We start from the raw sequence: 57671 nt of genomic DNA on the forward strand, positions 1-57671 counted from the left end.
AGTGGCCTCTTTCATCGAACAAAATTCGCTTGAGAATATTCGGCTCCATGTTTCAAATGTACCAAACAACAAAGAGAACGTGAAGACCCACTCCACACCCGAAAAGTTATAAATTCTATTATGTCAAAAAAAGACACCTCGGGCTTGTTAGCCCTGGTGCCTCGCTTCCTTGTGTCGCGCTATCTTGCCTGTCTTCCTTGCCTATCCCGCTCACAGCCCCGCCAGCACCTGATACCAGACGCCGCGGTCGGAGTACAGCTCCTTGCGCACGTAATCCCAGCCGCCGAGGTAGCTGATGTCGAACAGCTTCTCCGGCTCGGTGAACTTGCCGTCCCATAATCTCGCTGCCGTCTCGGACACGGGACGGAATCCGTTCTCCGCGAAAACCTCCTGCGCCGCGTCGCCGTGCAGGTACTCGACGAACGCGTCCGCAACATCGCGGACGCCGTGCTCATCCGCGTTCTTGTCGACCACCGCGGCGGGGTTCTCGATCAGAATCGTGCGGCTCGGCGTAACGATCTCGTAATCGACCCCCTGCGCAATCCGCGCGCGCAGCTCGTTCTCGTACGTGACGATCACATCGCCGACTCCGTACTCGAACGCCGCCATCGAGGCGCGCCCGCTCTTGTCCATCGACTCCACATTCTGGTGGATGTCGACAAGGAATTGCTTTGCCGCGGCCTCGTCCTTCCGGCCCGTCTGCTCCTCCGCGATCATCAGCCCCGCCCCATAGAGCGCGTTGATGTCCCACTGGGCGCCGCCAGACGTCTGCGGATTCGGGTAGAGCACCTTCACTCCCGGCTTCGCCAGGTCCTCGAAGTCCCGGATGCCGAGGGGGTTGCCCGCCCTTGTGCCCATGACGACGATCGAGCGCGTGATCATGCCCCCGTCGTCTTCGCTGCGCCACCGGTCTCCCATCAGGCCGGCTTTCTCGATCTTGTCCATGTCGCCTTCCATCGACAGAACGGCCACGTCCGCCTTGAAGCCGCCTGCGATCGACCTCGCCTGAGTGCCGGACGCCTCATACGATTCCTGGAAGCGGACGTCCTGCCCGGTCTTCGCCTTCCATTCCTCGCGGAACAGCGGCATAATCGCCTGCAGCGCATCCTTGGCGACGGAATACGCTCCGATCACGAGCGTGACCTCCCGGTCGGACGATGCGGCGCTCCCGGACGTGCCTGCCGCCCCGCTGGAGGCCGCCGGCTCTCCGGCCGAGCCGCTCCCGCAGCCGACGAGGGAGGCGGCCAGCGCTCCGAGAAGCGCCCCGACCAAGGCCAGGCGCGACAGTCTGCCGCTCCGCATGAATGTATGTTGACTAACGCGATGCATGATTGCGACCTCCCTGCAGTGCCTCCGTAGGCTCCTGCCTTTCAACGCTCCTGCCTTTCAACGCTCCTGCCTGACGCTTCTGCCTAACGCTCCTGCCTGACGCTCCTGCCTGACGCTTCCGCCCTTCAACTTGCCCTTCTCCCCACACCTCAACGCTTCCGCCCTTCACCGGCACCAAAGCGCCCCCGCGGAACGAGCGTTTAGATATAGACCGACAGAAGATCCGCCTTCAAGGCGTTCTCCATGACCCAGTTGTTCTGCTCGTTGTACAAGTAAGCCCGATGCACGAGCACGTGAACCTCGTCGCCGACCTTCAGAACGTCCTTCTCGAGCGAACGGTACGTCACCAGCTTGGTGTCCCCGATCTGGATCTCGACGAGCCACTCGCTTCCGCGGAAGTGGATGTGGCTCACCTGGCCGATCTCCGTTGCCGACAGCAGCGTGAACTCGTTCTCCTTGCCGATCTCGATATATTCCGGGCGGATCAGCGCCTTCGTGCCCGGCCAATTGGCCGCTTCCTGGAACCCCTTCAGCGAGGCGATGTTCTCCACGATTGTCGATTCCCCGATGAAGCTGGCGACGAACGGCGTCTTCGGGTCCTTGTAGATCTCCCACGGAGAGCCCTTCTGCTCGAGCACTCCCTTGCTGATGATCATGATCTCGTCCGCCACTTCGATCGCTTCATCCTGGTCGTGGGTGACGAAGATCGACGTGATGCCGAGGCGGTCGATCATCTCGCGCAGCCACGAACGGAGCTCGTGGCGGATCTTCGCGTCGATCGCCGCGAACGGCTCGTCGAGCAGCAGAAGCTGCGGCTCGGGAGCGAGCGCCCGGGCGAACGCGACGCGCTGCCGCTGGCCGCCGGAGAGCTGGTGCGGATAGCGCTTCTCGAAGCCGGAGAGGCCGGTCAGCTCGACGAGCTCGGCGACCCGCTCCTTGATCTTCGCTTTGCTCCACTTCTTGACTTCCAGGCCGAACGCGATGTTGCCCTCGACCGTCATATGCTTAAACAGCGCATAATTCTGGAAAACAAACCCGATCCCCCGCTCCTGGGGAGGAAGATCGTTGACCCTCTGTCCGTGGAACACGATATCGCCGCTATCCGGGGTCTCGAGGCCTGCCAGCATGCGCAGAATGGACGTCTTGCCGCCGCCGCTCGGACCGAGCAAGCCGATGAGCTGCCCCTTCGCAATGGAGAAGCTGACGCTTGAGACCGCCTGGAATTCGCCGAACCTCTTGTTTAATCCGGTCACTTCAACATGCATGAGCAAGCACCCCTTCTGGATAATGGACGATCGTTAGTTTTCCTTGCGGGACTTGACCCACTCCATGAACAGGAGCAGGCCGACGGAGCAGGCTGCGAGCACAAGCGCAACCGAATTGGCCGCCGTGACATTAAAGTTCTCCACGTCCTGGTAGACGAGCGTCGTCGCCGTCTGCGTCTTGAACAGGATGTTCCCCGAGACGACGAGCACGGCCCCGAATTCGCCTAGAGTCCGGGCTACCGTCAGCACGACTCCGTAGACGACGCTCCATTGAATGGAGGGCCAGGTGACGCGCCAGAAGGTCGTCCACGGGTAAGCGCCCAGCATGTGCGCCGCCTCTTCCTGCGAGGCCCCGATCTCCTGAAGCACGGGCATAACCTCGCGAATAATAAGCGGGAACGTGACGAACAGTGTCGCGAGCACCATGCCGGGCAGCGCGTACACGATATCGATGCCCGCCTTGTTCAGCAGCGCGCCGAGAGCCGCGTCCGGTCCGAGCAGCAGGACAATCATCAGGCCCCCGATAATCGGGGATACCGCGAACGGCAGGTCCACGATGCTGTTCAGCAGCCGCTTGAGCTGTGTGCCGAGCCAGTTGGCGCGCACGAGATAGAGCGCAAGCATCACGCCGAAAATCGTGTTGATCACCGTAACGATGACGACGATCATCCCCGTCATCATGAGCGCGTGCAGCGCTTCCGGTCGTCCGACACCATCGATGAACCCCGACCAGCCTCCGTCGAAGGCTCCGATGGCGATGCGAACGACGGGAATGCCGAGCAGGAGCCCGAACAGGACGAAGGTGAGGCCAATCCATAGTCTTCTGATCGTCATCTCGCCGTCCTCCTCGTCTGCACGTAATTCACGAGCCACAGGATGACGAACGAGAAGGTGAGCAGCAGCACCGACACCGCGGCGGCCGCGGCCGGGTGGTCGCTCTCGATCTGCCCGAAGATGTACACCGACGCCACCTGGGTGCGGCCGGGGATGTTCCCCGCCACCAGCACGACGGCGCCGAACTCCGCGAGCGCCCGCGAGAACGCCAGCATCGCTCCGCTCAGAATGCCCGGCATCATATTCGGCAGAATGACCCGGAAGAACGTCTTCGCCTTGGTTGCGCCCATCGTATACGCCGCTTCCTCCTCGGAGGCGTCGATCTCCTCCAGCAGCGGCTGCACCGCGCGGATGACGAACGGGAACGTCACGAACACCATCGCGACAACGATCGCCGGCTGATGGAACAGAATCGTGAACCCGAGCGAATCGGCCCACTTGCCGACCGCGCTTCGCGGCCCGAGCAGCAGCAGGATCATCAGCCCGACGACCGCCGTCGGCAGCGCGAACGGAAGATCGACCATGCTGTTGAGCAGCTTGCGGCCGGGGAAGCGATACCGGGTCAGAACCCAGCCCGACATCGTGCCGACGGCGACATTGATCAGCGTGGCGACAAGCGCCAGCTTAACCGTCAGCAGGACGGCGTTCCAGGCAAGCGGCTCCGTGAGATTATCGAGGAATGAGGACCAGCCTCCCGATAACGATTGGCCGTAAATACCGAGAATAGGACAGACGATCAGAACGACGAAGTAAAGCATGACGGCGCTGCGAAAACCCCAGCTCCACCATCGGCTCCGCAGCATGTTGGTCACGTATGCGAACCTCCCGAAGATGTGGGACAACAATATAATTCCTATTAACTTAGTAGGTATTATTACAATAGCAGAAGGGACTTTCTCCGTCAATGAGAAAAAGTCGAACAAGCACCCTTTTTATGTAACAAAATGGACATATCTTCTCGAGCTCCCCTGCGAGCAGCCTCCGCATTGTCGAAAGCCGCCCTCCTCCGCTATAATCGAGACCATATTCATCGAACAGGAGGAGCCGCCATGCTTAAGCAAATAAATCTGCGCACCCGCCGCCGGGACGAGATGCTCGACATCACCGCCGAGGTTGCCCAAGCGGTATCGCAAGCCCGCATCCAAGACGGCATCGCCATCGTCTACTGTCCCCATACGACCGCGGGAATCGCGATCAACGAGAATGCCGATCCGGACGTGAAGCACGACGTGCTGCTGCGCCTGGACGAGGTATACCCGTGGGAGCATCCGCGCTACCGCCATGCCGAAGGCAACACCGCCTCCCATCTGAAGGCGATCACGACCGGCACGTCGCAGACCGTCATCATCGCGCAGGGCAGGCTGCTGCTCGGCCGCTGGCAGGGCATCTACTTCTGCGAGTTCGACGGCCCGCGCGACCGCACCTGCTTCGTCAAAACACTGGAGGGCTGAGCCTACTCCCCCTCGACGAAGTATTTCTCCTCGCCAAGCTCGATGACGGTCTGCCCTTGCGTCAGGTCCGTCATCCACGCGGCGAATCGCTCGGCTTCGCCCGCTTCCGGAAGACAGACGACGCGCACCCGATCCGTGAACCCGACGTCCCCCACTCGCACTCCTCGCCCTCTCAGCTCGTTCTCGATTTTCCCATACCAGGTGTAATCGGCATCGACGACGACCTCGCGGTGCAGGACGTTCACGATGGGACCCGCGGCATCGGTGCCGGCGACCGCTCCGTCCGTATAAGCACGAACGAGACCGCCCGCGCCCAGCATAATTCCTCCGAAGTACCTCGTGACGACGACAACCGTGTTTTTGAACCCGCGATTCTTGATCACCTCTAGGATGGGCCGCCCCGCCGTGCCGCTCGGCTCCCCGTCGTCCAGCGCCTTCTGGAATTGGTCCCGTTCCCCGATCACGTAGGCCGAGCAGTTGTGGGTGGCGTTCCAGTGCCGCTTCTTGATCTCCTCGATGAAGAGGACCGCTTCCTGTTCGCTCTCCACCGGCTTCGCATGGCCGATGAACCTCGACTTCTTGATGACAATCTCCGCTTCCCCGTACTGCCGAACCGTTGCGTACTTCGCTAACATATGATCTGCCCCTCCGATTCGTTCGATTGTGAAAAAGAAAACCGGCCCGCCTCTGCGCTTCAGGGCGGACCGGAACCATCGGCGATTGGCGCAACGTTGGCGGATTTACAAGCGGGCTTCGAGCTCCTTCTTCTTCTCTTCGAATCCCGGCTTCCCGAGCAGCGCGAACATATTCACCTTGTAGGCTTCCACGCCCGGCTGATCGAACGGATTGACGCCGAGCAGATAGCCGCTGACGCCGCAGGCGATCTCGAAGAAGTAGACGAGCTGGCCGAAGGAGTGCGGACTCATGTCCGGGATATTCACGACAAGATTCGGCACATTGCCGTCCGTGTGCGCGAGAATCGTCCCTTCGAACGCCTTCTTGTTGACGAAGTCGATTGTCTTGCCCGCCAGGAAGTTCAGGCCGTCCAGATCGTCCGGATCGCTCTTGATCGTGATCTGGTCCTTCACCTCGCCGACCTGAATCACCGTCTCGAAGATGATGCGGTTGCCTTCCTGAATGAACTGCCCCATGGAGTGCAGATCGGTCGAGAAGTCGACGGACGCCGGATAGATGCCCTTATAATCCTTGCCTTCGCTCTCCCCGTAGAGCTGCTTCCACCATTCGGAGACGAAGTGGAGGCCCGGCTCGTAGTTCACGAGAATCTCGACCGTCTTGCCCTTGCGGTACAGCGCGTTGCGGATCGCCGCATATTGGTAAGCAGGATTGTCCGCGAGGCTGGACGTGTTGTAGAGGGTCGCCGCATCCTGCGCGCCCTTCATAATCGCTTCGATGTCGATACCGGCCGCCGCGATCGGCAGCAGACCGACCGCCGTCAGCACGGAGTAGCGGCCGCCGACGTCGTCCGGAATGGCGAACGTCTCGTAGCCTTCCTCGTCCGCCAGCTTCTTCAGCGCTCCGCGCGCCTTGTCCGTCGTCGCGTAGATGCGCTTCTTGGCCGCTTCCTTGCCGTACTTGTTCTCCAGCGCTTCCTTGAAGATGCGGAAGGCTACCGCCGGCTCGGTCGTCGTGCCGGACTTGGAGATGACGTTGATCGACCAGTCCTTGCCCTCGAGCGCCTGCAGCAGATGCGTCATATAGGTGGAGCTGATGTTGTTGCCCGCGAAGAACACCTGAGGCGTCTTGCGCTGCTCCTTCGAGAGCGTATTATAGAAGGAATGCGACAGCATCTCGATCGCCGCGCGGGCGCCGAGATAGGAGCCGCCGATGCCGATGACGACTAATGCTTCGGAGTCGGATTGGATTCTGGCCGCCGCCTGCCGGATACGGGCGAACTCTTCCTTGTCGTAGTCGAACGGCAGGTTGATCCAGCCCAGGTAATCGGAGCCCGCTCCGGTCCCGTTATGCAACTGATCATGCGCGAGCTTGACGGCCGGCGCCAGATTGTCGATCTCGTGCTGCCCGATGAACTTCAAGGCTTTGGAATAGTCCAGACGAATGCTTTGACTCACTTGCATGAGCTCCCTTCCTTGCTTCCCTATTTTCCCACCCGTGGATGGCCTAGCATTAGAATACTCCATGCGCGCGGCTCGTACAAGCTTGGGCGGGGCACGAGAAGGTGCGGGAAAATCGGGAAGGTGCGGAGGGCGAGGGCCCGAGAGCACGGCGACTCGTGGCCGGCCGATCGGCGTAGCGACACGCAAGTCGCTTTCGCGCCCCGAATGCCGGTTTTTTCGGCATTCAGGTGCTCGCTCGGAGCTTCGGCAACGTGAATGGCCATTTTTTGAGCATTCAGGTGCTTCGGCGTGGCTCCCGGACCTTGAATGCTGATTTTTTGTGCATTCAGTTACTCGGGAGGAGTTGTTAGCGAGCTGAATGGTGATTTTTCAGGCATTCGTCTGCGAAGAGCAGGCTATCCTGGAGAGTGGTCACTCCAACAATCGTCTCCATGTCTCCAACTGTCCTCCCATACCGCTCCAAATGCCGGTTTTTCCATCATTCGTACCGCTCCCCGGCTACTCCCGTGCTCCACATGTCGGTTTTTCCGGCATTTGCGCCACTCTCCAGCTGCTCCCATGCTCCAAATGTCGGTTTTTCCGACATTCGCGTAGCTCCCTAGCTACTCCCGCGCCCCAAATGTCGGTTTTTCCGGCATTTGCGCTGCTCCCCGACTTGCGCGGGCTTGAGCATACGAGGCTTGGCTTGGGCTTGGCTAGCGCGCTTTGCTTCCTTCAACTCGTCCTCTATAATGATAGCTAAACAGAGATCGACACGAGAAGGAGAGAATTGTATGCCTAACCTGCCCACAATCGGATTCATCGGACTCGGAACAATGGGAGCGCCCATGGCGGCCAACCTGCTTCGCAAGGGGTATGAAGTCGCGGTCTACAACCGCACGCCCGGCAAGGCGGACGAGCTTGTCAAGCTCGGAGCGACGGAAGCCGCTTCCCCGCTCTCCATCGCCGAAGCTGCGAATATCATCGTCTCGATTATTAGCAACGACGCGGCCGTTGAAGAGGTTTACTACGGGGAGCAAGGCATCCTTGCCGGCCTCAAGCCGGGGGCCGTCGTCATCGACAGCAGCACGATCTCGAGCGCCTTGGCCGTTCGCCTGGCGGGCAGCGCGGCGGAGAAGGGAGCGGCCTTCCTGGACTCGCCGGTGACGGGCAGCAAAGACGGCGCGATCGCCGGCACGCTGCTGTTCATGGTCGGCGGCGACCAAGCCGTCGTGGAAGCGAACCGCGACGTGTTCCTCGCGATGGGACGGGAGATCGTCTACATGGGCCCGAGCGGCAGCGGCGCGACCGCGAAGCTGTGCCACAACACGATCGTCGGCATCAATGCCGCCGGCCTCGTGGAAGGGATGGCCATCGCCGCCAAGGGCGGGCTGAACATGGAGTCGTTCCTGCGTGTCGTCCAAGGCGGAGGCGCCGCGAGCAAGCAGGCCGACCTGAAGGGCGTCAAGATTATCGGAGGCGACTACTCCGTCCAGTTCTCCCTCGCCCTGATGCTGAAGGACCTGAAGCTCGGCTCCGTCCTGTCCGACGGAATGAACGTGCCGACGCCGATGCTCGAAGCCGCCAAGAGTCTCTTCCAGGCTGGCCAGACGAAGGGCTACGGCGAAGATGACCTCGCGGCGCTTGCCAAGCTTTACGAGGAATGGATCGGGAGGAAAATCTAATTCCGGCACGGCAAAATCGATCCGTCTATCGGCAATCCTCCACAATGCCTCTTCCCGCCGTTCTTCCGCTGAAGAGGCATCCTCCGAGGAATGTGCCTTCGAGCGCCCGGTAGCCGTGCAAGCCGCCCCCTCCGAATCCCGCTGCCTCTCCCGCCGCATAAAGCCCCGGAACGGGCGCGCCTTCGGCATTCAGAACCCGGCCCGATAGATCCGTCTGCAGGCCCCCCAGCGTTTTGCGGCTGACCAAGCTCAGCCGTACGGCGATCAGGGGGCCGTTCTTCGGATCGAGCAGTTCATGGGGGGAGGCGACGCGGATCAGCTTGTCGCCAATATAATTGCGCGCTCCTCTCAGAGCCGTGATCTGCAGATCCTTCGTGAACTTGTTCACCATCTCCCGGTCCCTTGCCCGCAGCGTCCTCTCGATGTCCTCGAATCTGATCAGAGGGCTCCCCGTCAGCCGGTTCATCCCCTCGACCAATGCCCGAAGATCATCCGCGATGACGAAGTCTTCCCCATGATCCATGAACGCCTGCACCGGTCCCGGCGCTCCAGGAAGCACTCGGCCGAGCACCTTCCGGATGCTCTTGCCCGTCAAGTCAGGGTTCTGCTCGGAGCCGGATAACGCGAACTCTTTCTTGATGATTTTCTTCGTCAGAATGAACCACGAGTAATCGTAACCGGTCTTCTGAATCGCCTCCAGCGTGCCGAGCGTGTCGAAGCCAGGGAACGCCGGCGCCGGGAATCGCCGCCCTTCCGCATCCAGCCAGACGGAGGAAGGACCCGGCAGAATACGGATGCCGTGGTTGCTCCAGACCGGGTCCCAGTTCTTGAGCCCTTCCGTGTAATGCCACATGCGGTCGCGGTTCACGATGCGTCCGCCCGCGCTCTCCGCGATGCCGAGCATCCGGCCGTCGACATGGGCCGGCACGCCGGCGAGCATCCGCTTCGGCGGCTCTCCCAAGCGCGCCGGCCAATTCTGCCGGATCAACTCCGGGTTGCCGCCGATGCCTCCGCTCGAGACGAGAACCGCCTGCGCGCGATACTCGAAGTCGCCGACGACATCGCGCGAACTCGGCTCGCCTCGCTTGGCCGCGCTCGGAGCGAGGACGGCCCCGGCAATACCGACGACGGAGCCGTTCTCGGTCAGCAAGCGGTCAACGCGATGGCGGGGAAGGTAGGCGAGTCGGCCGCTCTGCATATGCTGCCGGACGCGCGCCTCGAACGGAGCGACGATCGCCGGTCCCGTTCCCCAGACGATGTGGAAGCGCGGCACCGAGTTGCCATGCCCTTCGGCCAAGTAGCCGCCGCGTTCCGCCCAGCCTACGACGGGGAAGAAACGGATGCCCATCCTGCGCAGCCATTCCCGCTTCTCCCCGGCTGCGAATTCAACATAGGCTTCCGCCCATCTCCGCGCCCAACTGTCCTCGTCCTCCCGATCGAAGCCCGCCGAGCCAAGCCAATCCTGCCACGCCAGCTCGCGCGAATCCTTGATCCCGAGCCGCCTCTGCTCCGGCGAATCGACGAGAAACAGACCGCCGAACGACCACCAGGCTTGCCCTCCGAGCGACGCCTCCGGCTCCTGGTCCACCAGCAGCACCGTCCGTCCACCGTCCGCGATCTCCGCCGCCGCAGCCAATCCCGCCAGCCCCGCTCCTACGACGATAACATCCTTCTCCATCCCGATCCCTCCGCTTATGGTCTCCCAAGCACATCGCCGTCGAACGTTGCCGAATGAAGCGCTTACTTTCTCTGCTACATTAACTTATACATTAACAACTTATACGTCCCGCATACGAACTCCTGCCGCCCCCGCTACCAACCCTCTCCTGAACCTGCTGATGTATCGCGATAAGCAAGCTCTCCCCACTAGCTCTCTACGCCGCTTCCCGCTCCGTCGCCACGCCGATGAGGCTCCTCCACTGACTCGCCTCGACTTTGCCGCTCCGGGCACCGCTCTTTTCCATCCCTTCTCCGCTCCCTCCCTTGTGTTATCGAATCATCGGCATGGAGAAGGTATTGATCCGGCGGTTCATGCGATTTTATGTGATTTTTCACATTCGTTGGCGCGGGTTGCGGATGAATTGAGGTGTTTTATGTGGTTTTTAGCATACATGCGGCACCTCGCGTCCGGAATAGCCCCACGTATGTGATTTTTCGCATAAAATCGTCCAAACCGCCCGTTTTTGAACGCGCCAATGTGAATTTTCACATAAAATCCCGGCAAACTGCGGGGGATCGCCGTCCTAGCCAACTATCGCCATCGTCCCCGTCCTCGCTAACTTCAACTTCGCCTTCACCATCGTCCCCGTCCTCCCGGCTGCGCCGGTCTCGTTCCTTCGCTGCCTCGCTACGTCCCCGTCCTCGCTAACTTCGCCGCCCCCCCTCCTCGCGTCCGTCACCACCTCCACCGTCTGTCTCCTCCACTTCGCCAACTCATTGCCCCCTCCCGTCCTCCTATAGGCGGCATAGAAGCTTTGCACTCCGCTGCTGCTTCCTCGTTCCACACCAAAAGCCGCCCTGCAAGGTCCCGGAAACCTTGCAAAGCGGCTGTGTGCCGAGCTTGCTATACACGCCGTGACTGGCGTCGCTGTTCGCTCCGCCCCGATACCGTCTGCTCCCCGCGCGATTACAGGTACGAACAGATGTAGTCGGTCGTCTGTGCAACTTGCAGCTTGAACTTGGAGTCGGCGGGGACGCGGAACTCGCCCGTTCCGGAGATCGCGATCCACTCTTCGCTGCCCGGCAGTTGAACCGTCAGCTCGCCTGCGAGAATCTCCATCAGCTCGGCAGCGGCCGTGCCGAATTCGTATTCGCCCGGCAGCATGATGCCGAGAGTCTTGCGCGTCCCGTCCGCGAACAGAACGGTGCGGCTCGTCACCTTGCCTTCGAAGTAAATGTTGGCTTGCTTAACGACGGATACTTGATCGAATTGTTGCGACATGGCTGGTGTGTCCTCCTCAGGTATGGTGGAGCGCTTGGTTACGCTTGGTTACGCTTGATTACACTTGGTTACGCTTGGTTCTCACTCTATCACTCTGTTCAAGTTGCAGCTTACAGCAGCTTCTTGAACTGCTCGACGACGTTCTCGACCGTGAAGCCGTATTCCTTGATGACGCGGTCGCCCGGAGCGGAAGCGCCGAACTTGTCGATGCCGAGAATCGCGCCTTCGTCGCCGACGAAACGATCCCAGCCGAACGGATGAGCCATCTCGATCGCAAGGCGAGCCTTGATCGTCTTCGGAATAACGCTATCCTTGTACTCCTTCGGCTGCTTGTCGAACAGATCCCAGCTCGGCAGGCTGACGACGCGCACGTGAATGCCTTGCTCGGCCAGCGCCTTCTGGGAAGCCACCGCGAGCTGCACCTCGGAGCCTGTCGCGATCAGGATGCCTTGCGGCGCTCCGTTCGCGGCTTCGCTGATCACGTAGCCGCCCTTCTTGATCGCTTCGCGAGCGTTCTCTTGCGTGCCCGGCAGAACCGGCAGGTTCTGGCGAGTCAGCACGAGAGCGACCGGATTGTCGTTGTTCTCGACCGCGTAAGCCCATGCTGCGGACGTCTCGTTCGCATCCGCCGGACGGATAACCGTCAGGCCCGGAATGACGCGGATCGAAGCAAGCTGCTCGATCGGCTCGTGCGTCGGTCCGTCTTCGCCGACGGCGATGGAGTCATGCGTCAGGACGTACACAACCGGCTGCTTCATGATTGCGGCCAGACGAACGGCCGGGCGCAGATAGTCGGTGAACACGAAGAACGTGCCGCCGAAGATCTTCACGCCGCCGTGCAAGGAAGCGCCGTTCATCGCCGCCGCCATCGCGAATTCGCGGATGCCGTAGTACACGTTGCGGCCTTCGTATTGGCCGGCCTTGAATTGCGGCAGCCCCTTCAGGTGCGTCATCGTGGAGCTCTCAAGGTCGGCGGAGCCGCCCAGCAGGTGCGGAACGTTCTTCGCGAGGCCGTTCAGCGCATTGCCGGATGCGACGCGAGTGGACAGCGGCTTGTCCTCCGTAGAGTAGGAAGGAAGCTCCGCATCCCAGCCCTCCGGCAGGTAGCGGCCGACCGCGTTGTTGAATTGAGCGGCAAGGTCCGGATAAGCCGCTTGGTACTTCGCGAACAGCGCATCCCACGCCGCGTTCGCTTCTTCGCCTTGCTTCTTCACTTCCGCGAAGTGGGCGCGAACTTCTTCCGGAACGTGGAAGTCTTCGCCTTCCCACTCGTAGAAGCCCTTCGTCAGCTTCGCTTCTTCGAGGCCCAGCGGCGAGCCGTGAGGACCGGCGTGGCCGCCCTTGCCGCCCTTGTTCGGGGAGCCGTAGCCGATAACCGTCTTCACTTCGATCAGCGTCGGCTTGCTCTTCTCGGCTTGCGCTTCCGCGATCGCCTTAGCCAGCGCGCTTAAGTCATTGCCGTCTTCGACGCGCAGCACCTGCCAGTTGTAGCCTTCGAAGCGCTTGGCCACGTTCTCGGAGAACGACAGGTTCAGCTCGCCGTCGAGGGAGATGTCGTTCGAATCGTACAGCATGATCAGCTTGCCGAGCTGCAGGTGGCCGGCCATCGAAGCCGCTTCGTTCGAGATGCCCTCGGACAGGTCGCCGTCGCCGCAGATTCCGTATGTGTAATGGTTGATCAGGTCGTAGCCTTCGCGGTTGTAGGTCGCGCCCAGGTGCGCTTCCGCGAGCGCCATGCCGACCGCCATGCCGAAGCCTTGGCCGAGCGGTCCCGTCGTTGCGTCAACGCCGGCCGTATGGCCGAATTCCGGGTGTCCCGGAGTCAGCGAGCCCCATTGACGGAAGTTCTTGATCTCTTCGAGAGGCAGGTCGTAGCCGCTCAGGTGAAGCAGCGAGTAGAGCAGCATCGAGCCGTGTCCGGCCGACAGCACGAAGCGGTCGCGGTTGATCCACTCCGGGTTCGACGGGTTGTGCGCCATCGTCTTGGCGAACAGTTGGTACCCCATCGGAGCCGCGCCCATCGGCATGCCCGGGTGACCGGACTTCGCCTTCTCGATCGCGTCGATCGAGAGCGTGCGGATGGTCGTTACGGCTAATTGTTCAATCGTCTTCGAGCTTGCAGTCATGAATCTTGTCCTCCTCAGACATTGTTCGCGTTTTTCCCTAAATAATCTTGCCTATTGTACCACGACACCGCTTGGTCCCGCCATAACTTGTCCGTACAAGTCATTCGAACACAACGGTCTTATTGCGGTAAACAACCAGTCGATCCTCCACATGCCAGCGAACCGCCCGAGCAAGCACGATTCTCTCGATGTGGCGCCCAATGCGCTTCAGTTCGGCCGTGTTGTCGCGATGGCTGACCCGCTGAACGTCCTGTTCGATGATCGGTCCGGCGTCCAGCTCTTCCGTTACGTAATGGGCGGTTGCCCCGATCAGCTTCACGCCGCGCTGGTAGGCCCGGTCGTACGGCTTCGCCCCGACGAAGGCGGGCAGGAACGAATGGTGAATGTTGATGATCCGATTCGGGTATCTCTCGATGAACTTCGGGGTGACGATCTGCATATAGCGGGCCAGCACGATCAGGTCGACATTGCCTTCGATCAGCTCGAGCTGCTTCCGCTCCGCCTCTTCCTTCGTCCCCGGCGTCACCGGGATGTAGTGGAACGGGAGCCCGATCGATTCGACGAACGCCCGGCTGTCCTCGTGGTTGCTGACGACCATCGCGATGTCCGCGTCCAGATCGCCCGATTGCCATTGCCAGAGCAGCTCCAGCAGGCAATGGTCCTCCTTCGAGACGAAGATGGCGATGCGCTTGCGGCGGCTGGCCCGGTAGACGCTCCAGCGCATGTCGAAGCGGTCGGCCACCCTCGTGAAGTCCTCCTGCAGCGAGGCGAGCCGGGTCTCAAGCCCGTCCAAGTCAAATTCGACACGCATGAAAAACATGCCGCCGTCCGGGTCCATCGTGTATTGGTCGGAAGAGACGATGTTGGTGCCTTGGTCGTACAGGAACTGCGATACGGCAGAGACGATTCCCGCCCGGTCCGGGCAGGAGATCAGCATCCGGGCGCGGTTCGCCTTGCTGTCTTGGCGTCCCCGCTCGGAAGGGTGCTGGCTTGAACTCATGGTCGATTTTGATCCTCCTGGCTATCCCGGTTTACAGCTTCGCGAGCCATTCCTTGCCCGCCAGCGCAACCGTCAATCGTTGATTCACTTGCTCTTCCGAGTAATCGGCGGACAGCACCGAATTCGCGATCAGCAGGTCGTAGAGCCGTTCCATCGGCTCGCGAGGGTCGGCCTTCTTCGCCTTCGCGTCATTCTTGAGCGTCTCCCATGTGCCAAGCACGTACAGGCGGGGAACGATCGTCTCCTTCTCGAAGAGGAAGTGGATGCGCTCGACATCCTCCAGGAATTCGCCGCCGAACCGTTCCTCCACGTCGCCTCTGAGCAGCGCGATCTCCGCCTCGTACATCGGTCTTTCTTTTTGCCCGATCCAAGGGGTCTCGAGAATGAACGGGCGTCCCTGCAGCGCTTCATGATGCACGACGTTCCGGATGCCCTCGAAGCCGATCCAGCCGGAGCCGATCGGGGAGTGACGGTCCTTCGCCGCGCCGCGCGGGTTCTTGCTGTCGTTCACGTGGACGACCGCCACGCGATCCAGCCCGACGATCCGGTCGAACTCCTTCAGCACACCGTCGATGTCGTTCACGACATCGTAACCGGCATCGTGCATATGGCACGTATCCATGCAGACGGTGAGGCGATGGTTGTCCTCCACCTGCTCGATAATGGAGGCGATCTCCTCGAAGCTGCGGCCGATCTCCGTCCCCTTGCCCGCCATCGTCTCAAGCGCGATGTTCACTTCCGTCTCCCGCGTCCCGGCGAGAACCTCGTTCAAGCCTTCGGCGATCCGGGCCACCCCGTACTCGGGGTCCTTCTCGGTGTAGGCGCCGGGATGGAGCACGATATTGCGCACGCCGATCCGGTGGGTGCGGCGAATCTCCTCCTGCAGGAACGTCACGGCGAGGTCGAACGTCGACGCCTTGTAGGAGCCGAGATTAACGATATAAGGAGCGTGCACGACAATCTCCCCGATGCCGTTCTGCGCCATCAATTGCCTGCCTTCGTCGATAAACAGGTCCTCGATCGGCTTGCGGCGGGTATTCTGGGGAGCTCCGGTGTAAATCATGAATGTACTGGACCCGTAGGATGCCGCTTCCTTCGTTGCGGTAAGCAGTCCTTGGTCCGAGAACGATACGTGAGATCCGATCTTCAGCATGTCCGACTCCTCTCCTTAAGCTTCCCGCGATCCGCGCGGGCTTGCCGGATTGAATCCGTTCTTGTTTAAATCCGTCCTTATTGTAACTTGAACGTCGAAATAAATAAAGAAATCGGATATAATTTCAAGATGAGGTGATCCCGGATGAACTCTACTCCCGATTGGTTTCTTTATTTCATAGGCTTCTGGACCATCGTGCTCGTCGCCTTCATGAGCATCGGCGGCTTCTTCATGTTCCGCAAATTCCTTAAGGTGCTCCCGAAGCAAGACGGCAAGTCCAAGCTCGATTGGCAGAATTATTGGGTCGAACGGAGCCGACCGCTCTGGACCGACCACTCGAAGGAGCTTCTGGACAAGCTGGCCTCTCCGGTTCCGACGGCATTCCGCGACATTGCCAAGCATTCGATCGCTGCGAAAATAGGGCAGTTGGCGGTGGAGAGCGGAGCGACGGAAGTGACGGAGGCTCACTGCATTGAAGGCTACATTCTGGCGACGCCGAAGCGCGATCACAGCTTCCTGATCAGCTTCCTGGAGGAGAACCGGATCGACTACTCGCCGTATCGCCATCTCCTCGGCTAACCGCGGATAAGCGACAGGGCTCGCCTGCCTTCTCCGGCAATTCGAGGAATTTTCGAAACCTTTGGCCCATCTCGTCGTCTAACCTCTTATAAGGGAGTTCCACTGCAGCCTAGATCGACGTATTCTCTTGGAGGTGTTCACCCATGAAACGACTTGGCAAAAACACAGCATGGACAATAGGTATCTTATCGATGCTTCTGCTGGCTGCCGCGTGCAGCAACGACAACAATGCGAAGAATACGAACGCGACCCCGAGCGCCGAATCTTCGCCTACGGCATCGGCAAGCTCTTCTCCGGAATCCAGCCCGTCGTCTTCTCCGTCCGCCCCGGCGTCCCCGTCCGCTTCGAACGAAGCGACGAAGCTGGAGGGCAGCGGCGTGTACAATGGCCAGGTGGACAGCCACTCCATCGAGGTCGAGGTGGGCGGACAGGCTACGGTGTTCCAGATCGGCTCCGACATCTCGGAGCAAGTGGCCGATTGGGATGAAGGTGTGCAAGTGAAGTTCGAATACACCGAAGCGAACGTCGATTCCGGCGGTCAGACGCTGAAGCAATACACGATCGTCGCCATCGAGAAGCAATAGATCAAGAGAAGGAGTGCGTGCCCATGCGCCTAATGCTATGCGGCGGAACAGGGTTTATCGGGAACGCCCTCGCGCAAGCTCTGCTCGAACGCGGAGATGAAGTCTGGATTGTCACGCGCCAATTGCCCGCGGCTCCCGTCGCGGGCTTGCTTTATGCGACCTGGGAGGAATGGTCGCAGCAGCCCTGGCAATGGAACGGCATCGACGCGATCGTCAACTTGGCCGGCGAGAGCGTCGGGAAGAAATGGACGGAGGAGCGGAAGCGACAGATTCTGATCTCGCGTACGCTTACCGCTCTCCGGATCGAAGATATTGTACGCAGAATGGATCAGCCTCCGCATATCCTCGTGAATGCGTCCGGCATCTCCATCTACGGTCACTCCAACTCTCCTCTGCTGAAGCGACAGAAGCTGAAGGCGCTCAAGAAGGTTCGCTCCGCGCTGTCCGAAGCGCGCAAGAAGCTGGCCGAGCGGAGACGGAACGCTCAGCACGAGCAGGACGAGCTTGACGGCTTCCCGGTGCCGGGTATCGACAATATCGATAACTCGAGAGACGCGGGGGGCGCGGCGTTCGAGCCGATCACGGCGGAACGCGTCGGCATCCGGGGCTTCTCGTCGGCGGCGAAGGCGAGCCGGAATGACGAGCGGGAGCCGACGAAGCAAGAGCCGATCGAACAAGAATCGATCGAGCAAGAACCGATCGAATGGGATTCGGTCGGCGCGGAGGATTCCGCTGATCCGTCCGATTCCTTCGACTCGGGGGCCGATCTGGCGGAACTGCTGCGCAAGCTTCGTTCGGAGCAGAGCGGGCAGGCGGAGACGGAAGCGGACGAGAGCGATTCGTTTGACTTCGCGGACGAGCTTCAGGAAGCGGACATCCCCTGGATGCGCGGACAACAGCGCGCGGAGGAGCAGCACTTGGAGCACTTGCAGCACTTGGAGTTCTTCGACGAATCCTCCCCGGCGAACCCGGAGGACTATCTCGGCCAGGTCGTCGTCGCCTGGGAGGAAGCCGTCGACCGAATCCCGATCGAGCGGATCGTCAAGCTCCGCATCAGCCTGGTGCTCGGCCGGGACGGGGGAACGTTCCCGCTGCTTCGCCTTCCCTTCCGCCTGTTCGCGGGCGGCCGGATCGGCTCCGGCATGCAAGGCTTCCCTTGGATACATATCGACGACATGGTGAACTTGATCCTGTACAGCCTCGACCACCCCGGGCTGTCCGGTCCGCTGAACGCCGTTGCCCCCGACCCGGTCAACAACGACGAATTCGGCCGAACGCTGGCCCATGTCGCCGGCCGGCCATACTGGTTCCATGCCCCGACCGCTCTGGTCGAGAAGGCGCTCGGCGAGCAATCCGTGCTCCTGCTGACGGGCCAGCACGCTTATCCGCGCAAAGCTCTCGATTACGGCTTCGTCTTCTCCTATCCGCGATTGGAAGACGCGCTGAGAGATTTGCTGTCATGAGAGATTTGCTGTCTTGACAGAAGGGCGAATTCGCGGTATAAAAGCGTTATCATATTTACTTGGCGTATCTTCTGCCGCAATTTTGACCTTCCTCTGCATCTTGGTTAACATTCCGAGAACGCAGGAAGGAGATAATGAATTCGCAGCAGGGGAACGCCAACCAAGAACAACAATTGCATAGACTGAACGTATCATCGTTCTGTTTAGAGTGAGGACCAAGAGAAAGCTCTGAACAGTAAACAGTGGGTATTCCTCTGTTTGCTGTTTGCAGCTTTCTCTTTTTTTGTTCCTTAAATTTGCGAAAGGAGGTGAATTCGTCACGAGAAGGGTAAATCGACAACTCGCAAGGTACTGGGAACTGTATCTGATGCTGCTGCCGGTCATGCTGTATTTTCTCATCTTCCACTACTGGCCGATGTACGGCGTGCAGATTGCGTTTAAACGCTTCTCTCCCGCCAAAGGCATTCTCGGCAGCGATTGGGTCGGCTTCGCAAACTTCGATCGATTCTTTAATTCTTACTACTTCAACCGCTTGCTGATCAATACGGTCGGAATCAATCTGTACGAGCTGGCTGTCGCGTTCCCGATCCCGATCCTGCTGGCCTTAATGATCAACGAAGTGCGCAGCGCACGATTCAAGCGAACGGTTCAGACCGTCACCTACGCGCCGTACTTCCTGTCCACCGTCGTCCTGGTCGGCATGCTGACGGTCTTCCTGTCTCCGACGACGGGCGTCGTCAACCACATTCTCTCGTGGTTTCGCATCGAGCCGATCTCGTTCATGACGGAGCCGTCCTGGTTCAAGACGCTGTTCGTCGGCTCCAACGTCTGGCAGACGGCAGGCTGGGGATCGATTATCTACATTGCCGCCTTGACCAACATCGATCCTCATCTGCATGAGTCTGCGATGATCGACGGCGCAACGAGAATGCAGCGCATCCGGCATATCAACATTCCGGGCATTCTGTCCACGATTATGATCCTGTTTATTCTCCAGGTCGGCTCCATGATGAGCGTCGGCTTCGAGAAGGTGTTCCTGATGCAGAACGAGTTGAACAGAGAGGCTTCCGACGTGTTCGCTACCTATGTGTACCGCAGCGGGATTTTGGGCGCGCAGTACAGCTTCGCCTCCGCCGTCGGCCTGTTCAATTCCGTTGTGAATCTGCTGCTGCTTCTCGTTGTCAACCGGGCCGCTCGGCGCATAAGCGGCAATAGCTTATGGTAGGAGGCGAACGATAACTCTCATGCGCAATGAAGAACGGCTGTTCAACCTGCTCAACGGAATCGTTCTGACGTGCATCCTTCTGGCGGTGCTGTACCCTTTGATCTTCGTAGCCAGCGCCTCGATCAGCGACCCCTTGCGAGTCATGCGCGGCGAAGTGCTGCTGTGGCCCAAGGGAATTACGCTTGAGGCTTACAATCGGGTGTTCAGCAACGACGAGATCTGGACCGGATTCCGCAATACGCTGCTCTATGCTTCGACCGGCACGCTAATCAATCTGGTCATGACGATCCTCGGTGCCTATCCGCTCTCGCGCGCCGGATTGCCGGGGCGCAAGTGGGTGATGATGTTCCTGCTCGTGACGATGTTCTTCGGAGGAGGAATCATTCCTTCCTACCTCGTCATCAAGTCGCTTGGCCTTATCGACACGTATTGGGTCATGGTCCTGCCCGGCGCCGTGTCGGTGTACAACCTGATCGTCATGCGCTCATTCTTCGAGAATATCCCGAGCGAGCTGCATGAGGCTGCAGCCATCGACGGAAGCTCGCAGACGCGTCTGCTCATGACCATCGTCCTGCCGCTGTCCATCCCCATCCTCGCCGTCATGGTGCTTTTCTACGGTGTCGGGCATTGGAATGCATTCTTTAACGGGCTGATCTACCTCTCGGATTCGGACAAGTACCCGCTCCAGCTCGTTATCCGCCAGATTCTCATCAACAGCCAGATGCAGCAGATGATGGATCAATCCTCGGAATCGGCGGCGACGCAACTGCTGATGGCCGAGAGCATCAAGTACGCGTTGATCATCGTGACAAGCCTTCCCGTGCTGCTGCTGTATCCGCTGCTCCAGCGCTATTTTGTGAAAGGCATGATGATCGGGGCGATTAAAGGCTAGGCTTTGCCGGAGGGCAAACGGAATTCAACTCCATTTAACCATCATTCAACCATTACGGGGAGGAATCTCAACGTGTTACGTACCAAAGCATTGCTGGCCGCGATCGGCGCCGCGCTTACCCTGACAACCCTCGGCTGTTCCGCCAACTCATCGGACAACACTCCTGCGACGACCGCAGGCGGCTCCTCCGCCGCCTCGCCCGCCGCATCGTCCGCAGCAGCATCGTCCGCCGCCCCCGCCGAGCTGAACATGCTGATCTCGAAGGCGTCGACGCACGGCGACTACGATACGATGCTGGTATGGCAGGAGTATGAGAAAATCTCCGGCATTCACATCAATTGGAACGCCGTGCCGGACTCCGACTTCGCCGAGAAGCGCAACATCCTGCTGGCCGGCGGCTCTCTGCCGGATGCCATCTTCCGCGCTCAACTGAGCAACGCCGATCTGGCCGCCAGAGGCGGGGACGGCACCTTTATTCCGTTAAACGATCTGATCGACCAGTATGCTCCCAACTTCAAGAAGCTGATGGAAGATCACCCGGACGTCAAGAAAGCGATCACGCAGGCGGACGGCAACATTTACTCCTTGCCGTACTACAGCGAATTCCAATCGGCCAATTACGGGTACAAGATGTTTGCCAATCAAGTGTGGATGGACAAGCTCGGCGCCAAGCTGCCGACCACGACCGACGAATTTTACGACCTGCTGGTTGCCTTCAAGAACGGCGACAGCAACGGGAACGGCGTGGCCGACGAGATTCCGCTGACCGCGCCCGGCATCTCCGCCATTGTCGATTCGCTCAAAGGCTTCTGGGGTCTCGGAACCCGCGGCGGACTCGTCCACCCTTGGGTCGATATCGACGAGTCGACCGGCTCGCTGAGGTTCACCCCGACGGACGAGCGCTACAAGTCCCTGCTGGAATACATCGCCAAGCTGTATAAGGAGAAGCTCCTGGACCCGGAGATCTTCACGATGGACAATGCCAAACTGACCGCCAAGGGAGAAGCGAATACGGTTGGCGCGTTCGTGTTCGCCAATCCGGTTCCGATCGGCAACACGCATAAGAACGACTACACGGGCATGAACGCGTTGAAGGGCCCTTATGGCGATCAACTGATCGCCGCCGTCAATCCGCTTGTGCGGGCCTCGGGCGCTTTCGTCATCACAAGTGCCGACAAGTACCCGGAAGCAACGATGAAGTGGGTCGATTATTGGTACTCCGACGAAGGCTCCAGGCTGTACCTGATGGGCGTGGAAGGCAAAACCTATACCAAAGGCGCAGACGGCACTTATCAATACGTCGACGAAATTACGAACAATCCCAACGGATTGACGCTGGACGAAGCCGCAGGGCAGTACCTGGCATGGCCGGGCGGTTCCTTCCCAGGCATCCAGTCCTCCGCTTACACGAAGAGCGGCTCGAGCTTCCCTTCCGCCGTCGCGGCGACCGAGCTCGTCAAGGATCACTTCCCGACGGAAGTATGGCCGGAATTCACTTATACGCAAGAGGAGACGGACCTTCTGTCTTCGGTCGGCAACGACATCTCCACGTATATCGGGGAGATGAGAGTTAAATTCATTACCGGCGAGGTTCCGTTTACCGATTGGGACAAGTACGTCAGCACGCTGAACAAGATGGGGCTCAGCCAATATATGGACGCCTATTCGCAAGCCTACGAACGCTACTCCAACTAAACATTTTCAGCTTACGTCAAAGCACAGGTTCGTCATTCTGGATGAGCGGAACACCAGGCGGTTGACCGACGGGGAGCCGCCAGGTCGCCGCTTGGGGTTTGAATTCCCGTTGTCATCCGCATGCCAAGGAAGGAGATCATCCATGCAAATCAGCATGCGTTTGGATGGGAGAGAAGAACCGGACATTCGAACATGGCTGTTCGACTTGGACGGCACGCTGTATTTCGGCAATGAGCCTGCGCCCGGCGCGCGCGCTTTGCTTCATCGGATACGCTCCGCGGGCGGCCAGGTTTTTTTTGTAACGAACAATTCGCGCCACTCTCCTCAAGAAATAACAGCGAAGCTGGAGAAAATGGGACTTATTGCGCCGGTGAGCAGCATTGTGACGGCAACCGAAGGAACCGGCAGATACTTGCGCGAGACATACGGTCGTCTCGCCGTCAGCGTCGCGGGCAGCGCGGCATTCGAAGAGGCTCACCGCGTTGCCGGGCATGACGTATGTCCCTTGGACGACAACGGCAGCGTCGATGCGGTCGTGATTGGATTGGATGAAGCTTTTACTTATACTAAACTGGAACAGATCGCTCATGCGCTAAGCAAAGGGGCAAAATTGATCGCCGCGAACTCCGATCTGTACCATCCCGGCCTTGGCGGGCGCAAGGTTCCCGAGACGGGGACGCTGGTCACCGCAGTGGAAGCGCTGTCGGGTACTGCGGCGGATTATATCGGCAAGCCCGCTCCCCACTTGTTCCGCTACGCCTTGTCTCTGGCCGACGCTTCTCCCTCGCAGACGGTAATGGTCGGGGACAATTACAGTACGGACATTCGCGGAGGGAAAAGCGCGGGGCTGTATACGATATGGCTTAACCGAATCGGCGAACAAGCGGCGAACGGACAGGGGCAATGGCCGACGGCGGACTTAATCGTGCCCCGATTATCCGAGCTCTGCTACCATCTGGGAGGAGAATACGATGAAAGTTGAACATCTTCGGGCAAACAGCGACAAGCAGGCCGTCATACGGATCGAAGGCCTCCGCGAGCCCGTCAGCCTGCTGCACGTGACGGACAGCCATATCAACGAGACGGACATCAGCGATGGCGCAGAGGTGCTGGCCCAATCCTATACCGAATATAGCTTCGACGCGCTGGATACGCGGACCCGACTCAATCGGACGCTAAGCTATGCGAACGAGCTGGCCGTCGATGGCGTCGTCCTGACCGGGGATATCGTCAACGGCGCTACCGCCAACAATCTGTTATACTTAGAAGAACGGCTCGGCACGCTGAATGCTCCCTATCTGTACACGCTGGGCAATCACGACTGGGAATATCCCGGCGAACCCTGGGGAGAGAGCACTCGGCAGAAGCATTATCCGAAGTTCGGCCCGTTGACGGGAGGAACTCCCGGTTGTCAGGCCAAGGAGATCGGCGGAACGCTGCTGCTCGCCTTGGACAACAGCACGTATCAGATTACCGAAGAGCAGCTTGAGTGGACGCTGCGAGAGCTGGAGCGCGGGCTGCCGACCTTGCTGTTTATGCATATCCCGCTCTACATTCCTTCGCTATTAGGCGACGTGATGAGCGAATGGAAATCCCCGATCATGATGGCGGCCCAGGGCTGGGACCCGGAATGCAGAAGACAGTGGCAGGTCGAGCCGGATGCCCCGTCCACCACGGCATTCTATCGAACGCTGATGGACGATCCTTATCATAATGTGGTCGGAGTGTTCTGCGGCCACATCCACTTCGCCCACCGCGACCCGTTCGGCCGAAGCGCCTGCCAGTACGTCGCGCAAGCGGGATTCGCCGGGGGATATCGCGTTATCCGCTTATTGCCGTTGTAGACGCGCGATTCGCAAGGCACCTGTATTCGGTGCTCGACCGCCTCCGACGACCGCTTTAATGCTAAAAACCACATTCGTTTCGCGGAAAGCGGCCGCTTCTGCCGAATATATGTGAAAAACCGCATACAATTGCCGTCCGAGGGCTCTTGACGACCATTTTAATGCTAAAAATCATATACATTCGGCGCTTGGCCGCCTCCGACGATCGTTTTTATGCTAAAAACCACATTCGTTTCGCAAAAAGCGGCCACTTCCGCCGAATGTATGCGAAAAACCGCATACAATTGTGCAAGGAATACAATTGCGCAAGGAATCAAGGCAAGCAAGCTCGGAGGAAGCTCTGGCTCAACCATAGATCAATCATCCCGAGGAGGAAGACCCGATGGCACTGCTGCACCGCCTCGCTCAAAGCCCGATTATTGCGGCGGTAAGATCCCCCGACAAGCTGGAGGAAGCGCTGAACAGCAACGCGGCCAATCTGTTCATCATGGGTGGCTCCTTGAACACGCTGCCGCCTATGGTGAAGGCCGCCAAAGCCCAAAGCAAGGGCGTCTTCGTCCACCTGGATTTGATTCGAGGCTTGTCGAGCACGGACAAGGAGAGCCTCGAGTTCATCCGCGAGCAGATTGACCCGGACGGCATCATTACGCCGAAGGGCCACTTGATCAAGGAAGCGAAGCGGATCGGGCTTCATGCGATTCTTCATCTCTTCGTCATCGACTCCCTCGCCATGGCGAATGGGCTGTCGCTCAGCCAATCCATTCGTCCGGACGCAATCGAGGTGATGCCCGGGACGATCGCCAAGGTCGTCTCCCACTTCGCCGAGTCGCTCCCGGATATTCCGATCGTCTCCAGCGGGTTGATCCAATCCCGGGAAGAAGCGGCAGAGATGCTGAATGCCGGGGCCACCGCCCTCTCGGTCAGCGAACAGACGTTGTGGCAGCTCTCGTTCTCCGATCTGTGCGGTTAAGCCGGTTTGCTTCTCTCATATGAACCTCCGGTCCGTCCCCGTTCCTTCTGTTCCTTATGGAGCCCCTCTCTTGCGTATACTTCATAGGACGAAAAATCATGTATATTCACGCCTTCCCCCGGCGCTTCTTGTTGTCCTCATCCACGTAGCGGAAGCTTGCGCTCCTCCTGGAATCGGTACAGCGAGGAGGCAATCTGCAGACTGTCTCCGCGGATAAGCGGGTACGCCTCGTACGGGGCCATCGGCACGCCGTTTAACCAGCTCCCGTTGCGGGAGCCCAGATCCTTCGCCTGCCAGCCTTCTTCCGCCCGGATAAGCTCAAGGTGCGCCCTCGATACGCCCGGTGTCTCGTCCACGTGCTGCGCCGCTTCCCCCGACCTTCCGATGACAAGGTTCGCTCCCGCCAAACGAATCTTCCGCTTGGCATCGTCGCACTCCCATTCCAGGTAACAGTTCGCCTCTCTCCCCGATTGTTCGTCCGTCTCGGAGAGAAGCATCGTGCTTTGCTCCGACGGGAGCCGCGCCGTTAGCGTCAATGCCTCCGCTTCCGGCTTGCTCTTCTCGGCTGTCAGCCCGCTTCCGCCTCCGGCGCTCTCTATGCCCCGCTTCATCCCATCCTGCCGATCTCCCGAATCGTCCTCCGGGTTATCCGGGTCTTCATGATCCTCGCCATCCCCATGATCCCCGCCGCCCGACAAGCCTCCGCCATCCCGATCGGCGACTGTTCGCTCCGGCTTGCCGGAACGAGTCCTTCCCCGTCCGCTCCATAGATAAAGACAGGCTCCGATCGCAAGCAGGGTTGCCCCGGCAGAGAGAACAAGCGTGCGTCGCCCCGGCTGCGGCAAGTACACGAACCGCCATACAAGCGCGCTGACGGCTGCCGCCCCGGCCAACAGTCCGATCCGCCAACGGCCGGCATCGTTCGGCTCTGCTCCGCTATGATTGCCCTTCGGCTCCCACCCGGTTCTCTCCGGCCCAAGCAGGCCGGACAAGCCAAGCTCCTCGTCCGGAACCGGCACATGCGCTCGTCCCGCTTCGGACGAGATCGGCGCGTCGATTCCCCACCGGGACCTCCCTGCAGGCTCGGCGGCAGAGCGGCTGCCGAAGCCATCCTCCGCAGCCCCCTGCCCAGCGAGCGTTCCCCCGCGAGCCTCTGGCCTCGCGGCCCGGCGATGGGCTTCCCCGAGCGTACGCTCCTCCTCTTCCGGCTCCGACAGCAACTGCCTGATCAGCCTGCGAAGTTGCGTCGGAGAGAAGTCGACTCCCCCGACCTGGCGCAACAGCTTCTGCAGCGTCGGACCGTCCGGCGTCTCCACGTTTATCATCCAACGGACGATCAAGCGCTCCATTCGCACACCGATATCGACCGCCGGGAGCGGACGAGCCGACGGCACATAGACGAACGCAAGCCGCTCCCACCCGTCCCCGCAGAAAATAAACTCGTCTTCCAGCACAAAACGTTCAAGATCGAGCATATAATCGTTCGCTTGCTCCAGAATCTCCGCAAGCTGAGCCAGCGCTTCAAGCACTTCGTCCATCGTCCATCTGGAGACGCGCAGCGATTGGGACAGCATCCTTCGACCTTGCAGCGAATAGCGCAGCGCGACCGTCCCGTCGACCTCCTCCGCCTGGAGCGGCAGCAAGCCGGGAACGTTCCCGATGCTCGCGAGCATCCTTACCTGCAGCCTGTCCACTTCCTCTGCGCGCAGCGGAGGTTCGCCCTCCAACACCATCTGATGACCTCTCCCCTGCTCGAATCGAACCCGATATCCAATCATTCTTCTCCTCCTTAGAATGGGCCGCAGAACAGGAGGATCAGCGCCGGCGCGACCGCCGCCATGAACGGAAAGGTCGCCTTGCGAGCCCCAGGCCCTTGCCCTGGCCCCTCCCCTTCCTCTTCCTTCCCTCTCCCGCGCCAATGTCTGACAAGTAAAAGCGGCACTGCGATCAGGCCGGCGGCCAGAATCGAATGGACCGCGAGTCGCAGCGCGAAGGCGGCGCCCGACCAGATGCCGAACGCGGCGAACCACTTGACGTCGCCGCCGCCGATGCCCTTGAGCAGATACATCAGCAGGAACGGAGCCATCGCGGCCGCGCCTCCGAGAAGCGACTCTATCAGTCCCCGCCATCCGTCGACCGCGCCATGATAGAGCAGACCGCCGCACGCATAGCAAATCGTGAGCGCATTCGGGATAATTCTCCTGCGGAAGTCCGTCCAGCAAGCGATCGCCGTTAACGTCAGCAGGGCGATCCGAACGACGAGTTCCATCTCATCCTCCCCTTCCCGTCAGCTTCGCGATACGAGGAACGACTGACTCAAGGGCGTCCCCGTGCCTGCGCTTATCTTGGCCTCCCAGGCCCACGCCCCGGACGTCGTATTGCCGGACACGAGCCATGTCCAGGCCACCAAGCCCTCCGAGTCCGCCGTCGCCTGCCCGAGGTGCTTCGCGGTGCTCTGCCCGCTTTTGTAGTAGACGGACAGTTCAACCGTCTGCCCGGGCTCCGCCTTCAGACTTAAGGTCACTCGGCGCCCCGGACGCGCCGGACTCGGTTCCATGGAGAGGAAGGCAAGCGAGCCGCCCCCCTCCTCGTCTCCTTCATTCAGAAGCGCCGTGGAAGGAGTGCCTCCGACCCACGCCCGCTCCTTCGCGGAAGAGCGCAATATCAAGCTTCGCCCGAGGAACGGAACGCCCATCGGCAGCCGATACTCGGCTTCGACCGTCAGGAATCCGTCGCCCTCCGTCCCGGAAGGCAACGTCACGTTCACGATGTCCAAGCGATCGACATCCAGCACATTGGGGTCCGCAAGCTCCTTCATTACTTTCTCAAGCAGCGGGATTGCCGCGTTCTCTTCGATCGACCAGGAGCGGCCTGCCGCATCGCTTGCCCAATCGGAGAGCGGAGCGGGAAGCAGATTCCCGTACTGCTCCAGCGTCTTCCTGATGTCCTCCAGCTTCCCGTCGACCGCCTCGACCGCTTCTCCCGCCTTCGTCTCCGCGAACGATTCCTGCGCCTTCGAGACGACGTACCACATCGAGGCCGTCTGGCGCGTCGTCTGGGACAAAGCTCCGTCCAGCGCCATCTCGGTTACGCAAGTCCGAATCAGGAAAATGAGAAACACGATGACCAGCAGGAACACCGGCATCACCAGCGCCGCCTCCAATGTGACGGTGCCCGCCGTCGCAGCCGTTCTCCCGGGATGGCCGTTCCTCGCCCGGCTCTCGCCTCTCCTCTGATCATCCCGCTTCCGCTTATTGATAAGCGTCATCCGCCTGGTAAGTCGCTTCATACCGATCTCCATTCACGGTCCCGCCCCATCCTCCGGATAATCCCAGCGCGCTTGCCAACCGCGGAAAAAACCACATCGTCACCGAAGCCGTCGCCTGGCCGCTCACATAGGTATACAGGCGATCGAAGGCAAGCCCGCTCTCCTGCTCCATCACCGCCGCCATCCGGGACCAATGGTTGTCCGTGCCGCCGTGCAGCAGCAGGAACAGTCGGAGATAATCCGTATAGGTCGTGGCGACGCTCGCATACTTCGAGAGGGGAATCGTCCCTTGCGTCAGCAGACTCTGCATGTCCTGCGCGGCCGCTCGCACGGCATAAAGAGTGGCTGCCGCCAAGACGAGCAGCGGATTGCCGTAGCGGCCGCTCTCCACAAGCCCTTCGACCAGTCGAATCGACAGCCTGGCCGCCAGCACCTCGGAGTAAGCGGCTGTCACGTTGCCGGCGGCCGAAGCGAATCCGTAAAGGATGTACTCCGTCTGCGACAATTCCGGCGACGACGGCAATTCCGCCTGTCCGGCCAGCGCTTCCCGAACGTCGGAAGGCTCGATGCGGGAGAAGCGGGCTATTACATACTCAGAGCCGTACAATCGGTCCCGTGCCCCCGTTGCCGCATCGGTCAGCGCCGACAGCCAGCCGCCCGACTTCGTCAGCGCTTGCTCGCGGCCATCGTCAAGCTCGGAGGACTGCCCGTATCGTTCCTCCGCCTCGTCGTTCGCGGCGTTCCACTTTTTGTTCGCCTGATACAGCTTGTCCAGTTGCTCGAACGTCTTCGTCTCCTGCGAGTCTTCCTGCTGGCCGCTCCCACCGCTTCCGGTGAGAGTCATCAGGCTCTCCGCCGCCTGCTTCCACTCTTCGCCAGCCTGCTGCTCGAGCGACTTGCGTTCCGCGTCGGAAGCGCGATGCTCCTCGATCATCGCCCGGCGAGCCTGCGTTGCGCTCCCGGAATCGCCGTAGGCGGAACGGTAGCTCTCGGAAGCCGATTGCAGGCGTTCTCCGTCCGCAACCAGCCGCGCCGACAAACCGGAGGAGCCCGGAATCGCCGCCAGCGTCTCCGTCATTCGCTCAGACGCCAACGCATACTGATCGCCGTCTTGCCGCTGCTTCTCAACTTCCTCCGAGATCCCGGAGAACCATTCGTCTCCGAGCGTCAACTCCTTCATCGATTGCCGAAGCTGTTCGTAGACGGCGCCGGATTCGTCCCGCAGTGCCGATTCCTCTGCGGACCATAGCCCGCTGTCCGTCCCTTCCTCCGCCATCCCCGCCTCGCCATCGCTCGCCAACGTTCCTTCTGCATCCGCCAGCCTCCGCATCTCTTGATCCGCCAGCTTCGCCTTCTCGATCGCCTGCTGCGCCTGATTCAGCAGCCCATCCGCCCGCTCCTTGGCTTGGTCAAGCTTCAGCAACGGCCGGCGAACACTCTCAACCCCATCCAGATAGGAACGGATAACATCGGCATATTGAGGCGGTTCCATCGGAGGCGGCGGCTCGTCGAACTCCTTCTCCTCCGCTTCGGCCGCCCGCTTGCGCTCCTCCCAAGCGAGATAGGCAGCGGAGTAGGCCGCAGCCCGGCTCTCGTCCGCCGAACGCTTGCTTACATAGTCCGTATACATGAGCACCGCATCCGGAAGATCGACCGCCACAGCCGCGCTTCGCGTACCGACAAGCGATGCCGCAGGCAGCGGCACGATCGCCTCAAGCGGTTGACCGAGCGCATCTCCCGCTTCGACGATCCGCTTCATCGCCTCGTCGAGCGACGCCTCTCTTCGCTCGTATGCCTTCCGCAGCTCTTCCAGCCGATCCACAACTTCTCCCGCCTCCTTGGCCGCGGAAGCCACGCCGCGCCACCGGGAGATCAGTTCGATCGACAGATCGATCGGAGCCTTATACTTCATCTCCTCCATCACTTGCCGGCGGAGAACGTCGTAGGAAGCAAGCGGACGGCTCTCGACCGCCGCCGAAGCCGACCACTCGATGTCCAGCAGGGAGAAGGCGCCGCCTGCCCGATTCGGCCGATTCCCGTCCAGAGCGCTGCGGAACAAGTCATCCGCGGGATCGCCTCCCCTCGCGAACAAGCCGTACCTCCTGTACAGCTCCGGATCGTACGCCGCCAGAACCGAGCGGGTTCCCGACATGACCGCCAGCTCGGCTTGCTTGCGGAAAGCCGCGATTCTCGCAAAATCGATCAGCAGCCCGTTAAACAGAACGAACCCCGAGAGCACCAGAACGAAGAACACCGACACCGAGCCCCGATCTCCGAACTTCCCCCGGCTCCCTTTGCAATTCAGCCTGCGATCTAACCCGGAATTCGACCTGCGATTCAATCTGCGCATCAAGCGCAGCCTGCTCCATCCCTTCATCTCGCCCTTCATCCCGTCACTCCTCCCCCCGCGAACCGCGCCCGGCTGAGGCTAGGAAGGAAGTCTTGCGGCAAGCGCAGCCTGCGCCTGCGAACGATAAGCGTCTCCGTCCGTCCCGCCTTCTCCTCCGCCTTCCCCTCCGACTGCGCCGCTCCCCCCATCCGCCGCACCGCGAAGCTTCTGCCCGTAATAACGAATCAGATCGACCGTACGAATGAACTCCGCCGGCTCCACGACAACCGCAGCCGGTTCGGCATGGATCGCCGCTGCCGGCAGCCAGCGCTTCAGCGCCTCCGGGACGGCCGAGCTTGTCGCCTCGCCGACGATCTTCCGGACAAGCGCCGAGTTCCGGTAACTCCATTCCCCCGCCGTCGAAGCTTCCAGGGAACGCAACGCCGCCGACAGCTTGCGCTCCGCCAGCCCGGAACCGCTATTCCCCGAGCCGCTCCCGCTGCCCGTTCCATCCTCCGAGCCGTCTCCTGCCCCAGCCTCCGTCCCGGACTCCGTTCCTGCGCCCGCAACCGTCACCATGCCATCCCCGGAGCCCGTCGCCAGCCCGAACAGCCCGGAGACGAGACCGTCCTCCGCGAGCCGCCAATAAAGCCCTTCGTATTGCCCGCTCGGGTACGCTCCCGTTCGCAGCTCCTTGGCGGAATTGGACCATGTGAACGCCGCTCTCTCGGCGGCTGCGGAAGTCTCGTAATAGACGATAGCGCCTTGACCCGCATACAGCGCGAAGAGGAGAAGCAGGAAGGAGATCAGCAGCAGCACAGGGAATACCAAGGACGCTTCCAATACGAACGAGCCTTCCGCATTCGCCCACCAGCGGCGTATTCCCGTCTTGAACGAGCTCATGCTGATCATGAAGATCCCCCTATCCGCCCTTATTCGCGCCCCGACGCTCGCTCCAAGCCTCAATTGAATACTTCGTCCGAATTGCCCTCCACCTTGCCGAACAGATCCTGCAGGAACCCGATAATCCAATCCTTGAACAACAGCGCGATCGCGATAATGACTGCAACGATCAGCACGATCTCCAGCGTCCCGAGGCCGCTGCGGTCCTTCCACAGCATCGTCATCCCTCTCGCACTCCACCGTCCAAGCCGCTTGCTTCTCCCCAACATAGAAGTTCCTCCTCGTATCCTTTATTAAGATGACATCGTTAATAGAGTCGGCGCCCCGACCAGCACCAGAATCAACAGGAAGATCACCGCCAGCGGAAAAGCCATCTTCGAAGAAGCCTGCTCCCCAAGCATCCGCGCCGCCGCCTTCCTTCTCTCCCACAGCGTTCGCGAGAGCTCCTGCAAGGATGCCACGAACGTCTCGCCTCCCCGGCGGGAATTCATGATGACGGTCGACGCGAACAGCTTCGCTTCAGGAACGGCGCACCTGCGCCCGAATTCCTCCATCGCCCAGGCGTACGTCTCCCCGCGCCGCATGGACTCCAGCGCATGAGACAGCTCTCGGTAAAGCGGATGATCGCCCGTCTTCCCGTCCCTTCGCCGGAGACACTTCTCCATCGCCCGCAGGACATTCTCCCCCGCGTTCACCAGGAGCAGCAGCCGGGTCAACAGCTCGGGGAGCTCCAGCACGATCCGTCTGCGTCGGTCGTCGACCTTCTTGGCCAGCTCCCTTGCCCGCAGCGGCGGGATCGCGACGGCGACCAGAACGCCCAGCCATGCCAGCGCCCCGCCGCCGTCCGACAGCAGCCCGAGCACGCCCGTCGCCAGCAGAGTCAAGTACGAGAGCCCGACCGCTTCGGCCAGCCAGCCGGTGAGGCGCTCCTTCCCGCAGACGCCGCCGTGAAGCAGCGCAAGCCGGGTCTCCGGGCGCTGAAGCCAAGGGAGCAAGGAACCGTATAATTCCGGACTCCCGAGCAGCGACCGGATCGGCTCTGCCAGCGGATGCAGCCCTCCCTTGCTCCGCCGTCCGCGCCAACCTCGCAGCAAGCTCTTCCTTAAGCCCGTCTTGCCGACAATCCACACATAGAGCAGCAGCAGCAACGCCAGCCAGCTCGACCAGAGAATGTCGTTCATATCCGGATCTCCATGATCCGGTACATCCACCAGCAGCAGCCGGCAAGAAGAAGCAGGCATACTGTCAGCACGAGCCAGCCTGCCCCTTGGCGCAGCCCGTCCATGTAGCCGCCCGAGACGAAGCCGAGCAGCCCGACGAATGCGAACGGCATCGCCATCATAATTCGGGACTCCAGCCTCTTCTGCGCCATCAGGACGCCAAGCTCCTGCTCCACTTCCATCTTCTCGCCGATCATCGCCGCACTTCGGCGGACCACCTCGACCAGGTCGCCTCCCGACCGCTTGCCGATCGCGAACACTTCGGCGAAGCCGGCGGCCTCCTCCAACGAGCTGCGCTCGGCGAAGTCGAGCAAGGGAGCCTCGATCGGATCGCCGCTGCGCATCCGCAGCCGAACCGCCCGAACCTCGCGCATCATGTCCGCCTGCGGATCGCCGATCAGCAGCGACAGATCCTCCTCCAGAGCTTCGAAGGCGTTCTCGACGGAGCGGCCTGCCGCCAGCAGCGATGCCAGCGCCTGCAGCAGGCTCTTGAAGTGCAAGCGCAGCCTGTCCCGCCGCCTGCGCTTCAATCGTTCGCGCAGCACCCGCGGACCGAGCAGGCCGAGAGGTACCGCCAGCAAAGCCGCAGCGAGCTGCCGGTACATCAGCCAGCTCGCGAGTCCGGACAGCGCCGCGCCGACGGCAACGGCCGCGAGCCGTTGAACGCGGCTTAATTCGTACACAGAGTAATCCGTCACCCGCTCGCCCTCCTTCCGATGCCGGCCAGCCGCAGCTTCTCCGTATGAAGATGAGCCTCCCGCTTCCGCAGCCCGCCCAGAACGAAGCCGTCGCGCTCCCCTTCTTCCTCGAATTCGAACAGGGTTGCCAGCTCCACCTCCCCGTCGCGAATCCCCCTCACCTCGCAGATCTCCGCCACTCTGCGGCTGCGGTCTCTCAGTCGGCTAAGGTGGACGATGACATCGACGGCCGAAGCGATCTGCTTCCGCACGACCCCAAGCGGCAATTCCGCCCCGCTCAGCACCATCGTCTCCAGCCGCGACAGCATATCCCTTGCGCTGTTCGCATGGCCGCTTGATAGACTCCCCTCATGCCCCGTGTTCATCGCCTGCAGCATATCGAGCGCCTCCTCCCCCCGAACCTCGCCGACGATGATCCGATTCGGCCTCATTCGCAGCGACGCCCGGATCAGCTCCCTCATGCCGATTCGCCCCTTCCCCTCCGAATTGGCGTTCCGCGTCTCGAGCGATACGAGATTCGGAATGCCGCCTAGCTGAAGCTCGGCGGCGTCCTCGATCGTGATCACCCGCTCGTCCTTGGGAATCCATTGCGACAGCGCGTTCAGGAACGTCGTCTTCCCCGAGCCCGTGCCGCCGCTGACGAAGATGTTGTACTTGGCCGCAACAAGCTCCCGCAGCAAGTCCGCCGCCTCGTTCGTGATCGCCCCGCGCTCGATCAATCCTTCCATAAGAAGAGGGCGAGCCGGGAACCGGCGAATCGTCACCGTCGGACCCTTGAGGGCGACCGGCGGCAGCACCACATGAACCCGCGAGCCGTCCGGCAATCTCGCATCGACAATCGGCGACGCCTCGTTCACCATACGATTGACCTGCCCGACCATCGCCTGAATGAGGTCCTCGAGCCGCTCCCGGCTCTCGAACCGGATATCCGATTCGAACAGCTCGCCCGACCGCTCAAAGAAAATCTCCCGATGACCGTTAATCATAATCTCCGTAACAAGAGGGTCGTCCAGAAGCGGCTGCAGCGCATCCAGTCCCCGGAACGAGTGGAACAGCCGGTTCACCGCCGCCCGCCGCTCTTCCGCCGTGAGCGCCCGGACCGCCTCGCTGCGGAACAGCTCGGCTTCGACGATGCTGCGCAGTTCCTCATCCGACAGCGCCGTCTCCCAGGAGAGACGCGCCTTCACCGCTTCCTTCAGCCTAGCCAATTCGACTGCGGACAGCGCCGCCTTCATTCCTCGCCTCCTCCCTTCGACGCCCCGCTCTGGCAGGACGAATGTCCTTCGCCGGGAAACCCCACGCCTCCACGATTCGCTCGATCGCCCCGCAGAAAGCCGGCGTCTTGAGTAGCTTGCCGAGCTCCTCCGGCCCCTTCCCGAGCGCCCTCCATTGCGGCATGTACGGGAGCCGGACCGCCCTCTCCCCGTGAGGAAGCCGATCTCCCAGCTCCTCGTGGCCCGAGGATTGGTTGATCACCCAAGCGATCTTGTCCGCCAAGCCAAGGCTCGCGGAGCCTTCCGCCTTGCCGTCGCTCTGCCCCTGCCAGTGGCGCAGCAGTTTCTCCGCCTTGCGCACGCCCATCGCCTCCGGCGTCACGAGCCATGCGACCCGGTCGCTCATCGCCAGCGCCTCCCGGTGCCATTCCCCGCTCCCGCTGTCCGGGTCCAGCACAACGACATCGTACCGGCCGCATCCGGCGGCAAGCTGCAGCAGCTCCTTCATGCGAGCAGGGCTCATCGCCAACCGTTCCGCCGGATGGTCCGGGGCGTCCAAGTAGTCGCCCAGCAGCACCGAATGCTGCTTGCGCCGCAGCTTCCACTCTTCTCCCGCCCGCTCCGGATTCGCTTGCATGCCATAGAGCAAAGCCGACAGGCTGTCCGGGTGTCCGCTCCCAAGCAACAGGTCCGTCGCATTAAGCGGCTCCAGATTCAGATAGAGCGCCCGGCAGCCTCGCTCCCCAAGCTGGCGCACAAGATTAAGCGCCACCGTCGTCTTCCCCGCTCCTCCCGAGGCGGAGAACACCGTCCAGACGGCAGCTCTCCCATTGCTCCCATCGCTTCCTCCGCCGCTGCCGATCGCCCTTCCCGGCTCTCCGGGGAGCTCGTTCTCTATCGCCGCCAGGATCGACGGCAACGGCTGATACATCGGAATCATCGCGATCTCGCCATTCTCCTCCCGCTCCTCCCCCTCGGACTCGTGCAGAAGCAGTATTTTCCCAGGGAAGCCGATCTTCTTGATTGCCGAACCGACGGCATCCCGCAGCGTTTCATGCGCAAGAATCGCATCCGCATCGCCTCCATCCGCCAGATATCGTCCCAGAGCAAGCTCCTGTGTGAACGCCTTCACCTCCCAATGCGGCCGCCTCTCGCCCAAGTACCGAACAAGCTTCGCCGCATACTGCGGCTCCGGCACGGCCACCACCAATCTCCTCATCCGCTGTCTCCCCCTTCCTCCGAATGCCCGGCAACGACAAAAAAGCACCGCAATCTCCGAGACGCTCTCGCGCCGGAAATTGCGGTGCTTCCGCAAGCCGATTTGAATGTTGCTTAAACTATAGCAGCGTTTCCGGTTTTTGTAAAGAATTAGTTTGTCGCTTGTTCCGCACAAAAAGGGGGGGGGATCAATGTTGGTTAGCCTTGGTCTGCTTATCACGTTTGAATGTGCGATCCTTGACGACGGGGATGATATTGCGCTGTAATCATCGAACCGGGTTTCCACGCCCCATCGCTTGAAATACAAGGGCTTGCTTGCTTCATAACTCAGTTCGTCCGCGCCGACGTTGGTCAGCAGGATTTCAGTTTCGCCGGTGGACAGTTCCACTTTGTAAAACGATCCTTGCGCCCGCATCAGGTAAAAGATCCCCTTTTCCTGTAAATACAGCATAAAGTCTGCAGATGGATAGCCGCGATCGAACAGGATTAAATTCCGCACTGGCGCGGTCTCCAAACCAAGCATATGCTCGATAGTTTGTTTGGCCAGATCGCGTTCATTGTCATCGTAGCGGCTCAGGCGGGTGCTGATCGCCAATTTGTTTTCCACATCGTACAGATGGGAGGAGAGCGCTCTTGCAATCCGAAACCCGACTTTGTACGTCGTCGTGTACCCGTATTCCTTCTGTGTTTCTTTGGTGTTCGGCAACTCGATGACGCTTCCATCCACCGCCAGCAGTCGAAAGCCGAGATAGGTTTTGAAATCACCATCCTCGTAATACGCCCGGATCAGTTCGTCATTCAGCAGTGTGAACGCATCCGGCAGCAGTTTCTGTCGGGCTTCGGAAAAGGATTGCTTCGTGTAGGTGGTTGTCTTTGCCGCTTCGTCCGGCATGAACATCTCCCGAAACTCATCCAGCTCCAGTTGCGTCGATTTTCGTACCATCCGCAGGATGAGCATCACCAGCGGAAAGAAGCCGATCTTGCGATTCCGCTTAAAATCGTTTTCGTTCTTCTTCGTCTTTTCTTTCAACTCGTCGCTTCTCATTTGCCTGAACACTCGACGCAAGATCGCTTTTCCGTTTTTTTCACAGCGCTATCGTCCGTTTCTATCGTTTACCTCTACTATACCAAAATTTACTATTCTCTCAACGATAGATTGGCTCATTGCTTAACCTGACAACATTGCCCTGGAGAGGGGGGCCCTCTTTTGAACGCGGCACATTTTCCTCCTCTCGATTGTTATAGAGGTAAATACAGCCAAGGGGGTGTCGGCATCGCGGCAAGAGAATGAGAATGCAGATCAGTTGGAGAGGTGGATCGCTGCAGTTCAGCAAGGCAATAAGGAGATTTACTCGCGGGTCGTCGAAGCCGTTCAGCAGCCGATCTTCCGTTACTGCTACCGCCTGTTGGCGAACAGGCAGGATGCGGAGGACGCGGTTCAGGAGGTGCTGGTCAAGGCTTACCAGTCCTTGCATCAATACCGGAGAGCCGAGCACTTCTCGGCCTGGCTTTACCGGATCGCCCATCGCCATTGCCTGAATGCGCTGAAGCGGCGACGGCTCCACGGACGCGTCGTGCGGCTGTTCCGCCCGGAGAGTCTGACGCCCGGCCTCGACCGGGAGCTGGACGGCCGGCTGCTCGAGCCCGGGCTCGCGGCGCATTGGCCAAGCTGTCGCCGGAAGAACGGAGCTTGCTGGTGCTACGGGTGCTCGAAGAGAAATCGTTCTCTGATAATTCCGGCACGAAAAAGGAAGGCGTATCCTACACGTACAAGGGCATGGACGGTTTCGCCCCGATGTTCGCGTACCTCGGACAAGAAGGCTACGGCGTCAACACCGAACTGCGAGAGGGCAGCCAACACTGCCAGAACGGTACACCAACCTCCCGTTGCTTGTGCGCATGGATTCCGGCAACGACAGTCTGGACAACCTGAAGGTGTGCCACCGCCATCCCGGTGTGGATTATATCATCAAGGTGAATCTGCGTAAAACGCCCAAAGCAACGTGGCTCGCCATTGCGAAAGAGAAGGGCATCGCTTGCGAGCAGCGAGAAGGGAAAATAGAGTATGTCGGCGCAATCGAATTTCCTCAAAAGGGGGTCGACGACAAGCTCCGACAGGTGTTGCATGTCATCAAGCGGACGATCGATCGTGACGGTCAGATATTTGATTTATATGGCAGCCCGATATGTTCGTCACGCCGGGCAGGTTGCGCTCAACTTCGGAAGCAACTGTCCCTGGTCTCAAACCGCAAGACGCATCTATATGGCCTTCACCTGATCGGCGGAGTGAAACACGAATCCGCACAACGATTCTCCGCACCTTCTCCTGCCCTGCAAAACGAAAGGGTTCTTTGCGTTTTTCTGAAACTGATCCCTATCGCGTTCCTCTCTGATTTCCCAGTCGTCGAGACGACGGACGAGCACCCATCGTCACAGCATCACACCGCCATTCTCATTCCAACAAGGCAACTTTACTCTCCATCCTTTTCCAGGTATGGATCCCGGCGAAGTCCTTCATCAACTTCAGTACGACCGTTCGGCGATGCTGAATGATCGTCGCTGCGCAATGAAAGAACTCCAAGCGAAATCGGGCAATCGTATAGCCTTGGTGCACCGGCTCGCAGCAGTCACGTTTGAAGCGTTCAAACAGATTATAGGCCAGCAGTTAGATGAGCAAGCCCACTTCGTTGGCATAGTTTTCCATACAGCAACACTGGTTATAGAACCGCCACAGGTCAAGCGCCTCCCATTCCAGATCGGTCACGATGGCTTCGTATTGCCAATCCGTATCAAACACCATCCGACTCTGGTCATCTTCGAACACTTGCGCCTTGCGAATAACCGCTACACGACGACTGTGCTGGGGACAACGTCCACCCAAGAAGCGCTTCTGCAGGTCGTCATGCTGCAAGCGACGAAAGTGAAAAATCCTTTCGCAGCCGAGTATCCAGTCGACGATGAGAGTAGGTCATTTTCTGACGGTCACGAGCTACGAGTAACATACTTGGTCGTTGCTTATGCCACGTGATATCTGAAAATGGGGCACACCACCTCCAAACAATGGACAAGGCTGTTCGACCAAGCCACACCTCCGTAAAGGCCTTGCTCATATGATAAACTCATACAGGCAGAGCTTTTTCTCCGGAAGCAAGACGTAAGTGGGCGGGCCAGCGGGGTCGGCGAAACAGGCGGGAGGGGCTTGTGCGGCTCCGCGCAACGGGGCTGCATGAAGGACCGGGCGCCGCTTCCTCTAGCTGAAGCAGCGCAGCGGATCGGCGGCGATCGCCGCGTAGTCGAGGCGCTCCGCGACATCGGAGTCGGCGAGCAATTCGCGCGCAAGAGCGCTGTACTCGCGCGCATCGTCCTCCCGGCCCATCAGCAGCAGCAGCGCCGTCATCATCGTGTGCAGCCGGCCGCTGAGCGGGCTCAGCTCCGCCAGCTTGCGGAGCGAATTGAGCGCCATGTCGTACTTGTGCTGCTTGACATACAGACCCGCCACCGCTTCGAGCAGCTCCGCATAACCGAGCTCCAGCTCGGCCTGCCGCGGCGCCGCCCATACGTATCCGCTTCCCGGCAAATAACCTTCGCCGTACAGCCGAATCGCCTTGAGCGCATGCGACAGCGAGCCGGTCCGCTTGAACTGCCGCAGCTCCTCTTCGTAAGCCTCGACGTCGCTGTACGAGACCGGCAGGTGCGCGGCGTAGCTTCCTCCGTCCGTCTTCGACTGGACGAGCGGGTCCGCCAGCCCGGCGGCTTCGAGGTCCTTGCGCAACTGATACACTGTCGTGTGCAGCGTAACCTGCGCCCGCTCGGGATTTCGGCCGTACCAGATATCTTCCAGCAGCCGGGCTTTGCCGACCGGCTTTCCGTGAGATTGATGCAAATACGCCAGCAGCTCTCTGGACTTGGAATTGCGGAATCGGACCGGCTCCCGGCCGGGAGTCAGCACCGTAAACGGACCGAAGCCGTGAACCGCGAGCCCGCGGTCGTCCGCGCCTTCGCTCCCGTCTTCGCTGCCGCCATCCTCTTGCTTGCCGCCGTAGGAGCGTCCGCTGCGCTTGCTCCACCGCTCGAGAATCCGCGCCAGATCGCCGACGGCGAACGGCTTGAGCAAATAATCCAGCGCTTCGACCTCGAACGCGTCCTTGGCGAACTGCTCGTGGGCGGTCAGGAAAGCGATCTGGATCTCCGGGCGGCATTGGCGAAGTCGGCGGCCAAGCTCCAGACCGTGTATTTTCGGCATTTCCATATCCAGCAAAGCGAGATCGATCCGCCCTTCCTCGGCAAGCGCAAAATCCAGGCACGCCGTCGCGCGATCGAACAAGCCGGCGACCTCCACATTACCGAACGATTCCAACAGCTTGCCGAGCCGGTGAAGAGCGGGCTGCTCGTCGTCAACCGCGATCACTCGAATCATCGTCTTCCCTCCGTTCCCCGACTTTGGCCGCGTCCGGTATTCGCAGCGTGATTTTGGCTCCGCCGGCGCTTCCCGTCCCGATCTCCGGCTCGGTTCCGAACAGGCGCAGCATCCGCTCGCGAATGTTGCGCAGCCCGACGCCCGCCCCGCCTTCCGAATATCTCGCCAACTGCTTGACGACCGATTCGGGTATGCCCGGCCCGTCATCCTCGACGCTGACGATCGTCATCCCGGCAGCCGCGGCCACCGTCAGTACAACCGTTCCCCCGTCTTCGCTCCGGGTAATCCCGTGCCGCACCGCATTCTCGACGAGCGGCTGCAGCGTCAGCGGAGGAAGCAAGCATTCCGTCCCCTCCTCCACCTCGTACCGGACGCGCAGGCGATCGCCGAATCGCGCCTGTTCCAACTGCAGATAAGCCTCGGCCAGTTCCAGCTCCTTGCGCAGCGGCACCAGTCTGTCCTTGTTGCGAAAGTCGAAGCTGCCCCGCAAATAGCGGCTCAAGTGCAGCAGCAAGTCGTGTGTCGTCTGCGGCCGCTCAAGCGAAAAGGACAAAATCGTGTTCAGCGCATTGTACAAAAAATGCGGCTTAATCTGCGCCTGAAGGAACGCGAGCTCGGAGCGCACGGCTTCCTCGGCGGACCGTCTCATCTCCAGCAACGTACGCGTTCGGGCCCGCAATTCGTAGGCTTCGAACGGCTTGGTCAAATAATCGTTCGCCCCGGCCTCGAAGCCGAGCATGACGTCCGCCTGATCGCCGCGCACCGTCGTGAGCAGAACGGGCAGCTCGCTGAGCGGGTACGCGCGGCGGATTTGGCGGCATGTCTCGTACCCTGTCCGGCCGGGCATCATCACGTCCAGAATGATAAGCCCGATCGCGCGGCCTTCTCTTTCCAGCGTCTGCAGCGCCTCGTCCCCGCTGGCGGCGGTCACGATGCCGTACGGCTCGTCCGCGAGCACCGCTTCCAGCACGCGCAGGTTCACCGGATCGTCGTCGACGGCCAGAATGAGCGGCTGACGCGGCTCGCGGTGCGAACCGCTCCGTCCTTGTCCGGTCGCCGTGCCCGGGCGGTCTGCGGCAGCTTCCGCGCGATAGGCGGCCAGCGACGCCGTGGCGCGGGCTTCCCTCTCTTCGTCGTAGGGCTGTGGCTTGCCGGCGGCGATCGGCAGGCTGACGGTGAAGGCGGAGCCTTGACCGGGAACCGAAGCGACGGCGATCCGTCCGCCATGCAGCTCCGCCAGCTTCCTGGCGATGCCGAGGCCAAGCCCCGCTCCGCCGTACTCGCGCGCGACGGACGTCCCGACCTGCTCGAACGATTGGAAGATCGTCTCCAGCTTATTTTCCTCGATGCCGATGCCGGTGTCGGCCACCGTCAGATGAACCATTTCGCCGTCCGCCCGCGCGGATACCGTCACTTCGCCTTGCTGCGTGAACTTGACCGCATTGCCGATCAGATTGTAGGCGATCTGGAGCAGCCGGCTTTCGTCGGCATAGACGGGCGGCAGCCGCTCGGGCCATTGCAGGCGCAGGGCGACCGGCTTGGTCCCGATATAGTGGCGGAACACTTCCTCCTGCGCTGCGATAACCGAACGAAGATCGACGGACGAGCGCTCGAGCTGGATGGCGTTGTTCTTCAGGCGCGACCAGTCGAGGATGTCGTTGATAAGGTTGGACATGCGCCGCGCTACGGAGACGACCAGCTCGAGCCGCTCCCGCTGACGGTCGCTGACCGGGTCATCCTTGCCTTCCGCCAGCGATTGCACCAGATTCAACATGCCGTGCAGCGGCGTCTTGAGCTCGTGCGAGGTATTCGCGAGAAATTCGTCCTTCATCCGATTAGAGGCGATCAGTTGCTCCGACATCGTGCCGATGACGCGATAAGCGCTCGTGAATCTGCGGGCCAGCTCCATCGCTTCAATGAAGACGAGCAGGATGAGGCCGTACGGCACCAGTTGAACGTCGCCCCCCGCCGTCCACCCGTTGCTGTATAAAATATCATGCAGCGCCGCGCCACCAAACAGCAGCCATCCCGTCAGTTGCGGCAGCGCTCCGTCCCTTCCGCGGACGTGCGCTTTGCCGAAGCCGAAGACAATGTAGGCAAGGCTCGCGAGGGAGACGAGCTTGTACGAGTCGATCAGCCGCGTATACGTTTCCGCCGGCAGCAGCAGCACGCCGGCCATATAGGCGCCGCCGATCCAGGCCAACGGCAGGATGACGGCGGAGCGGTATTCCCGCGGATACAGCTCCCGCACGAATAGCAGCGCCGCCGTAATGCCCCCGTAATAAGTCAAATATTCCAAGGCGATCAACAACCGGATATCGGTATGCGGAAACAGCTGCACGATATACATGTCGCCGACCGCGCCGAAGCGGACCGCACCGAGAATGCAGCATACGCCAAAATAGAGATTGGACCGCTCGGAGCGTCGCATGACGTATAATGCCATCTGGTACAGACCGAGCAGCGCGCATCCGCCGAACACGGCCAGTTCCGCAATCGCCGTCCGCAGCCGGCTCGCCGCCATATCGCGCTCCGTTCCGAGCGTCATGCTGTACCAGATGCCGCCGTGCGGGTACAGCTCGTTCGCGATCTGGACGACGATCTCGAACGAGGCGCCGGGCGGCGCGAAGGTCGCCGTCTGCGGCTTGTAAGCGGCCCGGACCGCGGTGCGGTCCGCGGCGACGAAGCCGGTCTCGGCGATAACCCGACCGTCGACGAAAATGCGATAAGCCGGGGCGATCGCCGGTATGCGCAGCGCCAGCGTTCCCGGATTGCCCTGCGTCACGACGGTGAGGCGGTAGGCGGCATACCCTTTGCCGGGCAATCCCGCTTCCCGCCACTCTCCGGGCACTTTAACATCAAGCGGGCGCAGCTTCGCCCGCTCCGCCTCCGCGCCGGTCGCCGGCAGCCCGTTCCAGTAGAGCGCCCATTGGCCGTTCAGGGGAATGGAGCCATCTTGGGCGAGGCTCCACTGCCGCAGGTCGAGCACGCCGTCCACAGCGCGTGGTTTGCCGCCCGAATGGAGGACCCAGGCGGCAGCCGCGCCCAGCAGAACAATCAGCGTCGCCAAAGCGGCCGCAAGCCGCAGCGGCCGGCGCGGCCGCTTCGAGGGTAGGGTCATGGATGCTCCAGCACGCCTTCCGGTAAGATTGTGACTCTCATTCTAGCATATTTCGCCCCGTTGCGGACCGCCGCCCATCGGACCGCAATCAGCCGGGCCATGCTAAGCTACTTCGCCGCGACGAACAGCCGGACGGGCGCAAACAGCACGCACAGCGATTGAAATGCGATCGGCAGCCATCGCGTTTTCGCCGGCTCATCCGTCGCTCTCCTGTCATGCATATCGGCGGCAAAAAGCGGCAAAGTCGGCATACGGCAGCGCATAGACGTTCACCGTGCCATAGTCGGTTTCCCGGGTTCCGGCCAGCTTCGCCAGCTTGCCGTACAGCCGGTTCGTATAAACGTTGTCCGCCGCTGTCGGAATGCGCACTTCCGCCGTGTCCGGATTCGCCTCCGCAATCTGCTCCGCGAGCGCCTGCAGGCCGCGGAAGAACGTCCGGTTCCCCCGGTAGCGCTCCGTGAAGAAGCTGTTGCCGAGCACCGCAATCTCCTTGCGCCCGAATCCTTCCTCCGCCAGTCCGAGCACAAAGCTGCCGATTCCGATCACCTCGTCCGCTTCATTCGTCAGCAGGCCGCCGCGCCCTTGCCTCATCGTATCGCGGACATCCTTCAGGGCGAACGCGACCGGATAGCCGGGTACGATGCTCGTTCGATGCGTGATATAGAACTCGGTGTATCTGCTCCACTGGCTCGTCGTCTCGCACACCTCGATCCGTACCACTTTCCCTCCTCCTCCATCTTTATTGTAGAAATATTTTCAATATATTCTTGTATTTAACATCTATTTCGATTATATTTATCGTACATTCGACAAAGGAGATGAATCCACATGGGACAATCCGGTGTCAACGCGCCTCCGATGGAAGCTCCGCCGCGCGATTCGGGCAGCAACGACAATTCCAAGCAATAAGCTTGGATCGGGGACCGGCAGCGATGCCGGTCTTCGTCATTTCGCGCAGCCGACGAAGGCTCGCAGACGGGCCGTGGTCGTCCAGTAGAAGTCCAGCGGGCCGCAGCGATGCTCTCTCGTATGGTCGAGGTCGGCGATTTTGCCGAACAGGTTGCGGAGACGTTCCTCGGGCGCGGCGTAAAAGCCGATCGCCTCCAGCAGCCGGGGCCATTCGAGCTCGCGCTCGACGAGCGCCGCGATCGCCCCGACCGGCTCCCTGCCGCTTCGCACGTTCTCGTCGAGATAGAGCAGATGAACCTCCATTCGCCCGCGATCGGCATAATTGTCCTCGCCCGTGCCAAGCGCGCAGGCGATCGCTCCGCGCACGTTTCCAGCGCCGTCCATCGCGAGCAGCAAGCCGTCATCGCGCATGGCCGCATAGAGCGAGTGGACGATCGTGCTCCAGTTGTACGGGACACCGAGCTTGTCGGCATGCCGGCACAGAAACCGGACTCCCTCCTCCTGCAGCGGCTGCGTGTCGGCGACCCTCCAGTTCAGCATCACGATTCCCTCCCCCGCATTCTTGATTCAAGCGAGCTTTCCAGCGTTTTCCGAATAGCCGGATACTGCTCCAGCAGCGGATGAAAATGATCGTACGACAGCGACAAGAGCAGGCAAGAAGTCGCTGTCACGACGGTCGCCGTTCTCGGGATATGCGCCATCAGCGCGATTTCTCCGAAATGATCGCCGTCCTCGAGCGTGGCGACCTTACGGCGGGAGCCGCCGGCAGCGGCAGCGGCGACGAAAACGTCCACTTTGCCCCTGGCGATCAAATAAAACTTGTCCCCGCTGTCCCCCTGCTCGACCACCGTAGCGCCCGGGGCGAACGGCTCGGCGACGAACAGCGCAGCCAATCGCTCCAGCGCGGTCCGCTCGATGCCGCGGAAGAAAGGCAGCCTGCCGAGCCGCTCCGGCTCCACTTGTGCGCCGGCGCCTCCCGGTGTCAGCACGAAACCTTGCTGCTTATCCCACATCCGGCGATACAAGCCGTCCTGCGCGAGCAGCTGCTCGTGCGTTCCTTGCTCGGCCAGCGTCCCCCGATCGAGCACAAGGATAAAATCGGACTGCGCCGCGTAAGCCAGCCGGTGCGTCACCGAGACAATCGGCCGCGACCTGCCGAGCGACAGGATGGTCTCGCTCACGGCGCGCTCCGTATCCGGATCGAGCGCCGAAGTCGCTTCGTCGAGGAACAGCACGCCCGGCTCGCGAACGAGCGCCCGGGCCAGCGCGATCCGCTGGCGCTGCCCGCCGGAGAGGTTGTCACCATAGTTGCGGACGATTGTAGCGTAGCCGTCGCGTAAACCGGCGATCGTCTCGTGCACGCCCGCCGCCCGCGCCGCCGCTTCGATCTCCGCGTCCGTCGCGTCCGGCTTGCCGACGGCGATATTGTCGCGGATCGTGCCGTGCAGCAGCACCGAATCCTGGAAGACGACCGCGGTCTGCCGCAGCAGCGAATCGTAGCGCACTTCGCGAACATCGTGCCCGTCGTAGGCCACGCAGCCGTCCTGCGGGTCGGCGAAGCGGAGCAGCAGCTGCAGCACCGTGCTCTTGCCCGAGCCGCTCGGTCCGACGATGGACGTGCAGCCCCGCAGCGGAATATCGACGGTGATTGACTTCAGTGCCGGCGTGCCCGGCTCGTAGGCGAACGTCACGGCGCGCAAGGACAGCAGCGAACGAATCGGCGGCAGCTCGCGCTCCCCCTGTTCATCGACTTCGGGCTGCCAGTCGAGCGCCTGCCGCAGCCGCTCCAGGCTTGTGCGCGCCGTCAAATAATAGGGCAGCGCCGCGGTTACTCCGAAGACCGATTGACCCGCCGTCGCGAATACCGAGTTGAACGCGATGAACTCGCCGATCGTCAGCCATCCGTCGAAAGTCAGCCAGCCGCCGTAAGCGAGAATAACCGCCGTCAAAATCGACATTGCCAAATACGGCAGACGCGTCATATTCGCGGCGACGAAATTCCGGCTCGCGCCGATGCGCGCCATCGTGCCGAGAACCTCCTCCACCCTCGCGAGCATACGGCCTCGTAAATTAAAGGCGCGGATTACCGGGAACGCTTTAATATTTTCGTCCAGCATGCCGTTGAATCGTTCGAGCTCCAGCAAATAGGAACCGTTTAAGGTCATCGAGCGTTTTTTGAGCAGCCGGTAAGGCAGGAACAGGACAAGCGCCCCGACCAGCGCCGCGAGCGTCAGTCTCCATTCCATCGTCAGCAGAATAGACAGGCCGATCAGTGCGCCCGCCGCCGACAGGAACAGACCTCTGAACGTTTGCAGGACGGCGGCTTGCAGCGCGGGAATGTCGTCGGAATAGCGGGCAAGCAAATCGCCGATGCCGAATCGGTCGTAGAAGCGCTTCGATTGCAGTTGCATATGCTTGAACAGGCGCAGCCGGTAATCGAGCAGAAGGCGCGTGCCGAGCCGGGCGCCCGCATAGTCGCCGGCCAGACCGGCCGCGACGTTAAGCGTCCCGAGCAGGATGAGCGCGCCGACGATAATGGCGAGCGCTTCGCCGCTTCGCGGCAACAGCGCCCGGTCGAGCAAATATTGAAAGCTGAGAGAGGTCAGGTAGCTGAACAGGAGATCGCACAAGCCGGCGGCCATCAAGAGCGAGACGAACAGAGGAGACGAGCGCGCGGCGGCGGCGATGATTTTCCATAGTCCCATACACCGGACTCCTCTTTTTCTGCGATTTTTACCGCCGCATGCGGACGGTTTGACACTCATTGTACCGCTTTGAGCTGTGGATGAAACTGAAAAGAGAGCGCTTCATGTCAGGTTTGAGCGGCCATTTGCGGAAAATATCGGTGTTAGGGGGGAGGGAGCTTCGTGGAGAGGCGGGGGTTGTGGAGGGGAAGAGAGCGGGCGCGAAGCTGCGGCTCTCCGCTAAACCTGACAGCATTGGGGGGATTCCCCTCACCGACTCGGAAAGTCATTGCGCAAACCGCGACTAGAAATGGAACAAGATGGGAACACCTAATGGCTGGCGCAACCCAACAAGAACAGGAGAGATCCCGATGAGAAAATACGCGAGCAAAGCCGCTTGGCTGCTGGCAATCGCCCTCGTGACGTTCGGCGCCCCCGGCGCTCTCGCCTCCGAGCCGACGTCCAGTCCAAGCCCGAATCCGAATCCGAGTCCCATCGCGGCCCCTCCGCCGAGCGCGAGCCCGTCCCCTTCCGCCGCTCCGAGCAACGCCGCATCCCTTAAGCTGAACCGCGTTCAGTTCGTCGATTCCAACCACGGATGGACACTTGGGACAAGCGAGGGGGACACCGGCACGAGAGTATGGCGAACGGACAACGGGGGGAAAAGGTGGCATTCGAGCCTGCTTCCGGACAACGTGCAGAACGCATCCTTCCAGATGGCCGACGCCAAGCGAGGCTGGGCTGTCGGCCCGTCCTCTTGTTCGGAAGAGGCCGGCGCGACCGTCTGCTCGAAGCTCTCCATCTTGAATACGAAGAACGGCGGAGACTCGTGGACCGTTCAATGGTCGAAGGACGACCCGAAGGCGAGCGCGGACAACGAGGTCGCCGCCGTCAATGACGAAGCCGCCTTCGTCCGCACCGGCACCCGCATCTGGCGGACGGACAACGGCGGGAAGGAATGGACCGACGTCTCCCTTCCGAGCGCCGAAGCGTCTCCGTACCGAATCTCGTTCCCGAGCGACAACATCGGCTATGCCGCCGGGCGGCTCGGAACGGCTTGCCCCGGCCCGGGCCTTGTCCCGTCCGACGCGAATGCCGATTGCCGCACCGCCGTCTGGAGGACGAAGGACGGGGGCCGCAACTGGACCCTGCTCGCGAACGCTCCGAAGCTGAGCGGCGAGTGGTCCCCCGTCGACATTCAGTTCACCAATGAGAAGAACGGCTTCCTGCTGCTGGCGAACCCGAATACGCACGGCTCGCGCCTGTACCGCACGACGAACGGCGGCGTTAGCTGGCAGCTTCGCAACGAGAAAATTCCGGGCATCCGCCCCTATCCGGTCAAGCTCGACTTCGTGAACGCCAAGTTCGGCTACGTGCCGCTCAGCGTCGGCGCCGGCCCGGTCGACGGCGGCCTGCTCCGCACGATGAACGGCGGCTCGTCCTTCACCAAGCTGGACGATCCGCGCCTCGTCAGCGTCGAGGACACAAGCTTCCTCTCGCCGCAGATCGGCTGGGCCGCGGCGATGAACCCGCAGAACCCGAGCGCCAGCCTGCTGCTCGGCACAACGGACGGCGGCCGCAACTGGCGCGACGTCACGCCGTCGTCGCGCTAGGCGGGAGCGGCGGACAGCCCCCGACGCTGCCGGCACGACGGGGGCGGGCATGGCCGGAGGCGAAGACGATGCTGCATGCAGAAGGGCCGACGGGCCGCCTTTACTCACAGGCGGGCGTCGGCCCCTTCGCTTGTTTGTTTCGGTTCTCCGCTCCGGTACCTTTGGCGATTTTATGCGATTTTTCACATTCGTCGGCCGGGATGGAGGGGGAATTGCGGCGTTTTATACGGTTTTTCATATATATCCGGCAAGTCGGGCCGGAAATTTCTCCATGAATGTGATTTTTCACATAAAACCGGCCAAAAACCCCGTTTTCGGGCAGCACCAATGTGATTTTTCGCATAAAATTCGGCGGTCGTTGGCAGCGACGGCGGACCGCTGGCAGCGTCGGCGGGCTGTCGGCAGCGTTGGCGGGCTGTCGGCAGCGTCGGCGAACCGCTGGCAGCGACGGCTGCCGGCCCGCCTCTGGAGCCCGCCGGCCCGTCGTCAACCGCGGCTTGAGAACGGAGTCGAGATCAGCAGCGTTCCGGTGATCCCGCCAAGCTCGATTGCGGCGCCCCAGGGCGTGTCGAGCCGCTTCCACTCCAGGGCTTCGCCCACGAGATGCGGATAGGCGGAGTTCAGCTTGAAGTCGGTCGACTCCTCGAACCCCGGCTCCGGGAACACGATGACGTTCGCATCGCGCAGTCCCGTCGCCTCGATCCGTCTTCTCATCCGGATGCTGACGGACGGGACCTCCTTGCAGGCGAGCAGCGTCCGCTCCTCCTGCCGCACGAAGATGCGGCACTCGGCCTGCCAGGCGCGCGGGAGGCGGTAGACGGAACAGCCGTCCGCAAGGCGCGTCTCCCATCCCATGAGCAGAGGAGCCCCAATCGGCAAACGCAGCTTCAGCTCGACGGTCGTATCCGGAACGTATCCCGAATAGATGAAGGCCCCTCGGCTGCGGTGCGTCATCAGAACGGGAGTCTTCGCGTTCGGGTTCATCTTGTCCAGGCGAACGACGGTGCCGAGCTCCGCCAGCAGCAAGCGCAGCAGGCTCTCCGCAGGGAAGAAGCGGTCCGGCGCATCGGGAATAAGCAGATGCTCGTTCCGCTCATGCCGGTTGGCATTCGTGCCGCGCACCCAAGCCGCCGCTCCGCCCTTCCAATCGGGAAGGCGGCGGATCAAAGCCGCAACCCGGCGCTCCGCTCCCTTGCCGACATAGGCGGCTGCCGCCGTATGGCGATCGCCCTCGTCGCTTAATCGCGCATCCACGCCGCCGTCGGACATCTCGGGGCGGTGCATGATTCGCTGCGGCCAAGCGCCTTCCCCGAGCCGGTCGGCAGGCAGCCGCAGCTCCAGGTCCAGCTCGCCGTCAAGCGGCGAGTCGAGCGCCAGGTTCAGCGCATCCAGCAGTCGGCTTCCGGCATGACGTGCCGCCCCATAGAAGATCGCCTTGTTCCCTGCGGCAATCCAGCCGAGCAAGGCCGCCTCCCACTCGCTGTTCTGCTCGGGAACCGGCGTAACGATAATCGAGCCGTTGTACAGGGCCGGGAATCGGCGCACCGTCGCGACGAAGTTGTCGGAGGACACGACCGAGCTGAGCGGAAGCCCGTTGTTGATCGCCCCGCGAATGAACCAGTCCTCGAAGAACGGCCGCTCCAGATTCGGCTCCGCGCCCTCCGCGGCGGCATGGTACTCCCGGAACGGATACACCCATACGAGCGGAGCCGGCGCGTCGGGCTTGCGTTCGTTCGCCTTGATCAAGTGCGGAATCACTTCATTGGGCACCTGCTCCGGCATCTCTCCGAGGCAGTTGTCGACGGTAAGCACATTCAGGCGGTTCGCCGCGACGGCTTCGCCGGAGGCATTGATCCGGGAGAGGGCCATCGGCAAGCAGATGTCGTGCGGCTGGCCTTCGTACCGGTCCAGCCACGGGCTGTTCATCCACCAAGGATCGTGCACGTAGAAGCGGAACAAATAATCGTCGCCGGAGGGCAGCTCGGCGATTCTCGACATATGGCCCGTCAGCTCCAGACCGAAGTCCCCGTTCAGCGCCGCCCAAGGCGAGTTCGGGGGAGGCAGAATGCCGAAGCCCCCCTCGTAGATGCCGCGCAAGGGAACGCCGTCCGTCGACAGGTCGATGCCTGCCGTTAGATTCGTGCCCCGGGTCTCGACCGGAACCTCGGGGCATTCCGCGCGGAACCGTCTCCAGAACTCCAGGATGCGCTCTTGCGTAGATGCTGTTTTCTCAGGGTGGAAGGTGTGCCCGTCATAGGTCGCTCCGGTCGTCCCCCACGTCTCGGTGCCGAAGCCGAAGCCGTTGGACAGCCACATATAGTCGAACCCCATATCGCGAAGGAACAGCCGGCATTGCCTGCCGAAGAAGGTGCCGAACGGCGTGCCCTCCGGAATTCCGTCGGGGAAGCCGGCATAACGCCGGGAATCCGCATGAAGAACGCCGTAGCAGCAGACGAAGCTCGCGCGCCCCATCGTATCGCCGTGGCAAATCTCGTTGTGCCGCTCGTACTTGAAGGAAGACTTGGCGAATTCCGGTCCCGGATCGAACGTTGTGCCGACCGCGACGGGCTTCGCGAACATGGCCGCCCCGACTTCCTTGATCGTGCCGACGAGCTCGCGAAGAAGACGGTAGGTCAGCGTCGGAGGATGGTCCGTATAGAGATAGCTCCGGGTGTGCAGCCCGATGCCGTCCGGATCGACCGCCGGGTCCCACCTCTCCCGCGGGTTGGCTCCTCCGATGTATTTGGCCCATTCGACTTCCTTGTCCGGATCGAGATCGTATTCCAGAATCTCCGAGCCGTCCGACGTCCACAACAGCACTTGAATCCGGTCCGCATTCGCCAGCAAGGGGCTCCATTGGCCGAACATGCGGCGGCATACGGCTTCCCTGTCCGCGGGCTCCAAACTCTTGAACGGCTTCAAGCTTACTTCCAGCGTGATGCTCTTAAGCGATTCCATGTCTGACTCTCTCCTCCTGTCTGTACCGGTCCTGCCTGTGCCTGTTATGGATGTGCCTGTTATGTGGATGTGCCAGTTATGGAATGACTCCGATCAGCCCGAGGTGGAAGCGGGTTCCCCCGCACTCCTCCCGGTTGCCGTGCACCACTTCGATCTCGACCCGGTGAAGCCCCCGCTCCAGCGGTCCGCCGACCCAGTACAACTGGAACCAGCCGCCGTCCCCGCACCAGGCGGGCCTCTCCCTTGAAGATTGGACCGGCTCTCCATCGTCGATGCGGTAGACGAATTCGGCCGAGCGCTTGCCGAAGTCGAAGCCGAGCGCCAGCCGCGTTCCCGCGAACGAGAAGCTCATCTTCGAGCCGAGCGCCGACGTGCACAGCAGGCAGTCGGTCCAAGGCAGGACGGCCGTCGGCCGAACGAACAGCCAGGAGCCTTCCAGCTCCACTTGCTCGAACGGAACGAGTGCGGCATTGGCCCACGCATGGTCTTGCCCTGAATCCTCCATGTACGGCGGCGGGATATGGGAAGAAGCAGCCTTCTTCCGAGAGAAGGACCTCCCGCCGCTCGCCGGAACCTTCCCGTCAAGCTCCGCGCTTATGAATTCCATCACCGCCTGCGCATAGCTCCAGCTTCCGCGGTGGGTCGGATGCAGGCCGTCCGGCAGCCACTCGTCCCAGGTCATCAGCCCGGCCTGCACCTCCCGCAAGGCGTGAAGCCCTACCCAGACGGAGCCGATGCCGTAGTGCTCGGCCAGCAGCTCGAATTCGCGGATCGAATCCGGAATCTCCCCCCGCATCATCGACTCGTACATCCGCTGGCTGTACGTATAGACGATAACGAGATCGGTCGTCCCACCCGCCAGCAGCTTGCGGATCAAGCCCTCTCGCGTCCGCATTCTCCGGTCCGCAGGGGTCATGCCGTCATTCACGGCATACTCGAGGAAAATCAAGTCGCACCCGCGTCCAATCAAATCCCGCTCCGCCCGGAACAGCATCAAGTCGCTGCCCGTTGCCCCGATCGCCGCATTCTCGACATAGATTCTCGTCTGCGGATAGCGGGCGGACAGCCATCGATGGACCGGCTCCGGCCAATTGTGCGCCGAGGGGCCGTATTCCGTAATGGAACCGCCGGCATAGCCGACGGTCAATCTTCCCTTCTCCAGCGCCCGCCTCGTATGAACAAGCGGTCCGCGATGCCTGGCGACGCTCCAATCGGGGTTCATGACGTTCCCCTTCCCGCGCCGCGAACCTCGATCCGCTCGAACCGGTTGGCCGTGAAGCTCGTGCCGAAGCCGATGGAGCCGCAGCGCCAGTCGGCTTCCCCGACCCCGCGATCGTCGCGGACACGCACCCCGTTCCGTTCGAACCGGAAGTCGGCTCCGCTCGCGGTGACGCGAATATCGTTCGGCTCCTCGACGTCCGGGTACCGGAAGGCAGCCGGCTGTCCAACCTCCTGCCCGACGCCGTCCCGGTAGCGGTACAGGCGGACGAAGCCGTCGAAGCCGCATTGGTACAACCAATAGTTGCCGGAGTTCCGGTAGCGGAACACGAAGCCGACATACGTGTTCGGACGCTCCGAATCCAGACCGTACCAGACGATGGGCGGCCGCTCCGAGGTCCACCGAACCCGGAACTCGCAATCGCTCCACGTCTGATCGCCGCCGCTGAGCAGCGTGGCATACCCCGCCCCGCCGCCGATGGACAGCTCCACCGTCGCCTCGGCGATGTTCGTGTTGCGCAGCACGAGACCGCTCCGGCCAACCGCGTCCTCCTTGTTATCCTCGTCGCTGCAGCCGGACGCCCAGTCCCCCCGGCCCTCCACGATCTCCCACTCGTCCGGCACCCCTTCGCCGTCCGCAGCCGGCGTCCACGGCAGAGACAGATTCGGCACGACGGCGAGGCGGATGTCCGCGAAGGCGGAGGGCTCCTCGCGGCTTGCCGCGCGCAGCACAATCTCCGTGCGCCCCTCCGTCCGGGTCGGCGCCCGGTAAAGCCCGGTCTCGTCGACCGAGCCGACATCGAACCGGCCGGCCTGCGATCCCTCCGCCGCCCCCGCCGACATCGCTGACCAGTCGAGCTCTTGCAGCGTTCCTTCCGTCGGCAGCGCCGTCAGGCGAACCTCGTTGCCAACGGGAAGCTGCGTCCGCAGCGGGAACGGATGGACGATCGCCATCGGCTCGCAGACCGGGTCCCACGGCGCGCCGTGCTCAAGGACGGCGATGACGTGGAAGTCGAGCGCCGGAATACGGAACCGCACCCGGCCGTCGCGGAATTCATACTCTCCTTCTTCCAGCACAGTCCTTCGGCGGCTCGACGGCAGGTCCGGCGTTGTCAGCCAGATGCGCTTCACCGGCTCGTCGACCGACAGCTCGATCTGAACATCGCGCTGCACCGCCATGCTCTGGCTCCCGTTGTCGTAGTTCCCGTTGACCGCGTGAACAATTGTCCGATCCGGCTGGCGGAAGGCGCTTGTCCATATCCGCTCCCGGTCCGCGCGGAGATGCTGCGGCTCGATCCATTCCAGGTCCCGAAGCAGCGGCCCGAGCTCGCGAATGAACTTCACCCGATTGGCGACGATCGCGTGCAGCCCCCGTTCGTAAGCGCCAAGCCGGTTGTAGAAGCTGCGGAAGGCGCCCGGGATTCCGCCTGCGGCCATAATTTGCGCTTCCGCGATCCGCACGTAATTCGGCCATACGGAGAAGTCCTTCGGCGCGACAAAGCGGCTGCCCGCGAAGTCGATAAAATAATAGAATCGCTTCGGAGCGACGGCCCGGTGCGCTTCCCTCATCTCGGGAATGAGATGATAGGTGCCGTCGAACGGCTCCGTCTCGGCCCCGGTGAAGTCGTGGCCGGCCGGCAGACCTTGGAGGCGAAGCGGGTACGAGCGGACGTAGAAGTCCGCCAGCTCCCGCCCGTTCGGCTGCGCCCCGCAATACATCGTGAAGTCCTGGCCGCCGTACCCCCGGGAGTTCGTCGAGACGAGAATCGGCCGATCGTGCTTCTCCATGGCATAAGCCCGAAGCCGGGCGATGACGTCGTCGATGCTCTCGGCCGTGCCGTGATCGTATTCGTCGATATGAATCGAGCGGACGCCAAGATCGATCTGACGCTTGAGCTTGGATATGATCAGCCGCTTCCCGCCCTCGGTATTGTTGCGCAAATAATGAATCGGGCTTCCCGTCGAGACGGGGCCTCCGTCCGCCTCCAGAAGGTCGGAAGCCGTCATGTCCGGGGGCGCGGACTCTGCGGACGGAGCCCAGTAATAGGCGTCGATGCCGCCCCCGATTCTTGCCCCTTGCTCCTCGAGCGACCGCAGGCTCTCCCGGATGCCGGAGAATCCGCGATCCTGCAGGGCGGTGCCGATCCATTCGAACACCGCCCTCTCCAGATGCTCGGGCTTTAACACCGCAGCCAGCCGCCTGATCTTCGAATCGTATGCGTGCTGCGCGAACAGCCAGATGTCCATGATGCGTTCAGACCTTTCTTCCTGTAAAATCAACCTTCATCTTGCCCGCCCGAAGCCGCACTTGCTCGCCGTTCGCATAGACGAAGCCCTGCAAGCCCTCGGGCAATTCGACGATGCCGGATAGTCCGCCTTCGTCGTCCCGTGCGAAGCGGACGCGAATGACGCCAAGCGGGTGGACCATCTCCCCCTCCGCTTCCCTCAGATCTCCAAGTCTCGGAGTTATGGCTACCTCTGCGAAGCCCATGGAGGAAGGACGAATGCCCAGCACCGTCGCATAGAAATGATAGAGCGGATGAGCACCCCAGGCATGGCAGTCGGAACGCGTCTCGTCCTCGAACACCTCGGGCGTCGTCCGGAAGCCTCTGCTCTCCAGCTCGAACCACTGGCCGAGGCGATCCATGGGCAGCGAGCCGCCTTCGAGCAACGAATAAACTTCAAACAGGTAGTGGGCAAAAAAAATCGAGGTCCGCGTCAGCCGACTGTCTTGAGCAAGTCCGACCTCCACCCTCCGTGCGCGCTCCTGTCCGATAGAACCGCTTAACAGGGCCATGCATTGCGCATGCTCCGAGTAGGCGCCCATCTTCCGGTCGTCGGCGTACAGGCCGCGCTCTTCGTTCCAGAAGGCGCGGTCCGCCGCCTCGGCAAGCGCGGCGGCCAGGCGCTCCCAACGACTCGCCAGCTCCTCTTCGCCCATGTACCGCTCCACGGCCGCCGTCTGCTTCAGCGCGCAGACGGCCAGCCAATTGTAAATTCCGCTGATCTCCTCGCCGCCGTGAGGGGGGATGCCTCCGGGCCATTCCGCCTGCCAGTCCATGAAGTTCCAGCCTCTTGGCGAGCGCAGCAGCCCGTCTTCCGAACGGAGCAGCAGCCGCTCCAGGACGTCGCGGACGCCCGGCAGCAAGCCCGCGAGGACGGAGCGATCGCCGCGCCACAGCGCGTAGTCGTACACCATTAAGACCCACCAGAAGCAGAAGGAAGGGATGATTTTGCCAGAGCCGTCCGGCCAAGCGCAAGCGACCAATCCCGTCGGATTGCGGCGCGAACGTTCGAACATCTGCAGGCTTTTCACCGTCAACCGGTCGTCCTTCGTCAGTACGTACTGCAGAAGCGCCTCGAGGCGGGAATCGCCGACGTACATCATCTGCTCCCAGTAAGGGCAATCCATGTAGGTCTCGTGCATGCACAGCTCCTGGCTGCGAAGGGCGATCGGAACGAACGCGTTCCAACGATCGTCGCTGCAGCGGAACTCGCTCTCGATCCGCAGCGGGTACCGGGTCTCCGTCAAGACGACGGCCTGAATCCAGAGCGGCTCGTCGGCCGTTATGACCGTAAGCTCGGCGTAACGGCCGGCGTGCCACCATAACGTCCCCCATCTCCTTCGGTCGCCGCCGTCCGGCAGGAACGTATCGCCGATTCCGACGAAGCGGCAGTCTTCGATATCGTTGCGGTTGCGCTTCACCACCCGGTTGCCTTCCCGGCGGTACAGCGCTTCCGCGAAGCGAAGACGAATGGCCGAGCCGGCGCCGCCCGAGGTGACCAGCTCGGGATACAAGCAATAGTAATTGTCCATATCGATCACAATTCGGCGCCCTGTCCGCGGAGGCACCAAGAGCGGCTGCCCGGCGTTCAACAGCGCCGACCAACTGCCGCTCTCTTCCGGAAGATGCAGGCTCCGCTCGATTGCGGCATCGGACGTCTCAAGCGAATCCGCCGATGCGACATATCGAACGTCGACTCCCGTTATCGGTTGCTCCAGCATGGGGGGAAGCCCCGACGGCTGCATGATATGCTTGCTGTCGGCGGACGTATAAACGTAGCCGTTATTCCCGCTGTGAAGCGGCTCGGCCGTCATCCACCCATCGCCTTCTCCACGTTCGAAGCCCCAATCGTGAAGGCTTCCGTCAAGCAAGAGCTTCGCTCCGGTTCCGATTCCCTTGGAAGCGACTTCCGCGAATCCATACCCGCGAAGCCGCTTGGATTGCCATTGGGCATTGCCGGTCCCGATGACGCCCGTCCAGCGCTCGCTCTCCGGAGCCAGGATGAACCCCGGTCCGATCGTCGCCTGGGCCCACGGCTTCAGCTTGCCGAGCGACCAGACGCGGGCGGCCAGCGTATGCGCTCCGGGCCGAATATCGAATTCATAGGATTCATAGAACCAGTTCGACTTGCCGCCTCGCTCGCTGCCGCGGCCGACCCTTTCCCCATCGTAATACAGCTCGTAACGCTCATCGGCGCTGACGTGAACGACGACTGTATCGCCCTGAAGAGCTTCGAACCGAAGCGCGAAGGCCGACACGAAGGGAGGCTCATGCCTCCCGGGGTGCCGAATCCACGCGCTTGGCCAGTAATCGTCGTATTCCCACGGCAGAAGCGTCTCGCTTCGTTCCCTCTCATGGTCCTCGAACGGGTGCCGATCGCGCGATATTTTTTTGACCGGCATATGTGGCATTGGGAAAATCGCGGCCTCCTCTTCGATCTGCCCGGCCGGTTATGCGTCCGTCACCGTTACCGTCATCAGGGAGCTCTCGGTCTTGCCGAATGCG

44 protein-coding genes and 4 pseudogenes (1 of these 48 running past the window's edge) are annotated in these 57671 nt (G+C 61.5%); 14 read left to right on the forward strand and 34 right to left on the reverse strand.

Annotated elements, in window-relative coordinates; all coding sequences use genetic code 11:
- Window positions 1–210: 210 nt before the first annotated feature.
- From E6C55_RS23700 to cysT, 4 genes are all read right to left on the reverse strand, one after another.
- Window positions 211–1302, reverse strand: coding sequence for a sulfate ABC transporter substrate-binding protein (locus E6C55_RS23700; protein WP_136372367.1), 1092 nt, complete (start codon window positions 1300–1302; stop codon window positions 211–213).
- 227 nt (window positions 1303–1529) lie between these two features.
- On the reverse strand, window positions 1530–2594 hold the full coding sequence (locus E6C55_RS23705) for a sulfate/molybdate ABC transporter ATP-binding protein (protein ID WP_136372308.1): 1065 nt from the start codon (window positions 2592–2594) through the stop codon (window positions 1530–1532).
- Window positions 2595–2627: 33 nt separating this feature from the next.
- On the reverse strand, window positions 2628–3422 hold the full coding sequence (locus E6C55_RS23710; protein WP_136372368.1) for a sulfate ABC transporter permease subunit: 795 nt from the start codon (window positions 3420–3422) through the stop codon (window positions 2628–2630).
- A gap of 2 nt (window positions 3423–3424) precedes the next feature.
- Window positions 3425–4231, reverse strand: a complete 807-nt coding sequence (gene cysT, locus E6C55_RS23715) for a sulfate ABC transporter permease subunit CysT (protein ID WP_407923765.1) — start codon at window positions 4229–4231, stop codon at window positions 3425–3427.
- A 246-nt stretch (window positions 4232–4477) separates the two neighbouring features.
- Between cysT and E6C55_RS23720 the strand changes: the two genes are divergently transcribed.
- A complete protein-coding gene (locus tag E6C55_RS23720; protein ID WP_136372310.1) occupies window positions 4478–4879 on the forward strand; it encodes a secondary thiamine-phosphate synthase enzyme YjbQ in 402 nt (133 codons plus the stop codon).
- Window positions 4880–4881: 2 nt separating this feature from the next.
- Here the strand turns inward: E6C55_RS23720 and E6C55_RS23725 are convergent, their stop codons facing one another.
- Window positions 4882–5514 (reverse strand): YigZ family protein, encoded by a 633-nt coding sequence (locus E6C55_RS23725; protein WP_136372311.1) that lies wholly within the window; start codon window positions 5512–5514, stop codon window positions 4882–4884.
- 105 nt (window positions 5515–5619) lie between these two features.
- A complete protein-coding gene (locus tag E6C55_RS23730) occupies window positions 5620–6975 on the reverse strand; it encodes a glucose-6-phosphate isomerase (RefSeq protein ID WP_407923764.1) in 1356 nt (451 codons plus the stop codon).
- A gap of 782 nt (window positions 6976–7757) precedes the next feature.
- Between E6C55_RS23730 and E6C55_RS23735 the strand changes: the two genes are divergently transcribed.
- A complete protein-coding gene (locus E6C55_RS23735) occupies window positions 7758–8639 on the forward strand; it encodes an NAD(P)-dependent oxidoreductase (protein WP_136372370.1) in 882 nt (293 codons plus the stop codon).
- Window positions 8640–8664: 25 nt separating this feature from the next.
- On the opposite strand, the gene E6C55_RS23740 is transcribed toward E6C55_RS23735, so the two are convergent.
- The 6 genes from E6C55_RS23740 to E6C55_RS23765 all read right to left on the reverse strand — a co-directional run bounded on the left by E6C55_RS23740 (window position 8665) and on the right by E6C55_RS23765 (window position 15859).
- The gene (locus E6C55_RS23740; RefSeq protein WP_136372312.1) at window positions 8665–10317 is read right to left on the reverse strand and encodes an FAD-binding dehydrogenase; all 1653 of its coding nucleotides are present in this window, start codon (window positions 10315–10317) and stop codon (window positions 8665–8667) included.
- Window positions 10318–10882: 565 nt separating this feature from the next.
- Window positions 10883–11143, reverse strand: a complete 261-nt coding sequence (locus E6C55_RS23745) for a hypothetical protein (protein ID WP_136372313.1) — start codon at window positions 11141–11143, stop codon at window positions 10883–10885.
- Between the two features lie 122 nt (window positions 11144–11265).
- The gene (ppnP, locus tag E6C55_RS23750; RefSeq protein WP_136372314.1) at window positions 11266–11580 is read right to left on the reverse strand and encodes a pyrimidine/purine nucleoside phosphorylase; all 315 of its coding nucleotides are present in this window, start codon (window positions 11578–11580) and stop codon (window positions 11266–11268) included.
- Window positions 11581–11690: 110 nt separating this feature from the next.
- Window positions 11691–13706 carry a transketolase gene (tkt, locus tag E6C55_RS23755; protein ID WP_136372315.1) on the reverse strand — a complete coding sequence of 672 codons (2016 nt, stop codon included), beginning with the start codon at window positions 13704–13706 and terminating at the stop codon, window positions 11691–11693.
- Between the two features lie 100 nt (window positions 13707–13806).
- Window positions 13807–14706, reverse strand: a complete 900-nt coding sequence (purU, locus tag E6C55_RS23760; RefSeq protein ID WP_136372316.1) for a formyltetrahydrofolate deformylase — start codon at window positions 14704–14706, stop codon at window positions 13807–13809.
- 31 nt (window positions 14707–14737) lie between these two features.
- Window positions 14738–15859, reverse strand: a complete 1122-nt coding sequence (locus tag E6C55_RS23765; RefSeq protein WP_136372317.1) for a deoxyribonuclease IV — start codon at window positions 15857–15859, stop codon at window positions 14738–14740.
- A gap of 144 nt (window positions 15860–16003) precedes the next feature.
- Between E6C55_RS23765 and E6C55_RS23770 the strand changes: the two genes are divergently transcribed.
- The 9 genes from E6C55_RS23770 (at window position 16004) to E6C55_RS23810 (ending at window position 25111) form a co-directional block, all read left to right on the forward strand.
- A complete protein-coding gene (locus E6C55_RS23770; protein WP_136372318.1) occupies window positions 16004–16438 on the forward strand; it encodes a DUF2621 domain-containing protein in 435 nt (144 codons plus the stop codon).
- A gap of 143 nt (window positions 16439–16581) precedes the next feature.
- Window positions 16582–17022 (forward strand): hypothetical protein, encoded by a 441-nt coding sequence (locus tag E6C55_RS23775; RefSeq protein WP_136372319.1) that lies wholly within the window; start codon window positions 16582–16584, stop codon window positions 17020–17022.
- 23 nt (window positions 17023–17045) lie between these two features.
- Window positions 17046–18485 carry an epimerase gene (locus E6C55_RS23780; protein WP_136372320.1) on the forward strand — a complete coding sequence of 480 codons (1440 nt, stop codon included), beginning with the start codon at window positions 17046–17048 and terminating at the stop codon, window positions 18483–18485.
- 367 nt (window positions 18486–18852) lie between these two features.
- A complete protein-coding gene (locus E6C55_RS23785) occupies window positions 18853–19710 on the forward strand; it encodes an ABC transporter permease (RefSeq protein WP_136372321.1) in 858 nt (285 codons plus the stop codon).
- 19 nt (window positions 19711–19729) lie between these two features.
- Window positions 19730–20602, forward strand: a complete 873-nt coding sequence (locus E6C55_RS23790) for a carbohydrate ABC transporter permease (RefSeq protein WP_136372322.1) — start codon at window positions 19730–19732, stop codon at window positions 20600–20602.
- 72 nt (window positions 20603–20674) lie between these two features.
- Window positions 20675–22297, forward strand: a complete 1623-nt coding sequence (locus tag E6C55_RS23795; protein WP_136372323.1) for an extracellular solute-binding protein — start codon at window positions 20675–20677, stop codon at window positions 22295–22297.
- A gap of 142 nt (window positions 22298–22439) precedes the next feature.
- The gene (locus E6C55_RS23800) at window positions 22440–23279 is read left to right on the forward strand and encodes an HAD-IIA family hydrolase (protein WP_136372324.1); all 840 of its coding nucleotides are present in this window, start codon (window positions 22440–22442) and stop codon (window positions 23277–23279) included.
- Window positions 23269–24141: a metallophosphoesterase family protein gene (locus E6C55_RS23805; RefSeq protein ID WP_136372325.1), complete on the forward strand. Its 873-nt coding sequence runs from the start codon at window positions 23269–23271 to the stop codon at window positions 24139–24141. Before E6C55_RS23800 ends, E6C55_RS23805 begins: the two co-directional genes overlap by 11 nt.
- Window positions 24142–24523: 382 nt before the next feature.
- Entirely contained in the window at window positions 24524–25111 is a 588-nt protein-coding gene (locus E6C55_RS23810; protein WP_136372326.1) for a glycerol-3-phosphate responsive antiterminator, read from the forward strand.
- Window positions 25112–25248: 137 nt separating this feature from the next.
- Here E6C55_RS23810 and E6C55_RS23815 read toward each other — a convergent pair whose 3' ends face one another.
- From E6C55_RS23815 to E6C55_RS35475, 11 genes and pseudogenes are all read right to left on the reverse strand, one after another.
- Window positions 25249–26889 carry a DUF6382 domain-containing protein gene (locus E6C55_RS23815; protein ID WP_136372327.1) on the reverse strand — a complete coding sequence of 547 codons (1641 nt, stop codon included), beginning with the start codon at window positions 26887–26889 and terminating at the stop codon, window positions 25249–25251.
- Window positions 26890–26900: 11 nt separating this feature from the next.
- Window positions 26901–27380, reverse strand: a complete 480-nt coding sequence (locus E6C55_RS23820; RefSeq protein WP_136372328.1) for an A24 family peptidase — start codon at window positions 27378–27380, stop codon at window positions 26901–26903.
- 18 nt (window positions 27381–27398) lie between these two features.
- Window positions 27399–28400 carry a TadE family protein gene (locus E6C55_RS23825; RefSeq protein ID WP_168735844.1) on the reverse strand — a complete coding sequence of 334 codons (1002 nt, stop codon included), beginning with the start codon at window positions 28398–28400 and terminating at the stop codon, window positions 27399–27401.
- On the reverse strand, window positions 28363–30768 hold the full coding sequence (locus tag E6C55_RS23830) for a hypothetical protein (protein WP_136372330.1): 2406 nt from the start codon (window positions 30766–30768) through the stop codon (window positions 28363–28365). Before E6C55_RS23830 ends, E6C55_RS23825 begins: the two co-directional genes overlap by 38 nt.
- A 39-nt stretch (window positions 30769–30807) precedes the next feature.
- Window positions 30808–31620 (reverse strand): hypothetical protein, encoded by an 813-nt coding sequence (locus E6C55_RS23835; protein ID WP_136372331.1) that lies wholly within the window; start codon window positions 31618–31620, stop codon window positions 30808–30810.
- Window positions 31621–31670: 50 nt separating this feature from the next.
- Complete coding sequence (locus tag E6C55_RS23840) at window positions 31671–31880, reverse strand: Flp1 family type IVb pilin (RefSeq protein ID WP_211093638.1); 210 nt, start codon at window positions 31878–31880, stop codon at window positions 31671–31673.
- Window positions 31881–31904: 24 nt separating this feature from the next.
- Window positions 31905–32792, reverse strand: a complete 888-nt coding sequence (locus E6C55_RS23845) for a type II secretion system F family protein (RefSeq protein ID WP_168735845.1) — start codon at window positions 32790–32792, stop codon at window positions 31905–31907.
- Window positions 32789–33529, reverse strand: a complete 741-nt coding sequence (locus E6C55_RS23850) for a type II secretion system F family protein (RefSeq protein WP_136372333.1) — start codon at window positions 33527–33529, stop codon at window positions 32789–32791. Before E6C55_RS23850 ends, E6C55_RS23845 begins: the two co-directional genes overlap by 4 nt.
- Window positions 33526–34764: a CpaF family protein gene (locus E6C55_RS23855; protein ID WP_136372334.1), complete on the reverse strand. Its 1239-nt coding sequence runs from the start codon at window positions 34762–34764 to the stop codon at window positions 33526–33528. The genes E6C55_RS23850 and E6C55_RS23855 overlap by 4 nt, the downstream gene beginning before the upstream one ends.
- A complete protein-coding gene (locus tag E6C55_RS34855) occupies window positions 34730–35962 on the reverse strand; it encodes a P-loop NTPase family protein (protein WP_230986829.1) in 1233 nt (410 codons plus the stop codon). Before E6C55_RS34855 ends, E6C55_RS23855 begins: the two co-directional genes overlap by 35 nt.
- 324 nt (window positions 35963–36286) lie before the next feature.
- Window positions 36287–37006, reverse strand: a pseudogene (locus tag E6C55_RS35475) (transposase); the annotation flags it as partial.
- A 220-nt stretch (window positions 37007–37226) separates the two neighbouring features.
- On the opposite strand from E6C55_RS35475, the pseudogene E6C55_RS35480 reads away from it, so the two are divergent.
- Together E6C55_RS35480 and E6C55_RS34870 are read left to right on the forward strand one after the other, a co-directional pair.
- Window positions 37227–37460: pseudogene (locus E6C55_RS35480) on the forward strand (RNA polymerase sigma factor); the annotation flags it as partial.
- A 230-nt stretch (window positions 37461–37690) separates the two neighbouring features.
- Window positions 37691–37992, forward strand: a pseudogene (locus E6C55_RS34870) (IS1380 family transposase); the annotation flags it as partial.
- A 421-nt stretch (window positions 37993–38413) separates the two neighbouring features.
- On the opposite strand, the pseudogene E6C55_RS35245 reads toward E6C55_RS34870, so the two are convergent.
- The 6 genes and pseudogenes from E6C55_RS35245 to E6C55_RS23900 all read right to left on the reverse strand — a co-directional run.
- Window positions 38414–38818: pseudogene (locus E6C55_RS35245) on the reverse strand (IS1380 family transposase); the annotation flags it as partial.
- Between the two features lie 393 nt (window positions 38819–39211).
- The gene (locus E6C55_RS23880; RefSeq protein WP_136372336.1) at window positions 39212–40378 is read right to left on the reverse strand and encodes a response regulator; all 1167 of its coding nucleotides are present in this window, start codon (window positions 40376–40378) and stop codon (window positions 39212–39214) included.
- Window positions 40356–43499 carry a hybrid sensor histidine kinase/response regulator gene (locus E6C55_RS23885; protein WP_136372337.1) on the reverse strand — a complete coding sequence of 1048 codons (3144 nt, stop codon included), beginning with the start codon at window positions 43497–43499 and terminating at the stop codon, window positions 40356–40358. The genes E6C55_RS23880 and E6C55_RS23885 overlap by 23 nt, the downstream gene beginning before the upstream one ends.
- A 213-nt stretch (window positions 43500–43712) precedes the next feature.
- The gene (locus E6C55_RS23890; RefSeq protein WP_136372338.1) at window positions 43713–44219 is read right to left on the reverse strand and encodes a hypothetical protein; all 507 of its coding nucleotides are present in this window, start codon (window positions 44217–44219) and stop codon (window positions 43713–43715) included.
- Window positions 44220–44444: 225 nt separating this feature from the next.
- Complete coding sequence (locus tag E6C55_RS23895; protein ID WP_136372339.1) at window positions 44445–44948, reverse strand: hypothetical protein; 504 nt, start codon at window positions 44946–44948, stop codon at window positions 44445–44447.
- The gene (locus tag E6C55_RS23900) at window positions 44948–47113 is read right to left on the reverse strand and encodes an ABC transporter transmembrane domain-containing protein (RefSeq protein WP_168735848.1); all 2166 of its coding nucleotides are present in this window, start codon (window positions 47111–47113) and stop codon (window positions 44948–44950) included. The genes E6C55_RS23895 and E6C55_RS23900 overlap by 1 nt, the downstream gene beginning before the upstream one ends.
- A gap of 350 nt (window positions 47114–47463) precedes the next feature.
- On the opposite strand from E6C55_RS23900, the gene E6C55_RS23905 reads away from it, so the two are divergent.
- On the forward strand, window positions 47464–48705 hold the full coding sequence (locus E6C55_RS23905) for a beta propeller repeat protein (protein WP_136372341.1): 1242 nt from the start codon (window positions 47464–47466) through the stop codon (window positions 48703–48705).
- 486 nt (window positions 48706–49191) lie between these two features.
- Here the strand turns inward: E6C55_RS23905 and E6C55_RS23910 are convergent, their stop codons facing one another.
- The 5 genes from E6C55_RS23910 to E6C55_RS23930 all read right to left on the reverse strand — a co-directional run.
- Window positions 49192–51663 (reverse strand): hypothetical protein, encoded by a 2472-nt coding sequence (locus tag E6C55_RS23910; protein WP_136372342.1) that lies wholly within the window; start codon window positions 51661–51663, stop codon window positions 49192–49194.
- 76 nt (window positions 51664–51739) lie between these two features.
- Entirely contained in the window at window positions 51740–52885 is a 1146-nt protein-coding gene (locus E6C55_RS23915; RefSeq protein ID WP_136372343.1) for an SGNH/GDSL hydrolase family protein, read from the reverse strand.
- Complete coding sequence (locus tag E6C55_RS23920; RefSeq protein WP_136372344.1) at window positions 52882–55128, reverse strand: hypothetical protein; 2247 nt, start codon at window positions 55126–55128, stop codon at window positions 52882–52884. Before E6C55_RS23920 ends, E6C55_RS23915 begins: the two co-directional genes overlap by 4 nt.
- 7 nt (window positions 55129–55135) lie before the next feature.
- Window positions 55136–57577: an alpha-L-rhamnosidase-related protein gene (locus tag E6C55_RS23925; RefSeq protein WP_136372345.1), complete on the reverse strand. Its 2442-nt coding sequence runs from the start codon at window positions 57575–57577 to the stop codon at window positions 55136–55138.
- A gap of 39 nt (window positions 57578–57616) precedes the next feature.
- On the reverse strand, window positions 57617–57671 hold the end of the coding sequence (locus E6C55_RS23930; protein ID WP_136372346.1) for a glycoside hydrolase family 99-like domain-containing protein. It continues 5057 nt past the right edge of the window; only the last 55 of its 5112 coding nucleotides appear in the window; its start codon lies beyond the right edge, outside the window — the gene reads right to left on this strand; its stop codon occupies window positions 57617–57619.

Origin of the sequence: Cohnella fermenti (assembly GCF_004801405.1) — a bacterium.
Taxonomy (GTDB): domain Bacteria; phylum Bacillota; class Bacilli; order Paenibacillales; family Paenibacillaceae; genus Cohnella; species Cohnella fermenti.

Bases quoted from the DNA above. Each gene is read 5' to 3' on its own strand.
- E6C55_RS23775 (WP_136372319.1), top strand. From the start codon at position 16,582: ATGAAACGACTTGGCAAAAACACAGCATGGACAATAGGTATCTTATCG.
- E6C55_RS23855 (WP_136372334.1), bottom strand. From the start codon at position 34,764: ATGAAGGCGGCGCTGTCCGCAGTCGAATTGGCTAGGCTGAAGGAAGCG.
- E6C55_RS23915 (WP_136372343.1), bottom strand. From the start codon at position 52,885: ATGAACCCCGATTGGAGCGTCGCCAGGCATCGCGGACCGCTTGTTCAT.
- E6C55_RS23770 (WP_136372318.1), top strand. From the start codon at position 16,004: ATGAACTCTACTCCCGATTGGTTTCTTTATTTCATAGGCTTCTGGACC.
- E6C55_RS23820 (WP_136372328.1), bottom strand. From the start codon at position 27,380: ATGGAACTCGTCGTTCGGATCGCCCTGCTGACGTTAACGGCGATCGCT.
- E6C55_RS23730 (WP_407923764.1), bottom strand. From the start codon at position 6,975: ATGCAAGTGAGTCAAAGCATTCGTCTGGACTATTCCAAAGCCTTGAAG.
- E6C55_RS23925 (WP_136372345.1), bottom strand. From the start codon at position 57,577: ATGCCACATATGCCGGTCAAAAAAATATCGCGCGATCGGCACCCGTTC.
- purU (WP_136372316.1), bottom strand. From the start codon at position 14,706: ATGAGTTCAAGCCAGCACCCTTCCGAGCGGGGACGCCAAGACAGCAAG.
- E6C55_RS23785 (WP_136372321.1), top strand. From the start codon at position 18,853: ATGCTGCTGCCGGTCATGCTGTATTTTCTCATCTTCCACTACTGGCCG.
- E6C55_RS23880 (WP_136372336.1), bottom strand. From the start codon at position 40,378: ATGATTCGAGTGATCGCGGTTGACGACGAGCAGCCCGCTCTTCACCGG.
- E6C55_RS23825 (WP_168735844.1), bottom strand. From the start codon at position 28,400: ATGAAGCGACTTACCAGGCGGATGACGCTTATCAATAAGCGGAAGCGG.
- E6C55_RS23720 (WP_136372310.1), top strand. From the start codon at position 4,478: ATGCTTAAGCAAATAAATCTGCGCACCCGCCGCCGGGACGAGATGCTC.
- E6C55_RS23705 (WP_136372308.1), bottom strand. From the start codon at position 2,594: ATGCATGTTGAAGTGACCGGATTAAACAAGAGGTTCGGCGAATTCCAG.
- E6C55_RS23840 (WP_211093638.1), bottom strand. From the start codon at position 31,880: ATGTTGGGGAGAAGCAAGCGGCTTGGACGGTGGAGTGCGAGAGGGATG.
- E6C55_RS23910 (WP_136372342.1), bottom strand. From the start codon at position 51,663: ATGGAATCGCTTAAGAGCATCACGCTGGAAGTAAGCTTGAAGCCGTTC.
- E6C55_RS23905 (WP_136372341.1), top strand. From the start codon at position 47,464: ATGAGAAAATACGCGAGCAAAGCCGCTTGGCTGCTGGCAATCGCCCTC.
- E6C55_RS23830 (WP_136372330.1), bottom strand. From the start codon at position 30,768: ATGAAGGGCGAGATGAAGGGATGGAGCAGGCTGCGCTTGATGCGCAGA.
- E6C55_RS23895 (WP_136372339.1), bottom strand. From the start codon at position 44,948: ATGCTGAACTGGAGGGTCGCCGACACGCAGCCGCTGCAGGAGGAGGGA.
- E6C55_RS23845 (WP_168735845.1), bottom strand. From the start codon at position 32,792: ATGAACGACATTCTCTGGTCGAGCTGGCTGGCGTTGCTGCTGCTGCTC.
- E6C55_RS34855 (WP_230986829.1), bottom strand. From the start codon at position 35,962: ATGAGGAGATTGGTGGTGGCCGTGCCGGAGCCGCAGTATGCGGCGAAG.
- E6C55_RS23815 (WP_136372327.1), bottom strand. From the start codon at position 26,889: ATGATTGGATATCGGGTTCGATTCGAGCAGGGGAGAGGTCATCAGATG.
- cysT (WP_407923765.1), bottom strand. From the start codon at position 4,231: ATGCTGCGGAGCCGATGGTGGAGCTGGGGTTTTCGCAGCGCCGTCATG.
- E6C55_RS23765 (WP_136372317.1), bottom strand. From the start codon at position 15,859: ATGCTGAAGATCGGATCTCACGTATCGTTCTCGGACCAAGGACTGCTT.
- E6C55_RS23885 (WP_136372337.1), bottom strand. From the start codon at position 43,499: ATGACCCTACCCTCGAAGCGGCCGCGCCGGCCGCTGCGGCTTGCGGCC.
- tkt (WP_136372315.1), bottom strand. From the start codon at position 13,706: ATGACTGCAAGCTCGAAGACGATTGAACAATTAGCCGTAACGACCATC.
- E6C55_RS23790 (WP_136372322.1), top strand. From the start codon at position 19,730: ATGCGCAATGAAGAACGGCTGTTCAACCTGCTCAACGGAATCGTTCTG.
- E6C55_RS23780 (WP_136372320.1), top strand. From the start codon at position 17,046: ATGCGCCTAATGCTATGCGGCGGAACAGGGTTTATCGGGAACGCCCTC.
- E6C55_RS23920 (WP_136372344.1), bottom strand. From the start codon at position 55,128: ATGGACATCTGGCTGTTCGCGCAGCACGCATACGATTCGAAGATCAGG.
- E6C55_RS23835 (WP_136372331.1), bottom strand. From the start codon at position 31,620: ATGATCAGCATGAGCTCGTTCAAGACGGGAATACGCCGCTGGTGGGCG.
- E6C55_RS23725 (WP_136372311.1), bottom strand. From the start codon at position 5,514: ATGTTAGCGAAGTACGCAACGGTTCGGCAGTACGGGGAAGCGGAGATT.
- E6C55_RS23900 (WP_168735848.1), bottom strand. From the start codon at position 47,113: ATGGGACTATGGAAAATCATCGCCGCCGCCGCGCGCTCGTCTCCTCTG.
- ppnP (WP_136372314.1), bottom strand. From the start codon at position 11,580: ATGTCGCAACAATTCGATCAAGTATCCGTCGTTAAGCAAGCCAACATT.
- E6C55_RS23800 (WP_136372324.1), top strand. From the start codon at position 22,440: ATGCAAATCAGCATGCGTTTGGATGGGAGAGAAGAACCGGACATTCGA.
- E6C55_RS23700 (WP_136372367.1), bottom strand. From the start codon at position 1,302: ATGCGGAGCGGCAGACTGTCGCGCCTGGCCTTGGTCGGGGCGCTTCTC.
- E6C55_RS23805 (WP_136372325.1), top strand. From the start codon at position 23,269: ATGAAAGTTGAACATCTTCGGGCAAACAGCGACAAGCAGGCCGTCATA.
- E6C55_RS23740 (WP_136372312.1), bottom strand. From the start codon at position 10,317: ATGGAGAAGGATGTTATCGTCGTAGGAGCGGGGCTGGCGGGATTGGCT.
- E6C55_RS23810 (WP_136372326.1), top strand. From the start codon at position 24,524: ATGGCACTGCTGCACCGCCTCGCTCAAAGCCCGATTATTGCGGCGGTA.